The 55944-nt window shown below is 67.1% G+C and carries 54 protein-coding genes (2 of these 54 only partly in view); 30 read left to right on the top strand and 24 right to left on the bottom strand.

Going from position 1 to position 55944, the window contains the following annotated elements; genetic code table 11:
* Together ASC79_RS01635 and lpxB are read left to right on the top strand one after the other, a co-directional pair.
* On the top strand, positions 1-641 hold the 3' portion of the coding sequence (locus ASC79_RS01635; protein ID WP_056018716.1) for an LpxI family protein. 202 nt of this gene lie to the left of the window's left edge; 641 of the gene's 843 nt are visible here — the last part of the coding sequence; the start codon falls outside the window, past its left edge; its stop codon occupies positions 639-641.
* Positions 638-1795, top strand: coding sequence for a lipid-A-disaccharide synthase (lpxB, locus tag ASC79_RS01640; protein ID WP_082531888.1), 1158 nt, complete (start codon positions 638-640; stop codon positions 1793-1795). Before ASC79_RS01635 ends, lpxB begins: the two co-directional genes overlap by 4 nt.
* On the opposite strand, the gene ASC79_RS01645 is transcribed toward lpxB, so the two are convergent.
* The 3 genes from ASC79_RS01645 to gltX form a co-directional block, all read right to left on the bottom strand.
* Positions 1745-2104 carry a hypothetical protein gene (locus tag ASC79_RS01645; protein ID WP_056018717.1) on the bottom strand — a complete coding sequence of 120 codons (360 nt, stop codon included), beginning with the start codon at positions 2102-2104 and terminating at the stop codon, positions 1745-1747. The genes lpxB and ASC79_RS01645 overlap by 51 nt on opposite strands.
* 143 nt (positions 2105-2247) lie before the next feature.
* Positions 2248-3528 carry a citrate synthase gene (gene gltA / locus ASC79_RS01650; protein ID WP_056018720.1) on the bottom strand — a complete coding sequence of 427 codons (1281 nt, stop codon included), beginning with the start codon at positions 3526-3528 and terminating at the stop codon, positions 2248-2250.
* A 56-nt stretch (positions 3529-3584) separates the two neighbouring features.
* Positions 3585-4994, bottom strand: a complete 1410-nt coding sequence (gene gltX / locus ASC79_RS01655) for a glutamate--tRNA ligase (protein WP_056018724.1) — start codon at positions 4992-4994, stop codon at positions 3585-3587.
* Between the two features lie 121 nt (positions 4995-5115).
* Between gltX and ASC79_RS01660 the strand changes: the two genes are divergently transcribed.
* Entirely contained in the window at positions 5116-7158 is a 2043-nt protein-coding gene (locus ASC79_RS01660) for a ComEC/Rec2 family competence protein (RefSeq protein WP_327082814.1), read from the top strand.
* Between the two features lie 5 nt (positions 7159-7163).
* On the opposite strand, the gene lexA is transcribed toward ASC79_RS01660, so the two are convergent.
* The 4 genes from lexA to ASC79_RS01680 form a co-directional block, all read right to left on the bottom strand.
* Positions 7164-7859 carry a transcriptional repressor LexA gene (gene lexA, locus ASC79_RS01665; RefSeq protein ID WP_056018730.1) on the bottom strand — a complete coding sequence of 232 codons (696 nt, stop codon included), beginning with the start codon at positions 7857-7859 and terminating at the stop codon, positions 7164-7166.
* A 132-nt stretch (positions 7860-7991) separates the two neighbouring features.
* Positions 7992-8780 (bottom strand): indole-3-glycerol phosphate synthase TrpC, encoded by a 789-nt coding sequence (gene trpC / locus ASC79_RS01670; protein ID WP_056018733.1) that lies wholly within the window; start codon positions 8778-8780, stop codon positions 7992-7994.
* On the bottom strand, positions 8777-9790 hold the full coding sequence (gene trpD, locus ASC79_RS01675) for an anthranilate phosphoribosyltransferase (RefSeq protein WP_056018736.1): 1014 nt from the start codon (positions 9788-9790) through the stop codon (positions 8777-8779). Before trpD ends, trpC begins: the two co-directional genes overlap by 4 nt.
* A 3-nt stretch (positions 9791-9793) precedes the next feature.
* On the bottom strand, positions 9794-10384 hold the full coding sequence (locus ASC79_RS01680) for an aminodeoxychorismate/anthranilate synthase component II (RefSeq protein ID WP_056018738.1): 591 nt from the start codon (positions 10382-10384) through the stop codon (positions 9794-9796).
* Positions 10385-10461: 77 nt separating this feature from the next.
* Here ASC79_RS01680 and ASC79_RS01685 point away from each other — a divergent pair, with 77 nt between their 5' ends.
* Complete coding sequence (locus tag ASC79_RS01685; RefSeq protein ID WP_056018741.1) at positions 10462-10662, top strand: hypothetical protein; 201 nt, start codon at positions 10462-10464, stop codon at positions 10660-10662.
* A 101-nt stretch (positions 10663-10763) separates the two neighbouring features.
* Here the strand turns inward: ASC79_RS01685 and trpE are convergent, their stop codons facing one another.
* On the bottom strand, positions 10764-12296 hold the full coding sequence (gene trpE / locus ASC79_RS01690; RefSeq protein WP_056018744.1) for an anthranilate synthase component I: 1533 nt from the start codon (positions 12294-12296) through the stop codon (positions 10764-10766).
* Positions 12293-14227 (bottom strand): peptidyl-prolyl cis-trans isomerase, encoded by a 1935-nt coding sequence (locus ASC79_RS01695; RefSeq protein ID WP_056018747.1) that lies wholly within the window; start codon positions 14225-14227, stop codon positions 12293-12295. Before ASC79_RS01695 ends, trpE begins: the two co-directional genes overlap by 4 nt.
* 135 nt (positions 14228-14362) lie before the next feature.
* Here ASC79_RS01695 and tpiA point away from each other — a divergent pair, with 135 nt between their 5' ends.
* Positions 14363-15106: a triose-phosphate isomerase gene (gene tpiA / locus ASC79_RS01700; RefSeq protein ID WP_056018750.1), complete on the top strand. Its 744-nt coding sequence runs from the start codon at positions 14363-14365 to the stop codon at positions 15104-15106.
* A gap of 11 nt (positions 15107-15117) precedes the next feature.
* On the opposite strand, the gene ASC79_RS01705 is transcribed toward tpiA, so the two are convergent.
* Both ASC79_RS01705 and ASC79_RS01710 read right to left on the bottom strand, forming a co-directional pair.
* Positions 15118-15531, bottom strand: coding sequence for a VOC family protein (locus ASC79_RS01705; RefSeq protein WP_056018754.1), 414 nt, complete (start codon positions 15529-15531; stop codon positions 15118-15120).
* Positions 15532-15563: 32 nt separating this feature from the next.
* Positions 15564-16079, bottom strand: a complete 516-nt coding sequence (locus tag ASC79_RS01710) for a GNAT family N-acetyltransferase (RefSeq protein WP_056018757.1) — start codon at positions 16077-16079, stop codon at positions 15564-15566.
* Positions 16080-16189: 110 nt separating this feature from the next.
* Between ASC79_RS01710 and secG the strand changes: the two genes are divergently transcribed.
* From secG to lpdA, 10 genes are all read left to right on the top strand, one after another.
* The gene (gene secG / locus ASC79_RS01715; protein ID WP_056018760.1) at positions 16190-16624 is read left to right on the top strand and encodes a preprotein translocase subunit SecG; all 435 of its coding nucleotides are present in this window, start codon (positions 16190-16192) and stop codon (positions 16622-16624) included.
* Between the two features lie 155 nt (positions 16625-16779).
* On the top strand, positions 16780-18420 hold the full coding sequence (locus ASC79_RS01720) for a CTP synthase (protein ID WP_056018763.1): 1641 nt from the start codon (positions 16780-16782) through the stop codon (positions 18418-18420).
* Between the two features lie 50 nt (positions 18421-18470).
* On the top strand, positions 18471-18827 hold the full coding sequence (locus ASC79_RS01725) for an MmcQ/YjbR family DNA-binding protein (RefSeq protein WP_056018766.1): 357 nt from the start codon (positions 18471-18473) through the stop codon (positions 18825-18827).
* A 93-nt stretch (positions 18828-18920) separates the two neighbouring features.
* Positions 18921-19103: a 50S ribosomal protein L32 gene (rpmF, locus tag ASC79_RS01730; RefSeq protein ID WP_056018768.1), complete on the top strand. Its 183-nt coding sequence runs from the start codon at positions 18921-18923 to the stop codon at positions 19101-19103.
* A gap of 143 nt (positions 19104-19246) precedes the next feature.
* Entirely contained in the window at positions 19247-20527 is a 1281-nt protein-coding gene (eno, locus tag ASC79_RS01735) for a phosphopyruvate hydratase (RefSeq protein WP_056018772.1), read from the top strand.
* Positions 20528-20637: 110 nt separating this feature from the next.
* Positions 20638-20934 carry a septum formation initiator family protein gene (locus tag ASC79_RS01740; RefSeq protein ID WP_056018775.1) on the top strand — a complete coding sequence of 99 codons (297 nt, stop codon included), beginning with the start codon at positions 20638-20640 and terminating at the stop codon, positions 20932-20934.
* A gap of 76 nt (positions 20935-21010) precedes the next feature.
* Positions 21011-22057, top strand: a complete 1047-nt coding sequence (gene pdhA / locus ASC79_RS01745) for a pyruvate dehydrogenase (acetyl-transferring) E1 component subunit alpha (protein WP_056018778.1) — start codon at positions 21011-21013, stop codon at positions 22055-22057.
* The gene (locus ASC79_RS01750) at positions 22054-23430 is read left to right on the top strand and encodes a pyruvate dehydrogenase complex E1 component subunit beta (RefSeq protein WP_056018781.1); all 1377 of its coding nucleotides are present in this window, start codon (positions 22054-22056) and stop codon (positions 23428-23430) included. Before pdhA ends, ASC79_RS01750 begins: the two co-directional genes overlap by 4 nt.
* Positions 23431-23486: 56 nt before the next feature.
* Positions 23487-24785 carry a pyruvate dehydrogenase complex dihydrolipoamide acetyltransferase gene (locus ASC79_RS01755; protein ID WP_056018784.1) on the top strand — a complete coding sequence of 433 codons (1299 nt, stop codon included), beginning with the start codon at positions 23487-23489 and terminating at the stop codon, positions 24783-24785.
* Between the two features lie 10 nt (positions 24786-24795).
* On the top strand, positions 24796-26196 hold the full coding sequence (lpdA, locus tag ASC79_RS01760) for a dihydrolipoyl dehydrogenase (RefSeq protein WP_056018786.1): 1401 nt from the start codon (positions 24796-24798) through the stop codon (positions 26194-26196).
* A 36-nt stretch (positions 26197-26232) separates the two neighbouring features.
* On the opposite strand, the gene ASC79_RS01765 is transcribed toward lpdA, so the two are convergent.
* From ASC79_RS01765 to ASC79_RS01775, 3 genes are all read right to left on the bottom strand, one after another.
* Positions 26233-26631 carry a DoxX family protein gene (locus ASC79_RS01765; protein WP_056018789.1) on the bottom strand — a complete coding sequence of 133 codons (399 nt, stop codon included), beginning with the start codon at positions 26629-26631 and terminating at the stop codon, positions 26233-26235.
* 48 nt (positions 26632-26679) lie between these two features.
* Positions 26680-28233: an AMP-binding protein gene (locus ASC79_RS01770; RefSeq protein WP_056018792.1), complete on the bottom strand. Its 1554-nt coding sequence runs from the start codon at positions 28231-28233 to the stop codon at positions 26680-26682.
* 126 nt (positions 28234-28359) lie between these two features.
* Positions 28360-29370: an alpha/beta fold hydrolase gene (locus ASC79_RS01775; protein ID WP_056018795.1), complete on the bottom strand. Its 1011-nt coding sequence runs from the start codon at positions 29368-29370 to the stop codon at positions 28360-28362.
* Positions 29371-29447: 77 nt separating this feature from the next.
* Between ASC79_RS01775 and lipA the strand changes: the two genes are divergently transcribed.
* Positions 29448-30410 carry a lipoyl synthase gene (lipA, locus tag ASC79_RS01780; RefSeq protein WP_056018798.1) on the top strand — a complete coding sequence of 321 codons (963 nt, stop codon included), beginning with the start codon at positions 29448-29450 and terminating at the stop codon, positions 30408-30410.
* A gap of 3 nt (positions 30411-30413) precedes the next feature.
* Complete coding sequence (locus tag ASC79_RS01785; RefSeq protein WP_056018800.1) at positions 30414-30863, top strand: type II toxin-antitoxin system RatA family toxin; 450 nt, start codon at positions 30414-30416, stop codon at positions 30861-30863.
* Here ASC79_RS01785 and ASC79_RS01790 read toward each other — a convergent pair.
* Positions 30860-31351 carry a CinA family protein gene (locus ASC79_RS01790; protein WP_056018803.1) on the bottom strand — a complete coding sequence of 164 codons (492 nt, stop codon included), beginning with the start codon at positions 31349-31351 and terminating at the stop codon, positions 30860-30862. The genes ASC79_RS01785 and ASC79_RS01790 overlap by 4 nt on opposite strands.
* A gap of 132 nt (positions 31352-31483) precedes the next feature.
* Between ASC79_RS01790 and ASC79_RS01795 the strand changes: the two genes are divergently transcribed.
* Positions 31484-33682 carry a spermidine synthase gene (locus tag ASC79_RS01795; protein ID WP_235528710.1) on the top strand — a complete coding sequence of 733 codons (2199 nt, stop codon included), beginning with the start codon at positions 31484-31486 and terminating at the stop codon, positions 33680-33682.
* Here the strand turns inward: ASC79_RS01795 and ASC79_RS01800 are convergent.
* A complete protein-coding gene (locus ASC79_RS01800) occupies positions 33679-34824 on the bottom strand; it encodes a bifunctional 2-C-methyl-D-erythritol 4-phosphate cytidylyltransferase/2-C-methyl-D-erythritol 2,4-cyclodiphosphate synthase (protein ID WP_056018809.1) in 1146 nt (381 codons plus the stop codon). The two genes, ASC79_RS01795 and ASC79_RS01800, sit on opposite strands and share 4 nt — an antisense overlap.
* Positions 34825-34914: 90 nt before the next feature.
* On the opposite strand from ASC79_RS01800, the gene dusB reads away from it, so the two are divergent.
* Genes dusB through ASC79_RS01815 form a run of 3 tightly spaced genes read left to right on the top strand, consistent with a single transcriptional unit; the run spans position 34915 to position 38467 of the window.
* Positions 34915-35922 (top strand): tRNA dihydrouridine synthase DusB, encoded by a 1008-nt coding sequence (gene dusB / locus ASC79_RS01805; protein WP_056018812.1) that lies wholly within the window; start codon positions 34915-34917, stop codon positions 35920-35922.
* Positions 35919-37040 (top strand): nitrogen regulation protein NR(II), encoded by a 1122-nt coding sequence (locus ASC79_RS01810; protein WP_056018815.1) that lies wholly within the window; start codon positions 35919-35921, stop codon positions 37038-37040. The genes dusB and ASC79_RS01810 overlap by 4 nt, the downstream gene beginning before the upstream one ends.
* Positions 37037-38467 (top strand): sigma 54-interacting transcriptional regulator, encoded by a 1431-nt coding sequence (locus ASC79_RS01815; RefSeq protein ID WP_056018818.1) that lies wholly within the window; start codon positions 37037-37039, stop codon positions 38465-38467. Before ASC79_RS01810 ends, ASC79_RS01815 begins: the two co-directional genes overlap by 4 nt.
* Positions 38468-38475: 8 nt before the next feature.
* On the opposite strand, the gene ASC79_RS01820 is transcribed toward ASC79_RS01815, so the two are convergent.
* The gene (locus ASC79_RS01820; protein WP_056018821.1) at positions 38476-39702 is read right to left on the bottom strand and encodes a serine hydrolase; all 1227 of its coding nucleotides are present in this window, start codon (positions 39700-39702) and stop codon (positions 38476-38478) included.
* Between the two features lie 130 nt (positions 39703-39832).
* The gene (locus ASC79_RS01825) at positions 39833-40918 is read right to left on the bottom strand and encodes a 3-deoxy-7-phosphoheptulonate synthase (protein WP_056018827.1); all 1086 of its coding nucleotides are present in this window, start codon (positions 40916-40918) and stop codon (positions 39833-39835) included.
* 288 nt (positions 40919-41206) lie between these two features.
* On the opposite strand from ASC79_RS01825, the gene ASC79_RS01830 reads away from it, so the two are divergent.
* The 5 genes from ASC79_RS01830 to hflX all read left to right on the top strand — a co-directional run bounded on the left by ASC79_RS01830 (position 41207) and on the right by hflX (position 47364).
* Positions 41207-43444: a PAS domain-containing sensor histidine kinase gene (locus ASC79_RS01830; protein WP_056018829.1), complete on the top strand. Its 2238-nt coding sequence runs from the start codon at positions 41207-41209 to the stop codon at positions 43442-43444.
* Positions 43444-44835: a sigma-54 dependent transcriptional regulator gene (locus tag ASC79_RS01835; protein WP_056018831.1), complete on the top strand. Its 1392-nt coding sequence runs from the start codon at positions 43444-43446 to the stop codon at positions 44833-44835. Before ASC79_RS01830 ends, ASC79_RS01835 begins: the two co-directional genes overlap by 1 nt.
* Position 44836: 1 nt before the next feature.
* A complete protein-coding gene (locus ASC79_RS01840; RefSeq protein WP_056018834.1) occupies positions 44837-45700 on the top strand; it encodes a D-amino-acid transaminase in 864 nt (287 codons plus the stop codon).
* 99 nt (positions 45701-45799) lie between these two features.
* The gene (gene hfq / locus ASC79_RS01845) at positions 45800-46051 is read left to right on the top strand and encodes an RNA chaperone Hfq (RefSeq protein WP_056018837.1); all 252 of its coding nucleotides are present in this window, start codon (positions 45800-45802) and stop codon (positions 46049-46051) included.
* Positions 46048-47364: a GTPase HflX gene (gene hflX / locus ASC79_RS01850; RefSeq protein ID WP_056018840.1), complete on the top strand. Its 1317-nt coding sequence runs from the start codon at positions 46048-46050 to the stop codon at positions 47362-47364. Before hfq ends, hflX begins: the two co-directional genes overlap by 4 nt.
* Here hflX and mazG read toward each other — a convergent pair.
* The 3 genes from mazG to ASC79_RS01865 all read right to left on the bottom strand — a co-directional run bounded on the left by mazG (position 47361) and on the right by ASC79_RS01865 (position 50172).
* Positions 47361-48176, bottom strand: a complete 816-nt coding sequence (mazG, locus tag ASC79_RS01855; RefSeq protein ID WP_056018842.1) for a nucleoside triphosphate pyrophosphohydrolase — start codon at positions 48174-48176, stop codon at positions 47361-47363. The two genes, hflX and mazG, sit on opposite strands and share 4 nt — an antisense overlap.
* Positions 48151-49578 carry an MFS transporter gene (locus ASC79_RS01860; RefSeq protein ID WP_082531889.1) on the bottom strand — a complete coding sequence of 476 codons (1428 nt, stop codon included), beginning with the start codon at positions 49576-49578 and terminating at the stop codon, positions 48151-48153. Before ASC79_RS01860 ends, mazG begins: the two co-directional genes overlap by 26 nt.
* 93 nt (positions 49579-49671) lie before the next feature.
* Positions 49672-50172 (bottom strand): hypothetical protein, encoded by a 501-nt coding sequence (locus tag ASC79_RS01865; RefSeq protein WP_056018848.1) that lies wholly within the window; start codon positions 50170-50172, stop codon positions 49672-49674.
* Between the two features lie 185 nt (positions 50173-50357).
* On the opposite strand from ASC79_RS01865, the gene ASC79_RS20640 reads away from it, so the two are divergent.
* On the top strand, positions 50358-50534 hold the full coding sequence (locus tag ASC79_RS20640; protein ID WP_082531890.1) for a YegP family protein: 177 nt from the start codon (positions 50358-50360) through the stop codon (positions 50532-50534).
* Here the strand turns inward: ASC79_RS20640 and ASC79_RS01870 are convergent.
* Positions 50531-51544, bottom strand: coding sequence for an LLM class flavin-dependent oxidoreductase (locus ASC79_RS01870; protein WP_056018850.1), 1014 nt, complete (start codon positions 51542-51544; stop codon positions 50531-50533). The two genes, ASC79_RS20640 and ASC79_RS01870, sit on opposite strands and share 4 nt — an antisense overlap.
* A gap of 91 nt (positions 51545-51635) precedes the next feature.
* The gene (locus tag ASC79_RS01875) at positions 51636-52463 is read right to left on the bottom strand and encodes a flagellin (protein WP_056018853.1); all 828 of its coding nucleotides are present in this window, start codon (positions 52461-52463) and stop codon (positions 51636-51638) included.
* Between the two features lie 288 nt (positions 52464-52751).
* Here ASC79_RS01875 and ASC79_RS01880 point away from each other — a divergent pair, with 288 nt between their 5' ends.
* The 3 genes from ASC79_RS01880 (at position 52752) to ASC79_RS01890 (ending at position 55738) form a co-directional block, all read left to right on the top strand.
* Positions 52752-54467 (top strand): copper resistance system multicopper oxidase, encoded by a 1716-nt coding sequence (locus ASC79_RS01880; protein ID WP_056018857.1) that lies wholly within the window; start codon positions 52752-52754, stop codon positions 54465-54467.
* Between the two features lie 113 nt (positions 54468-54580).
* Complete coding sequence (locus ASC79_RS01885) at positions 54581-55387, top strand: copper resistance protein B (RefSeq protein ID WP_082531891.1); 807 nt, start codon at positions 54581-54583, stop codon at positions 55385-55387.
* Between the two features lie 39 nt (positions 55388-55426).
* Positions 55427-55738, top strand: a complete 312-nt coding sequence (locus tag ASC79_RS01890) for a copper-binding protein (RefSeq protein WP_056018868.1) — start codon at positions 55427-55429, stop codon at positions 55736-55738.
* A gap of 34 nt (positions 55739-55772) precedes the next feature.
* Here the strand turns inward: ASC79_RS01890 and ASC79_RS01895 are convergent, their stop codons facing one another.
* Positions 55773-55944, bottom strand: partial view of a 2-oxoacid:ferredoxin oxidoreductase subunit beta gene (locus tag ASC79_RS01895; RefSeq protein WP_056018871.1) — the final stretch only. 884 nt of this gene lie beyond the right edge of the window; only the last 172 of its 1056 coding nucleotides appear in the window; its start codon lies off the right edge, out of view; it ends in the stop codon at positions 55773-55775.

Below are 55944 nucleotides of genomic sequence, written 5' to 3' on the forward strand. Positions count from 1 at the left end.
CTGTGACCCTGGTCGGCACCGTGGACCGGCCCGACTTCAAGGCGCTGACCCCCGATCTGCGCGGCCTGATGGCCTTGCCGGGCGTGATCGCGGCGGCGCGCCAGGGCGATGACGCCCTCCTGCGTCAGCTCCTGGGCGAGTTCGAGAAGGAAGGCTTCACCGTCGAGGGCGCGCACGAGGTGATGGGCGATCTGACCCTCGCCGCGGGCCCGCTCGGCGCCGTTGTCCCGACTGACGAGCAACTCGCCGATGTCCACCACGCCTTGCGCGTGGCCCGTGCGATCGGCCAGTTGGACGTGGGGCAGGGCGCTGTCGTCTGCGACGGCCTGGTTCTGGCCGTGGAGGCGCAAGAAGGCACCGACGCGATGCTGCGCCGGGTCGCGGAGTTGCCCCGCAACATCCGCGGAACTGCCGATGCGCCGCGCGGGGTCCTGGCCAAGGCGCCCAAGCCGATCCAGGAGACCCGCATCGACCTGCCGACCATCGGCCTCAACACCATTCAGCGCGCGGCCCAGGCCGGGCTCGCGGGCGTCGCCGGAGAAGTCGGCCGGTTGCTCGTGCTAGACCGCGAGGCGGTCATCGCCATGGCCGACGAACTAGGTCTCTTCGTGGTGGGCGTGGAGCCGCCCGAAGCGCCGTGACCAAGCCGCTCTGCGTCATGCTGGTCGCGGCCGAGGCGTCCGGCGACGACCGCGGTGCGGGCCTTGCCAAGGCTCTGCGCGCCCGGCTCGGCGACGGCGTCCGCTTCGTCGGCGTCGGCGGCGCGCGGATGGCGGCCGAGGGCGTTGATAGCCCCTTCGATATCGCCGAACTGTCGATCTTGGGCCTGCTGGAGGGGCTTCTAGCCTATCGGAAGGTCGTGGCCCGGGTCGAGGACACGGTCGCCCTGGCGCGTCGGGAAAAGCCCGACGTGGTGGTGCTGATCGACTCCTGGGGCTTCACGCTCCGCGTGGCGCAGCAACTGCGCAAGCTCGATCCCAATTTGCCCCTGATCAAGTACGTCGCGCCGCAGGTCTGGGCGACGCGGCCGGGCCGCGCGAAGACCTTGGCCGCAACGGTCGATCACCTGCTGTCGATTCACGTGTTTGACGCTCCGTATTTTGAGGCTGAAGGCCTGCCGGTCACCTTCGTCGGTAACTCCGCCCTGACCCTCGACTTTTCGAAGGCTGACGGCGGGCGCCTGCGGGCGCAGCTGGGCATCGCGCCGGAGGCGCCGGTTCTGCTGGTGCTGCCCGGCAGCCGGCCCGGCGAGATCAGCCGCGTGCTGCCGCCGTTCGCCGACGCCGTGGCGATTCTGAAAGCTGCGCGCCCCGATCTTCAGGTGATCATCCCCGCCGCGCCGACAGTCGCGCAGACGGTCAAGGATCAAGCCTCCAGTTGGGCCTATGTGGTCGAGGGGGAGGGTGCAAAGCTCGACGCCATGAAGGCGGCGACGGTGGCGATGGCCTGCTCTGGCACGGTGACGACGGAACTGGCGCTGGCGGGCGTGCCGATGGTGGTCGGTTATCGGCTTGGATCCATGACCCACGCGATCCTGAAGCGTTTGATCCGCACGCCCTACATCACGTTGTTCAATATCGCTGCGAAGGACTTCGTCGCGCCTGAACTGGTCCAAGACGACTGTAATGGGCCGGCTCTGGCCCGCGAGGTGGCCTTGCGCCTCGATGACCCGGCGCTGCGGGAGCATCAGGCGCAGGCTCAGACCGCAGCCCTGCAGAAGATGGGCCGCGGCGGGGCCGATCCTTCAGACGTGGCGGCCGACGCCGTCCTGAAAGTGCTGCGGGCGCGAGCGTAGCGGCGGCGCGTCGAGGACGTACTGCTGGATCTCGGGAGCCGCCACGCAGACGTGCAGCTCTGACCAGGTGGGGTTGACCGCCGCGACCCCAAGCTTGTGCAGCGCTGGCATGAAGCGATCTTCCAGATAGTCCTTCAAGTCGTCTTCGGTATCCCAGATGTCGACCGTGTGCGCGCCGGCCTCGTCGAAGGAGGCCATGTGCAGCAAGCAGCCGACGGGCGGATTGTGATCCCAATCGATCTCCGCGCGAACCTGCTCGTACATGTCGCGGGTGATGTGCGGTTCGTCCAGCTTCGCCATGAACGCCATGGGCGTGCTCCTCATTCGGGTTGGCGGAGGAACCCTACGAGCATCTCTGCGCATCGCAACCCAGGCGTATACCTAGGCGCCGGGCAGCAAAAAGCCCCGCCCGGCGGACCGGACGGGGCTTATGTCTTGCGCCTTGAAGCGGCTTAGCGCTTGTCGACCGAGACGTAGTCGCGCGGGCCAGCGCCCGTGTAGATCTGGCGCGGACGGCCGATCTTCTGCGACGGATCTTCGATCATTTCCTTCCACTGGCTGATCCAGCCCACGGTGCGGGCCAGGGCGAACAGCACGGTGAACATCTCCGGCGGGAAGCCGAGGGCGCGCAGGGTGATGCCCGAGTAGAAGTCGACGTTCGGGTAGAGCTTGCGTTCGATGAAGTACGGATCGCTCAGGGCGACCTTTTCCAGCTCCATCGCGACCTTCAGCAGCGGGTCATCCCCGTGACCGACTTCGGCGAGCACTTCGTGGCAGGTCTTCTGCATCACGGTCGCGCGCGGGTCGTAGTTCTTGTAGACGCGGTGACCGAAGCCCATCAGGCGATAGCGACGATCCTTAACGCCTTGAACGTACTCAGGAATGCGATCGACGGTGCCGATCTCCTTGAGCATGTTCAGCGCTTCTTCGTTCGCGCCGCCGTGGCTCGGACCCCAGAGGCAGGCGATGCCGGCCGCGATGCAGGCGAACGGGTTCGCGCCCGACGAACCGGCCAGGCGGACGGTCGAGGTCGAGGCGTTCTGTTCGTGGTCCGCATGCAGGATGAAGATGCGGTCCATGGCGCGGGTCAGCACCGGGTTCGGCTTCCAGTCCTCGGCCGGGACCGAGAAGCACATGCGCAGGAAGTTTTCCGAGTACGACAGGTCGTTGCGCGGATGCACGAACGGCTGGCCACGGAAGTACTTGAAGGCGCGCGCGGCGATCGTCGGCATCTTGGCGATGAGCCGGTGCGACGAGATCATCCGCTGTTCCGGATCATCGACGTTGGTGCTGTCGTGATAGAAGGCCGACAGGGCGCCGACGGCGCCGACCATGATCGCCATCGGGTGGGCGTCGCGGCGGAAGCCCATGAAGAACCTATCGAACTGCTCGTGCAGCATCGTGTGATAGGTGATGTTGTGTTCGAAGGTCTCGAACTCCTTGGCGTTCGGCAGGTCGCCGTTCAGCAGGAGGTAGCAGACTTCGAGGAAGCTGGACTTCTCGGCCAGCTGGTCGATCGGGTAGCCGCGATGCAGCAGCACGCCCTTGTCACCGTCGATGAAGGTGATCTTGCTTTCGCAGCTCGCCGTCGAGGTGAAGCCCGGGTCGTAAGTGAAGACGTCGGCCTCGGCGTAGAGTTTCCGAATGTCCACGACGGCGGGGCCGTCGGTGCCTTTGAGGATCGGCAGCTCGACCGACTTGCCGTCGAAACTCACCTTAGCCGTATCGCCCATGCCATTCCTTCCGTCTTGCAGGAGTTAAACGCCCGTTTCAGGTGCCTTATAGCGCCTTATGCGGACTGTGAAAGCGCGTCGTCGAGACGCCCCAAACTTTCCTGTTTCCCAAGGCTCACAAGGGCTCCAGCCAGATCCGGAGCCGGTGAGCCTCCCGAGAGGACGCCACGTAAGGCTGGGCCGAACTTGCCCATGCCAACGCCTTCGGCCTCAGCGAAGCCTCGCAGCGCCGCTTCCAGGGTCGAAACATCCCAGTTCGCCTGGCCGTCCAGGTGCGCCTTCAGGCGCGCGAGTCGGCCGCGGGTTTCTTCGGTCAGCAGGCCCTTGGCCTTTTCCGGCAGCTCCAGCGGCCGGCGCTTCAAGGCGAAGACCGTCGCGTCGGCGAGCTCGAGCATCGTCTTGGCGCCGTCGCGGACCAGCGGAATAGTCCGCTCGATGATCGCCTCATCGCCGTCTTGCAGCGGGAAGTCGCGGCTCTTGTGGACGCCGATGACCAGTTCAGACAACCGCCCAGGGTCGGCTTGGCGCAGGTAATGGTTGTTGAGGTGGTTGAGCTTGTCCCAGTCGAGGCGGGCGGGCGCGCCGACCACGTCCTTGACGTCGAACCAGCTGATCGCCTGTTCGTCCGAGAAGATCTCGTCGTCGCCATGGCCCCAGCCCAGCTTGGCCAGGTAGTTGCGCATGGCTTCGGGCAGATAGCCCATATCGTTGAATTCGCTGACCGCCTGGGCGCCGTGACGCTTGGAGAGCTTGGTCCCGTCCGGTCCGTGAATCAGCGGCAGGTGCGCCCAGATCGGAACGTCCCAGCCCATCGCCTGATAGATCAGGGTCTGGCGCGCGGCGTTGTTCAGGTGGTCGTCGCCGCGGATCACGTCGGTGATCCCCATGTCATGGTCATCGACCACGACTGCGAGATTGTAGGTCGGCGTGCCGTCGGAACGCAGCAGGATCAGGTCGTCCAGGGTCTTGTTCTGGAACGTCACCTGGCCCTTCACCTGGTCGACGATGATGGTCTCGCCCTCGATCGGACTCTTCAGGCGCACGACGTAGGGTTGGCCTTCGTCATAGTTTCCGGCCCCGCGATCGCGCCACGGCGAGCGGATCACCCGGCCCTCGGCGCGCGCGGCCTCGCGCTCGATCTCGAGTTCCTCGGCCGTCATGTAACAGCGATAGGCACCGCCGCGGGCCAGCATCTCGTCGACCACGGCGCGGTGCCGGTCGGCGCGGGCGAACTGGAACACCGGCTCGGCGTCCGGCTTCAGGCCCAGCCACTCCAGGCCGTCGAAAATGACCTGTACCGCCGCGTCGGTCGAACGCTCGCGATCGGTGTCTTCGATGCGCAGCAGGAACTGCCCGCCTGTGTGCTTTGCATAAAGCCAGTTGAAAAGCGCCGTCCGGGCCGTGCCAATGTGCATGGAGCCGGTGGGCGAGGGGGCGATCCGGGTGACGACGGGACGGTCGGACATCGAGGTAGGGGCTGTGACTTTAGCTGCCGCGCCTGACGTGGGCGCGGCGCCTCTTAACACGCCCTTTCCGCTGCGTCCTAGCCTTCGCCGCATCGCAGCATGGTTTGCCGATCAAGCCTCCGTGCAGACGATCAGCCTCTGGACGCCGGTGGCGTTCGGCTCGGGAGCGGCGATGTACCTGGCCCTGCCGGCCGAACCGCTGGCTCTCGTGGCATGGGCCGTTCTGGGGCTTGCGGGCCTGATGCTGCTCGCGGCGGCGCGGATGAATCTTGGCCGCCCTGCCGTCGTCTGCCTTGTCCTGACAGCGTTCGCGCTGGGCGGTTTCGCCGCCGCCAAGCTCCGGACCCAGTCCGTCCGTGCGCCGATCGCGCCGGCGGGCGGCGGGGTGCGCGCCATCGAGGGATTCGTGGTCGATGTCGCCAGCCCCGGCCAAGGCGGCCCACGGCTTCTGGTCGCGCCGATCCGGATCAGCGGTCTGGAGCCGCAGGCGACGCCTATCCGCATCAGAATCACCCTGCGCGACGACGATGCGCTTCCGGCGCCTGGAACGGCGATCTCGGTGAAGGGGATGATCAATGCGCCGCCGCCGCCCGCCAGTCCTGGATCATACGACTTCGCGCGCGACGCCTTTTTCGACGGCGTGGGCGGTGTCGGCTTTGCTCTGACCCCGATCGCAAGCACCCAGGCCGATCCGCCGCCTTGGCGATTGGCGCTGGAGATGAAGGTCAACGCTGTGCGCTGGGCATTGGCCAAACGCATCGTCGCGGAAATGGGCGTGGAGAGCGGCGGCCTCGCCGCGGCCATGACGACCGGGCACGAAGCCTTCGTGCCCAAGGAACAGGTGGAGGATCTGCGCGCCTCCGGGCTGGCGCACATCATTTCGATCTCCGGCCTGCACATGGCGATCGTCGGGGGCTTCACCTTCGCAGCCGTCCGCCTTGGCGTCGCCGCCTGGCCTTGGGCGGCGCTGCGCGTCTCGTCGAAGAAGGTGGCGGCGGCGGCCGGCCTCTTGGCGGTCATCCTCTATCTGGTGATTTCCGGCGCGCCGGCGCCGGCGGAGCGCGCCGCGATCACCGCAGGGGCTGCGTTCCTGGCCATCCTGGTCGACCGCCGGGCCATCAGCCTGCACACCTTGGCCATCGCAGCGCTGGTCATCCTGGCGATGCAGCCGGAAGCCGTGGCTGCGCCCGGATTCCAGATGTCGTTCGCCGCGACTGCGGCCCTGGTGGCGCTTGCCGAGGCCTGGCCCCGGCCGGCCAAGGAAATCAACACGCCCTGGCCGATCCGGACCGTCCAGGCGGTGGGCGTCTGGACGGTCGCCAGCATAGGCGCAAGCTTCGTCGCGGGCCTGGCGACGGGGCCGTTCGCCATGCAGCACTTCAATCGGGTCTCGACGTTCGGGCTGGTGGCCAACCTGCTGACGGCGCCGATCTCGTCGTTCCTGATGATGCCGGCCCTTGCGATCGGCGCAGTGCTGGCGCCGCTGGGGCTGGGCGCGGTTCCCCTGGCCGCCGCGGACGTCGCCATCGACACCATGAACATGGTCGCCTCGTGGGTTGCGGGCATGCCCGGCAGTCAGCGCATCTTCGCCAGCGCGCCGGCCTGGACCCTCCCGGCGGCCTTCATCGGCATCCTCTGGCTCTGCCTTTGGAAGGGGCCTTTGCGCTGGCTGGGCCTGCCGTTGGCGCTGGCGGTCTGGCTCACCCCACGGCCGCCGGCCCCGGATGCGTGGATATCGGCGGACGGGGCGACCGTCGCGGTCCGCCGCGGCGACGAGGCCGTGCTGCTGCGACCCGACGCCAAGTTGTTCGCGGCCGAGCTATGGGCCCGCCGCCGTGGTCTGGTGGTCGCCATGCCCGAGGCCCGGGGCGGCGGGTATGACTGCGATCGCTGGTCTTGTGCGCCGCTGAAGGACAGCGCCGATCCGCGCATCGCGGCGATCTTCACCCGGCGCGTTTCGACCATCCAGAAGAAGCAGCCGTTGTTCTGCGCTTGGGCCGAGGTCGTCGTGATCCGTGGGCAGGCTGCGCCGTGCCCAACCGCTCTGACGCTGACGGAGCAAGATTTCGCGCGTGGCGGCTCGGCCGAGCTCTACCGCGAAGCGTCAGGCTGGCGGATCGTCTGGGCGCAGGACCTGCGTGGTCAGCGGCCCTGGAGCCGCTGAACCGGTCAGTGGTAGCGGCGGATCAGGCCGACGAGACGGCCTTGCACCTGCACCTGGTCGGGTCCGAAGATGCGGGTCTCATAGGCGGGGTTCGACGCTTCGAGCGCGATCGACGCGCCCTTCTTGCGCAGCCGCTTGAGCGTGGCTTCCTCGCCCATCACCAGGGCCACGACGATGTCGCCCGAGTTGGCCGTGTCGGTCTTCCGGATCACGACGTAATCGCCGTCGAGGATGCCGGCGTTGATCATCGAGTCGCCGGCGATCTCGAGCACGAAGTGTTCTCCTGCGCCGAGAATGGTCTCTGGCACCGGAATCCGGTCGCGCTCCTGCTGGATCGCCTCGATCGGCGTGCCGGCGGCGATGCGGCCAAGGATAGGCAGGTCGCGCGTGTCGTTGGCGATCGGCATGGCCGGCATGTCGCCGCCGCCTTCGACAAGGTGCGGCTTGAACGGCGCCCGGCCCTTCGGCGGCGCGGCGGTCGTCGCCTGTTGCGGCAGTTTCACAACTTCCAGCGCCCGGGCCCGATGGGGCAGGCGGCGGAGAAAGCCGCGCTCCTCCAGCGCCGTGATCAGCCGGTGGATGCCCGACTTGGACGCGAGATCCAGCGCTTCCTTCATCTCGTCGAACGACGGCGAGACCCCGGTTTCCTTGATCCGCTCATGGATGAACATGAGAAGTTCGTGCTGTTTACGGGTGAGCATGGCTGTCGAGCCCTTGAGAACAAAGCGCTAACGTCACGAATGTTCTCTAGGTGTTCTAGGTTAATGTCAAGTTACCGTTGAGCCTTTGAAAAGCTAGGCTTTTTGGGTCGCTTGAGGCCGTTCGGCGGCGACTCAGGCGAGCAGGGCGCGGGTCGCGGCCGTGACGTCGGCCTGGCGCATCAGGCTCTCGCCGACCAGCATCGCCCGCGCGCCGCACCGCTCCAGGCGGGTGACGTCCAGAGGGGTGAAGATGCCGCTCTCGGTGACCAGCAGCGCGTTGTCGGGCGTTGCATCGGCCAGGCGTTCGGTGATGGAAAGGTCCGTCTCGAAGGTCCGCAGATTGCGGTTGTTCACGCCGACCAGGGTCGCGCCCAGCTTGCCGGCGCGCGCCATCTCGTCTTCGTCGTGCACCTCGACCAGCGCATCCATGCCAAGGCGTGCGGCCTCGGACATCAGGTCGGCGGCCAGAGCGTCATCGACCATGGCCATGATCACCAGGATGGCGTCGGCGCCGAGAGCGCGGGCCTCAGGCACCTGCCAGGGATCGACCAGGAATTCCTTGCGCAAGGCGGGCAGGGCCACGGCGTCGCGGGCGGCGGTCAGGAACCCGTCGGCGCCCTGGAAGCTCGGGCCGTCGGTGAGAACCGACAGGCAGGCGGCGCCCCCGGCCTCGTACGCCTGCGCCAGGGCCGGCGGATCGAAGTCCTCGCGGATCAGGCCCTTGGAGGGCGAAGCCTTCTTGATCTCGGCGATCAAGGCCAGCTTGCCGGGAGCGTGGGCGCGCTCCAGCGCGGCGCGGAAGCCGCGCGGCGCCGATGCGGCCTGAGCCGCGCTCTCGAGGTCGCTCAGCGTCCGCTGGGCTTTGCGTGCGGCGACTTCCTCGCGCTTGTAGGCGGCGATCTTGTCGAGGATGTCGCTCATGCCGTGGTCACCTCGACAAGTTTGGCGAGGGCGGCCTTTGCGCGGCCGTCGTCGATGATCTGGCCGGCCAGCTCGACGCCTTCGCGCAGGGTCTCGACCTTCTCGCCGACCAGGAACGCGGCGGCGGCGTTGAGCTGCACGATGTGTCGGTAGGCCCCCGGCGCGCCATCCAGCAGTTCGCGCAAAGCGACCGCGTTCTGCGCCGGCGAGCCGCCGGTCAGGTCGGCGAGCGCGGCCCGCGGCAGGCCGACGGCTTCAGGCGTGATTGTGAACAGGCGAACTTGGCCGTCGCGGTACTCGGCGACGCTGGTCTCACCCGTGGTAGTCATCTCGTCCAGGCCGCCGCCGTGGACGACCCAGGCGCGCTCGGCGCCCAGCGCGCCCAGCACGCGAGCGAGGGGCTCGACCCAGCGGTCGGCGAAGACCCCCATCACCTGGCGTTGGGCGTGCGCCGGATTGGTCAGCGGCCCCAGCAGGTTGAAGATGGTGCGGAAGCCCAGGTCGGTCCGGATCGGGGCGACGTGGCGCATGGCGCTGTGATGCGCCGGGGCGAAGAAGAACGCGACATTGGCCTCCTCCAGCGCCCGCAGCTGCTGCTCGGGCGAGGCGGCCAGATTCACGCCCAGTTCGGTCAGGACGTCGGCGGCGCCGGAGCGTGACGAGACGGCGCGGTTGCCGTGCTTGGCGATCTTCAGCCCCCCGCCGGCGGCGACGAAGGCCACGGCGGTCGAGACGTTGAGCGTGTGCAGGCCATCGCCGCCGGTGCCGCAGACGTCCATCACCTGGAAGGGATGGTCGAGCGTTACGGCGGCCTTGCGCATGGCGCGGGCGCAGGCGGTGATCTCGCCGGTGGTCTCGCCGCGCATGCGCATGGCGGTGACGGCGGCGGCCACCTGGGCCGGGGTCGGCTCGCCACGCAGGCAGGCGGCGAAGAACTCGCCGGCGTCGTCTTCGGTCAGGGTCCCGCCGTCCGCGAGGCGGCCCAGAAGCGGCTTGAAGGCGTCGGACATGTCTTAGGCGTCGACCTGGGGCTCAACGCCCGCGAGCTTGAGGAAGTTGGCCAGCATGGCGTGGCCGCCTTCGGTGGCGATGGACTCGGGGTGGAACTGGACGCCGTGCACAGGCTTGGTCTTGTGCTGGAAGCCCATGACTTCGCCGTCCTCGGTCCAGGCCGTCACCTCGAGCACCGCCGGCATGGTCGCCTGGTCCACCGAAAGGCTGTGGTAGCGGGTCGCCGTCACCGGATTGGGGAGGCCGGCGAAGATGCCCTTGCCCTCGTGTTGGATCGGGCTGGTCTTGCCGTGCATGATCGCCTTGGCGCGGATCACGTCGCCGCCATAGGCCTGGCCGATGGCCTGGTGGCCCAGGCAAACCCCGAGGATCGGCAGGTCGTCCGGCGCGGCCGCCAGAAGGTCCAGGCAGATCCCGGCCTCGTTGGGGGTGCAGGGGCCTGGCGAGAGCAGGATGCCTTGCGGCTTAAGGCCCAGGGCCTCTTCGACGGTCAGCGCGTCGTTGCGATAGACGAGCGTCTCCGCGCCCAGTTCGTTCAGATAATGAACCAGGTTGTAGGTGAAGCTGTCGTAGTTATCGATCACCAAGATCATAAGGGTTCTCTAGGCTCGGCCCGCCCCAACGCCAAGCCCCGATTGCCCAGGCGCGCTGTTGGCGGGATGCTGTGTCCATGACGCCTGCCGATTCCGCCCTCGACCCTGACCAGATGGCCTATGCCCGCAGCCTGCTGCGGCCTCCGGTCTATCGCGAACGGGCCTGGCCGGCCCTCGGCGCGGCGGCGTTCGCGGCCGTGGCGGCGCTGGCGCTCGCCGTGGCCATGATCACCGCCCCGCCCGTGACGACCACTCATGTGGTCGAGCGCGCGCCCTAGACCCTTTTCGGCCCAAGTATGGGCCGAACAAAAGGGTCTATCTTCAAATATTTAGAGCGTGACGGTCGCTTCAACCGGCGACCACTTGAAGCTGTCACGCTCTAGACGAATCGCCAGGATTCCTCGGCGGCGCGGCGCAGGGCTCGGGCCTTGTGCAGGGTCTCGTCGTACTCGGCGTCCGGATCGCTGTCGGCGACCACCCCGCCGCCGGCCTGGACGTACATCTGGCCGTCCTTGAAGCAGGCCGTGCGCAGCACGATGCAGGTGTCCACCGAGCCGTCGGCGCCGAAGTAGCCGACCGCGCCGGCATAGGCGATGCCGCGCTTCTCCAGCTCCAGCTCGTCGATGATCTCCATCGCCCGCACCTTCGGCGCGCCCGACAGGGTGCCGGCGGGCAGGGCGGCCATCAGCACGTCGATGGGATCGAGCCCTTCGGGGGCGTCGCCCTCGACGTTCGAGACCAGGTGCATGACGTGGCTGTAGCGCTCGACGAAGTACGAGTCGGTCACCCGCACCCGCGGCCCGCGCGAGACGGGCTGGGGCTCGTTGGAGCCCTGGTTCTTCAGCATCGCCACCCGGCCGACATCGTTGCGGCCAAGGTCGAGCAGCATCAGATGCTCGGCGCGCTCCTTGGGATCGGCGATCAGTTCGGCCTCAAGCGCGCGGTCTTCCTCGGGCGTGGCGCCGCGCGGCCGCGTGCCGGCGATCGGCCGGATGGTGATCTTGCCGTCGCGCAGCCGGACCAGAATCTCCGGGCTGGAGCCGGCCAGCTGGAAGTCGCCGAAGTTCAGATAGAACAGGAACGGCGAGGGGTTCATTCGCCGCAGCGACCGATAGAGCGCGAACGGATCTTGCGCGAAGGGCGCGCGGAACCGGTGGCTGGGCACCACCTGGAAGATGTCGCCGGCCAGGATGTAGTCCTTCGCCCGGGCCACGATGCGGTGATAGTCCTCGCGGCTCACTGGCGTGGTGAAGCGGTCGGGCTCGGGCGCTGCAGCGCCGGTCAGCGGCGGGGCGGCGCCCTTGAGGTCCGCGGCGACCTCGGCGAGGCGGGCCTTGGCGTCCTCATAGGCGGCCTTGGCGGTGATCTCCGACGGACGGACCGTGGTCACCAGCACGATTTCCTGGGCGATGGCGTCGAAGATCGCGACCATCGAGGGGCGGATCATCAGGCCGTCCGGCAAGTCCAGCGGATCGGGATTGACGTTCGGCAGCCGCTCGACCAGGCGGATCATGTCGTAGCCGATCGCGCCGAAGACGCCCGCCGACATCGGCGGCAGGCCTTCGGGCAAGTCCAACCGCGAGCGGGCGACCAGATCGCGCAGCGAGTCCAGCGCGCCGCCGGCCTGCGCCTGGAAGCGCCCGGCCGCGATGTCAGGCCCGACCGCGATCTCGGCCTTGTCGCCGCGGCATCTCCAGACGAGGTCGGGCTTCATGGCGATCACCGAGTAGCGGCCGCGATGCGCGCCGCCTTCGACGGACTCGAACAGGAAGGCGTAGGGCCGTCCGTGGGCGATCTTCAGATAGGCCGATACCGGCGTTTCCAGATCGTCGATCAGCCTGGTCCAAACGACCTGCGGCGCGCCTTGAGAGTATTTCGCCTCAAAGTCCGCAAACGCAGGATCGATCGTCACTTCGCCTTCTCCGTCTTGGCCGCCGGCTCGGCGGCCTTTCCTTTTTCGATCGGCGGCAGGCCGAGGGCCGCGCGCGCCTTGTCCGGATAGACCTTGGCCTTCACCTCGGTGCGGGCCGCCTTGCGAGCGGCGCCGCCCAGGTCGCGGAACAGCGCCATGGTCACCTGCGGACGCACCTCTTCGGTGATGCGGGCCAGCGTCGGGCCGCTCGGCGCGCGAACGGCTTCCAGCTTGCCGACGATCAGGCCGAACTGAGTGCCTTCCGCCGTGAACACGTCGCCCTGCTTGCCGCTGAACGCCTTGCCCAGGGCGTCGCGCGACAGCGCGGTGCTTTGCGCCGCGTTCTGGCGGTCGAGGTTGGTGACATGCACCACCTTGGCGCCGGCCGAGGCGGCGACCGCGTCCAGGCTCTCGCCCTTCTTGACGCGAGCGGCCAGTTCGTCGGCGCGTGCCTGCATGGCCTTCACCAGTTCGCGCATCATCCAGAAGCGCGTCAGCTGCGGCTTGACCTCGGCCAGCGGGGGCAGGGCCTTGGGGATGATCCGCTCGACGCGAACCGCGAAGTAATTACCTTCGCCGGCATCCTGGACTTCGCTCTCGCCGCCGGCCGGGAGGCTGTATGCGAGTTCGAGCATCTTCGGGGTCACGCCCGGAACCGGCTGGCCTTGCTGGCCTTGGCCCTGCTCGGTGACGGGGCCGATGGTGAAGGTCGGCACACCGGCCTTCTTGGCCGCCTCGACCAGGTTGGCGCCGTCGGCGCGGGCGTCCTCATAGGCCTGGCTCAGCGCATAGACCTTCTCGGCGGCGGCGTCCTTGCGGAGCTCCGCCTCGATCTGCGGACGAACCTGATCCAGCGTCACGGCCTGGCCAGGGGTGACCTTCGCCACCTTGACCACGGCCATGCCCAGGTCGCCCTGGATCGCGGAGATCTGGCCGTCCTTCAGCGCGAACGCCGCGGCGCCCACGCGCTTGTCGGCGACCGCGCTCTGCGGCTTGTCGGCATAGGTGATGGCTTCGACGCCGGTGGACTTGGCGACAGCGGCGGGATCCTCGCCCTTGCTCAGGCGCGCGACGATCGCCTGGGCGGCTGCGGCGTCCTTGGCGGGGATCTGGATCAGGGTGCGGGTTTCGGGACGCGAGAGCGTGTCCTTGCGGAAGTCGAAGCGCTTCTGGACCTCGGCCTGGTCGATGGCCACGTCGCCGCCGACCTGGGAGGGCGTGAAGGCGACGACGGTCAGGACCCGGAACTCCGGCAGCGTCATGCGCTCGGCGTTCTCCTTCATGAACGCCTGCAACTGCGCGTCGGTCGGCTGGGCCGGCTGCGGCACGGTGCGCGGATCGATCACGAAGTAGCCGACGTCACGCGCCTCGAGTTCGTAAAGGGCGGTCAGGGCGCCATAGGCGCGCGGCACGCGCAGCCCGTTCACCATCGCTGCCGCCGTATGCGACTCGGCGATCTGGTCGCGCAGCAGCGTTTCGAAGCGCGCCGGATCCAGGCCGTTCTCGCTCAGCCGCTGCTGATAGAGCGCCTTGTCGAACGCCCCGGACACCGGGTTGAAGAACGCCGGAATCTTGCGCAGCTCCGACTCCATCAGGGTGTCCGAGGGGTGGATGCCGATCTTGCGCAGCATCTCACCGAAGGATTCGCGCGTGGCGATCTCGTCCATCAGCCGGACGTCGAGGCCCGCCTGCGCGGCTTCCTCGATGGTGATCGGCCGCTTGGTCTGCTCTTCGGCGCCCTTGCGGAAATTGTCGAACTCACGCCGGAAGTCGGGACCGGACACATGGCGCGATCCGGCCTTCACGACGTCGTTGGTGTAATTGCCCTGGAAGGCGTCGTTCACGCCAAAGATGGCGAAGCTCAGGACGAGCAAGCCGATGAGGACGGCGGCGACCCAGGATTTAGCGAATTTTCGGGTGGCGGACAGCATATGACCCTACCGGAGCCCCTTCGGCGCGAATGTGGAACGGCGGGTATAGTGGAGGCGGCTTCCCCCCCGCAAGCACGTGACAGAAGAAGCAGCATAGCTTAACGGCGCTGCGACCCACGAAATTCGAGGCAAGACATGACTTCTCCCACCCCTTTGATCGCCGGCAATTGGAAGATGAACGGGGGCGCGGCGTCGCTGGCGGAAGCCCAGGCCGTGGCCGCGGGCGTCCAATCGGCCAAGGTTCGCGTGGCGATCTGCCCTCCCTCGACCCTGGTCGATCGCGCCGCTTCTGCCCTGAAGGGCAGCAAGGTTCTGGTCGGCGGGCAAGACTGCCGCGCTGAGCCGTCGGGCGCTTTCACGGGCGATGTGGCCGCCGAAATGCTGGTCGATGCGGGCGCCGCCCTGGTGATCCTCGGTCACTCCGAGCGGCGCGCCGGCTACGGTGAGACGGACGAAGTCGTCGCGGGCAAGGTCGGCGCTGCGCTGCGCGCGGGCCTGGAGCCGATCGTTTGCGTCGGCGAGACCCTGGGCGAGCGCGAGGCCGGCAAGGCCCTGGCCGTTGTGACCGGGCAGGTGAGGGGCTCGCTGCCCGCCGATCTGGCCGGCAAGGCGTTCTGCGTGGCCTACGAACCCGTCTGGGCGATCGGCACGGGCCTGACCCCGACGACGCCGCAGATCGAGGAGGTTCACGTGGCCATCCGCGCGACCCTGGTCGAGATGTTCGGCGATCACGGCAAGAGCGTCGCCATTCTGTACGGCGGCTCGGTGAAACCCTCGAACGCGGGCGAAATCCTCAACGCAGCCGAAGTGGGCGGCGCCCTGGTCGGCGGCGCCTCGCTCAAGGCGCAGGACTTCCTGGGCATCATCAACGCGATCTGAGCCCATCACGGTCAGCCGTGGGGCCCCTTGAGCTCCACGGTGTTGCCTTCGGGGTCCTTGATGTAGATCGAAGGACCTTCGCCATCGGCCCCGAAACGCGGCGCCTGTTCGCCGATTTCAACGCCGTGGGCGGTCAGATGCGCGCGGATCGCGGCTTCATCGAATGGGCGGACGGCGAGGGCGAAGTGGTCGAGGTTGCGGGCCTCCGCGCCCGGTGCGGCGCCGCCCATTCTGCCCAGCTTGCCGTCGACGGTGATGAGGTCGATCAGCGAGGCGCCGACCCGCATGTGGGTCATGCCCAGGTCCGGGCGATCCCATTCGACTGGGCATCCCAGCACGTCGCGATAGAAAGCGACCATCCGGTCCTTGTCGACGACGCGCAGGACGATGTGGTCGAGGCCGATGGTCTGGATGGGATGGGTCATGCGGCTTTAGTTATGTCGCCGCCGGACGCTGTCTAGAGCAGCAAGCCGAACAGACGACAATCGCGATGCTCGCCGTCGCGCAGGATGTGGCCGCGCAGCAGGCCTTCTTCTTCAAAGCCCAGCTTCTCGAGCAACGCGTCCGACCGTAGGTTGCCCAGATGGGTCCTGGCCGACAGCCTGCGCAGCCCCATGGTCGCGGCGAAGCTGACCACCGACCGCATCGCCTCCAGGGCATAACCCCGGCCCCAGGCCCCGCGGCCCAGCAGGAACCCGATCTCCGCGCGCTTGTGCCAGCGGTCGATATCCGAGAGATCGCAGGCGCCGAGGAACTCCGCGCCGCTCAGAGTGTGGATCGTCCAATGCAGGGCCTTGCCGTCCTCGACGGCTGCGACTTGCCCCTCGACGATCACGCGGACCAGGTCGGGATCGTCGACTTCCGGGATGTCCCAATGGGCCATGACCTCAGGATCGCTCAGGACCGGAAACAGCAACTCGGCGTCGGACGCCGCCAGCGGCCGCAGACTGAGACGTTCGGTTTCCAGAATCATGGTCTTGCCCGCGCGATGCGACGCCCTAGCTATGGCCTTGTGCGCCGCCTAGTGGTAGAGCGCGCGCTTCATTTCGGTGCGGGAGACCGGCCGGAGGCATTGGATACGTCATGCTGCTCGGCATTCTGCTTACTATTCACGTCATCGTCTGCATCGCGCTCATCGCGGTGGTCCTGCTGCAACGCTCGGAGGGCGGCGCCCTTGGTATGGGCGGCAGCACCGGCGGCCTCATGACCGCGCGGGGCGCTGGCGACCTGCTGACCCGCACGACCTGGATTCTCGGGGGCGTCTTCTTCGTCCTCAGCCTGACGCTGACGGTCCTGGCCGGCCAGGAGCGTGGCGCCTCGTCGGTCGTCGACCGCATCAAGGTCCAAGGCATCGATCCGAACCAGCTGAACCAACCGACTGCGCCGCAACCGGCCGCCCCGAGTGACGCGCCGGCCCCGCTGACCGCGCCGACTCCGCAGGTCCGCAGCCCCTTTGAAGCCCCCGCCCAACTCCCGGCCGCCCCGCAGACCGCCCCCGCGGCGCCGTCCAACCCCTAAGCCCTAGAGTGATCGTGAGCCCCACAGAAAAGCCGCTTCGGCGGCTCGTTCGGCGTTTGTGCACGCCGGCAATCGCAGAATTTTGCTCTCAATCCACAGGCTTTGGCGAATCGCCGCAGGGCGCCCGACGCGAATCGGAGGTAATCTGAACGCCCATGGCCCGGTACATTTTCATCACCGGCGGCGTGGTCTCCTCCTTGGGAAAAGGTCTCGCTTCCGCCGCCCTTGGCGCGCTTCTGCAGGCTCGCGGCTATAAGGTCCGCCTGCGCAAGCTCGACCCCTATCTGAACGTCGATCCGGGGACGATGAGTCCCTATCAGCACGGCGAAGTCTTCGTGACCGACGACGGCGCTGAGACCGACCTGGATCTGGGGCACTACGAGCGCTTCACCGGTGTGAACGCCACCAAGGCGGACAACATCACCACCGGTCAGATCTACAAGACGATCATCGAGAAAGAGCGCCGCGGCGACTATCTCGGCGCGACGGTGCAGGTGATCCCGCACGTCACGGACGAGATTCGGAACTTCGTCCTGTCCGATCCGGGCGAGGGCGTTGACTTCGTGCTGGTCGAGATCGGCGGCACGGTCGGCGACATCGAGGGCCTGCCGTTCTTCGAGGCGATCCGCCAGCTGGGCCAGGAGCTGCCCCGCGGCCACGCCTGCTACATCCACCTGACCTTGCTGCCGTACATCAAGACGGCCGGCGAGATGAAGACCAAGCCGACCCAGCACTCCGTCAAGGAACTGCGCTCGATCGGCATCCAGCCCGACATCCTGCTCTGCCGTTGCGAGCAGCCGATCCCGGCCAGCGAGCGCCGCAAGATCGGCCAGTTCTGCAATGTGCGTGAGAGCGCGGTGATCCAGGCGATGGACTCGCCGAACATCTACCACGTGCCTCTGGACTATCACGCCCAGGGCCTGGACCGCGAAGTGCTGTCGGTGTTCGGCCTGCTGGACACCGCGCCGGCGCCTGACCTGACGCGCTGGCAGTCGATCTCCAACACCCTGACCAACCCGGACGGCGAGGTGAACATCGCCATCGTCGGCAAGTACACCGGCCTGACCGACGCCTATAAGTCGCTGGTCGAGGCCCTGGTGCACGGCGGCGTCGCCAATAATGTCCGCGTCAAGTTCGACTGGATCGAGGGCGAAGCCTTCGAGCGGGAAGAGGGGCTCATTTCCGAGCGCCTGACCGGCGTGCACGGCGTGCTGGTCCCCGGCGCCTTTGGCGAGCGCGGTTCGGAGGGCATGATCCGTGCGGTCCGCTTCGCGCGTGAGCACGAGGTGCCGTACTTCGGCATCTGCTTTGGCATGCAGATGGCGATGATCGAGGCGGCGCGGAACCTGGCCGGCATCAAGCAGGCCTCGTCGACCGAGTTCGGCCCGACGTCGGAGCCGATCGTCGGCCTGATGACCGAGTGGGTTCGCGGCAACGAACGCGAGACCCGCAAGGAAGGCGACGATCTGGGCGGCACCATGCGCCTGGGCGCCTATGAGGCGGTGCTGACTCCGGGATCGAAGGTCTCGGAGATCTACGGCGGCGCGACCATCAGCGAGCGCCACCGGCATCGCTACGAGGTGAACATCACCTATCGCGAGGCTATCGAGGGAACCGGCCTCTCGTTCTCGGGCCTCTCGCCCGACGGCGTGTTGCCGGAGATCTGCGAGCGTAGCGACCATCCGTGGTTCGTCGGCGTCCAGTTCCACCCCGAACTGAAGAGCCGGCCCTTCGAGCCGCACCCGCTGTTCACCGGCTTCATCGGCGCCGCCAAGGAGCGGAGCCGGCTGGTCTAGGCCCAGAGAACTCCCTCCCCATCCTTGGGAGGGAGCGCTAGCCTTGGGTCATGCTTACGCAGGATGACGTCCGGCGGCTCGCGCTCGCCCAGCCAGAGGCCTACGAGGCCGATCATCACGGCATGCCGTCGTTTCGGGTCGGCAAGAAGATCTTCTGCACGATCCACCAGGACCGGCCGCGGACGATGCTGAAGCTCGACCCTGAGGATCAGCGCAACCTCAGCGAGGGACGGCCTAGCGTGATCGAGCCTGTGCCAGGTTTCTGGGGCAAGAACGGCTCGACCTTTGTGTGGTTTGAGCGAATCGACGAGCCGGATCTGGCCGGGCTGATGCGAATGGCCTGGGTTCAGGTGGCTCCGAAGTCCTTGCTGGCAAGGGTTTCTGGCGAGATTCACAACGGCGGTTGAAACCTCGGACGTTTTCCGGCATACACCCGCGCTCACGTCGGCGGCCGCCCGTTCGGCCGCCTTCTCATTTTTCTACGCCTGCGAGATTTTCCGATGGCCGTTCCGAAGCGAAAAGTATCCCCCTCGCGGCGCAACATGCGACGTTCGCACCACGCGCTGGGCGCCAATTCCTATGTCGAAGACAAGGAAACCGGCGAACTGAAGCGTCCGCACCACGTGGACCTGAAGACCGGCATGTACAAAGGCCGCCAGGTCATCACGCCGAAGGCCGACTAAGCCTTCGTCGTTTCGACGCCCCGCGCGTCGGCGAGTTTCCGAAAGCCCCCGTCCGGATGCCCGGGCGGGGGCTTTTGCGTTGGCGCCTGCGGGCGAAGTGGCTAAACCGACCCGCGCCATTCCGACAAAGACCTGGAGCTCCCATGACCGAGATCGTCGACATCACAGCCCGCGAAATCCTGGATAGCCGCGGCAATCCGACGGTCGAAGTCGACGTCATCCTGGAAGACGGCTCGCTGGGCCGCGCCGCGGTGCCGTCGGGCGCTTCCACCGGCGCCCACGAGGCCTCGGAGAAGCGGGACGGGGACAAGAGCCGTTACGGCGGCAAGGGCGTCCTGCAGGCCGTCGAGGCCGTCAACAGCGAGATCTATGACGCCCTGTCGGGCTTCGACGCCGAAGATCAGCGTCGCCTCGACCAGCGGCTGATCGAGCTGGACGGCACGCCGAACAAGGCTCGCCTGGGCGCCAACGCCATCCTGGGCGTCAGCCTGGCCGCCGCCAAGGCCGCGGCGATCAGCGCCGACCTGCCGCTCTACAAGTACGTCGGCGGCGTCTCCGCCCGCGTGCTGCCCGTGCCGATGATGAACATCATCAACGGCGGCGCGCACGCAGACAATCCGATCGACATCCAGGAATTCATGATCCTGCCCACGGGCGCCCCGACCTTCGCCGAGGCGCTGCGCATGGGCGCCGAGATCTTCCACGGCCTGAAGAAGGCCCTGAAGGACGCCGGCCATAACACCAACGTCGGCGACGAGGGCGGCTTCGCCCCCAACATCGGCTCGGCCGAAGAGGCGCTGGCCTTCATCGTGAAGGCGGGCGAGGCGGCCGGCTACAAGGCGGGCGCCGACTTCCAACTCGGCCTGGACGTCGCCTCGACCGAGTTCTTCAAGGGCGGCAAGTACGTGCTGGAAGGGGAGGGCAAGACCCTCGATCCGGCGGGCATGGTCAAGTACCTGGAAGGTCTGGTGAAGAACTTCCCGATCGTGAGCATCGAAGACGGCGCCGCCGAGGACGATCTGGAAGGTTGGAAGCTGCTGACTGAGACCCTTGGTGGAAAGGTCCAGCTGGTCGGCGACGACCTGTTCGTGACCAATCCGGCCCGCCTGTCGATGGGCATCGACAAAGGTCTCGCCAACTCGATCCTGGTGAAGGTCAACCAGATCGGCACTCTCTCCGAGACCATGGACGCTGTCGATATGGCCCATCGAGCCGGCTACACCTCGGTGATGAGCCATCGCTCGGGCGAAACCGAGGACTCGACCATCGCCGACCTCGCGGTCGCCATGAACTGCGGGCAGATCAAGACCGGGTCGCTGGCCCGTTCGGACCGCACCGCCAAGTACAACCAGCTCCTGCGCATCGAGGAAGAGCTGGGCGACCAAGCGATCTACCTCGGCGCCAAGGCGCTGAAGCGCCTCTAGGCGCGCATTCGGCGGCGGGCTGGATTTCCGGCCCGCCAATCCGGCGTTTGTAACCGGAAATTAAGCACGTTTGCGTGAGATGTCGCTGATCAGGAGTCCAAGATTCGACCGTGTTCGCGCGTTTCCGCCCATATCTGCCGACAGCGGCGCTTCTGCTCCTGATCTGTTACTTCGGGTATCACGCCTTCACGGGTGAGCGCGGCCTTCTCTCCTCCACCCAACGGGACGTCGCCCTCGCTGCCAAGTCCCAGGAGCTGTCCGATCTGCGCGCTCAGCGGCAGGATTTGGAAGCCCGCGCCAAGCTGCTGCGCGATTCGAGCCTATCTGCCGACCTACTGGAAGAACGGGCCCGTTCCCTGCTAGGTTTCGGGCATCCGAACGACTATGTGGTCCGCGTGAAGCCCTAGGGCGGATTCGTTCGTTCATTAACGACCCGAAAGCGTGGAATTTAACCGCGCAAAATCATTCCTACGGGAGAGACAGATGGCGCGTGGGCAAACTAGCTCCGCAGCTAAGCGGAAGAGCAGTGACTCCAATGCCGGCGGCGGCGCTGCAGGTGCGGTGACGAAGGACGAGCTGCTTAAGTACTACCGCGACATGCTTTTGATCCGGCGCTTCGAGGAGCGGGCCGGGCAGTTGTACGGCATGGGGCTGATCGGCGGCTTCTGCCACCTCTACATCGGCCAGGAGGCGATCGCGGTCGGCGTCCAGGCGATCAAGGAGTCCGGCGATCAGGTCATCACCGGCTATCGAGATCACGGCCACATGCTGGCCTGCGGCATGGACCCGCGCGAAGTCATGGCCGAGTTGACCGGCCGCGCTGGCGGTTCGTCCAAAGGCAAGGGCGGGTCGATGCACATGTTCTCGACCGAAGCAGACTTCTACGGCGGCCATGGAATCGTCGGGGCGCAGGTTGCGCTCGGCACCGGCCTGGCGCTCGCCAACCACTACCGCGACAACAAGAAGGTCTCCTTCACCTACTTCGGGGATGGCGCGGCCAATCAGGGTCAGGTCTACGAGAGCTTCAACATGGCTCGGCTGTGGAACCTTCCGGTCGTGTACGTGATCGAGAACAACCAGTACGCCATGGGCACCTCGATCGAGCGGTCGTCGTCCGAAACCCACCTTTACAAGCGCGGCTCTTCGTTCCGGATCCCGGGTGAAGAGGTCGACGGTATGGACGTTCTGGCCGTGAAGGCCGCCGCCCAGAAGGCGGCCGACCACGCGCGTTCCGGCGAGGGGCCGTACATCCTCGAGATGAAGACCTATCGCTATCGCGGCCACTCGATGAGCGACCCGGCCAAGTATCGCACGCGTGATGAAGTCGACGAGGTCCGCAAGACCCGTGACCCGATCGACCATGCGCAGGAACTTCTGGCCAAGAAGGGGTGGGCCGACGAGGCCGCGCTCAAGGCCATCGACGCGGAAGTGAAGGCCATCGTCGCCGACGCCGCCGAGTTCGCCCGCACCTCGCCCGAGCCCGAAGCCTCGGAGCTCTACACGGACGTCTATCTGGAGGCCGCCGAGTGACCGACGTCCTTATGCCTGCGCTTTCCCCGACCATGGAGGAAGGCACCCTCGCCAAGTGGCACGTAAAGAAGGGCGACACCGTCCGGTCCGGCGACGTGATCGCCGAGATCGAGACCGACAAGGCGACCATGGAGGTGGAGGCCGTCGACGAGGGCGTGATCGAAGAGATTCTGGTCCCCGAAGGCGCCGAGGCGGTGAAGGTCAACACGCCCATCGCCCGGCTCGCCGGCGAGGGCGCTCCGGCGACCGCGCCGGCCGCGCCTGCCCAGTCCTCGGGCGAACCGGAGAAGGCGGCTCCCGAGGCTGTGGAAGCGCAGCCGGAAGGTGAGGCCACTGCGCCCGTGACCCCGAAGGTCGAGCTGCGGGATCCGGAAATCCCGGCCGACGCCAAGCTGGTCAAGACGACCATCCGCGACGCCCTGCGCGACGCCATGGCCGAGGAGATGCGCAAGGACGACAAGGTCTTCCTGATGGGCGAGGAAGTCGCCCAGTACCAGGGCGCCTACAAGGTCTCGCGCGACCTGCTGCAGGAGTTCGGCGACAAGCGCGTCATCGACACGCCGATCACCGAGTACGGCTTCGCCGGTCTTGGCGTCGGCGCGGCGATGGCTGGGCTCAAGCCCATCGTCGAGTTCATGACCTGGAACTTCGCCATGCAGGCGATCGACCACGTCATCAACTCCGCCGCCAAGACGCTCTACATGTCCGGCGGCCAGATCAAATGCTCGATCGTGTTCCGCGGCCCGAACGGCGCCGCCGCACGCGTTGGCGCGCAGCACAGCCAGGACTACTCGGCCTGGTACGCCCAGGTCCCGGGGCTGAAGGTCGTCGCCCCTTACGACGCGGCCGACGCCAAGGGCCTGCTCAAGGCCGCGATCCGCGACCCCAACCCGGTCGTCTTCCTCGAGCACGAGATGATGTACGGGCAGGAGTTCGACGTCCCTGCGGACACCGACTGGGTGGTGCCGATCGGCAAGGCCAAGGTACGGCGCACGGGCAAGGACGTCACCATCACCTCGCACTCGCGGATGGTGGGCTTGGCGCTCAAGGCGGCCGAGGAACTGGCGGCCGAAGGCATTGAGGCTGAGGTCATCGACCTGCGGACCCTGCGTCCGCTCGACCACGAGACGATCGTCGAGAGCGTGAAGAAGACCAACTGCATCGTCACGGTCGAGGAAGGTTGGGGTCCGATGGGGGTCGGCGCCGAGGTTGTCGCGCGGGTGCTGGAGCACGCCTTCGACTACCTGGATGCGCCGCCGACCCGCGTGCACCAGAAAGATGTCCCGCTGCCGTACGCGGCCAATCTGGAAGCCCTGTCCCTGCCCTCGGTCGAGGACATCGTGAAGGCGGTCAAGGCGGTCACCTACAAATGACCGTCGGAACCATCGCCGCTCCGGCTCCCGTCCTGCTCAGCGTCTGAGACCCGCCAATGTCCATTGATGTTCTGATGCCCGCGCTCTCTCCCACCATGGAGGAGGGCACGCTCGCCAAATGGCACGTGAAGAAGGGCGACAAGGTCTCCTCCGGCGACGTGATCGCCGAGATCGAGACCGACAAGGCGACCATGGAAGTGGAAGCTGTCGATGAAGGTGTCGTCGAAGACATCCTCGTTCCCGAGGGCTCCGAGGGCGTGAAGGTCAACACCCCCATCGCCCGCCTGGCTGGTGAGGACGGCGCCTCCGCTGCTCCGGCGGCCAAGGCGGAGCCGGTGAAGGCTGAGGCGGCGCCGAAAGCCGAAGCAGCGAAGGCCGCACCGCCCAAGGCCGAAGCCGCGCCGTCCGCCAAGCCGACGGCGCAGACGCCGGCCGCGCCCGCTCGCCACTCCGGAGAACGGATCTTCGCCTCGCCGTTGGCCCGCCGGATCGCCGGGCAGAAGGGGCTGGATCTCGCCCAGATGCAGGGATCGGGTCCCCACGGCCGGATCATCAAGCGCGACGTCGAAGGCGCTACGCCCCAGGCCGCCAAGCCGGCCGCCGCCGGGGCGACGTCGGCCGCGCCCCGCCAGGCGCAGACCCTGGCTCAGATGGGCATTCCAGACGGCAGCTACGATCTCATCCCGCTGGACGGGATGCGCAAGACCGTCGCCCGACGCATGACCGACAGCTTCCGGGACGTGCCGCACTTCCCGCTGACCATCGACCTGGAGATCGACGGGCTGCTGGCCAGCCGCGCCAAGATCAACGCCATGCTGGAGAAGCAGGGCGTGAAGGTCAGCGTCAACGACCTGGTCATCAAGGCCGCCGCCGTTGCGCTCAAGCAGGTGCCGGAGGCGAACGCGTCGTATTCGCCCGAGGGCATCGCGATGCACCACAACGCCGACATCGCCATGGCCGTGGCGATCGAGGGCGGCCTGATCACCCCGATCATCCGCAAGGCCGAGACCAAGGGCCTGGCGCAGATCGCCGTCGAGGCCAAGGACCTGGCCGAGCGAGCCCGCACCCGCAAGCTCAAGCCCGACGAGTTCCAGGGCGGCACCTTCTCGGTGTCCAATCTCGGCATGTTCGGGATCAAGTCGTTCGGGTCGATCATCAACGAGCCGCAGGGCTGTATCCTGTCGGTCGGCGCGGGCGAGCCCCGGCCGGTGGTCAAGAACGGCCAGCTGGCGATCGCCACGGTGATGACCGTCACGCTCTCCTGCGATCATCGCGTGGTCGACGGCGCCACCGGCGCCCGTTGGCTGCAGGCCTTCAAGGCCCTGATCGAAGATCCCATCACGATGATCGTCTAAGGCAAGTCACATGGATTTCGACGTCATCGTCATCGGCTCCGGCCCGGGCGGCTATGTCACCGCCATCCGCGCCAGCCAGCTCGGCCTCAAGACCGCCATCGTCGAACGCGAGGCGCTGGGCGGGGTGTGCCTGAACTGGGGCTGCATCCCGACCAAGGCGCTTCTGAAGTCCGGCGAGGCCTATGAAAATCTCAGCCATCTGGCCGACTACGGCCTGAAGATCGAGAAGGCGAGCTTTGACTTCAGCAAGATCGTCGAGCGTTCGCGCAAGGTCGCCGGCCAGCTGAATTCCGGCGTCACCTACTTGATGAAAAAGCACAAGATCGAGGTCATCGAGGGCGTCGCCAAGCTCGACAAGGGCCAGGGCGCGCCGAAGGTCGTCGTGGCGCTCAAGGCCGGCGGGTCGCGGACTGTCCAGGCCAAGCACGTGATCCTCGCCACAGGCGCGCGGGCCCGCACGGTTCCGGCGGTCGGCATGGAGCCGGACGGCGAGCGGATCTGGACCTATCGCGAGGCCATGGTCCCCAAGGCGGCGCCGAAATCTCTGATCGTCATCGGTTCGGGCGCGATCGGGATCGAGTTCGCCAGCTTCTATCGGGCTCTGGGCTCGGATGTGACCGTGATCGAGGCGCTGCCGCGTATCCTCCCGGTCGAGGACGAGGAAGTTTCCAAGGCGGCCCACAAGGCTTTCGAGAAGCGCGGGCTGAATTTCCGGGTCGGGGCGAGCGTCAAGAAGCTCACCAAGTCGAAGAGCGGCGTCTCGATCGAGCTTGAGTCTGGCGGCAAGACTGAAACGTTGGAGGCTGACATCGCCATCGTCGCGATCGGCATCGTCGGCAATGTCGAGGACCTTGGCCTTGAGGCGCTCGGCGTGAAGATCGAGAAGACCCACATAGTGACCGACGCTCACGGAGAAACGGGCGTGCCCGGCCTCTACGCCATCGGCGACGTGGCCGGCCCGCCGTGGCTGGCGCACAAGGCGAGCCACGAGGGCGTGCACTGCGTCGAGCACATCGCCGGTCTCAAGCCCAACAATCTGAGCTCGCCAATTCCGGGCTGCACCTATTCGAGCCCGCAAATCGCGTCTGTCGGCCTGACCGAGGCGCAAGCCAAGGAGCAGGGCATAGAGGCCAAGGTCGGCCGCTTCCCGTTCAAGGTGAACGGCAAGGCCATTGCGTCGGGCGATACGGACGGCTTCGTGAAGACCGTATTCGACGGCAAGACCGGCGCCTTGATCGGCGCCCACATGATCGGCGCCGAAGTCACCGAGATGATCCAGGGCTTCACGCTGGCGATCACGCTCGAGGCCACTGAGGAAGAAGTGTTCGCGACGGTGTTCCCGCACCCGACGCTGAGCGAGGCCATGCATGAGGCTGCGCTCGACGCCTACGGGCGTGTGCTCCACATCTGAGTGGGAAAGGACGCTCCCACGGGAGCGTCCCCAACCCTACCGCCGTCGTCTGCGCGGCATGGCGTCGAGGCTCCACGCGCCTCCGCCGGCGAAGATCAGATAGAGGAACACGAAGCAGAAGAGGATCGCCGGCTCTCCGCCGTTCAGCGCCGGCCAGAAGCCCTGCGAGGCGTGCGCGGTGAAGTAGGCGACCGCCATCTGGCCCGAGCAGATGAAGGCGGTGACGCGGGTGAACAGCCCCAACGCCAGCAGACCGCCCCCGATCACTTCAATCCAGGCCGCGGCGAGCAGCAGCATCGGCAGCGGATCAGGGGCCCCGGGCTGCGGCGCCGGGAAGTGGAACAGCTTCATCAGCCCATGCTCCATGAAGAGCAAGGCGGCGATGATGCGCAGCAAACTCAGCGCCCGCGGCGCCCAGGCGTCGAGGTTTGGCATACCAGTCCCTCCCAATCCGCGCCGCAGCGACGCGATGTCGTTCGGGGATCAGGCGGCGCGGCGCCCGTCGGCCTCCGCCATGCGCGTGATCGCCACATAGTCGGTCTTGCCGGTGCCAAGCACCGGAACCTCTGTGACCCTGATGATCTTGCGGGGCACGGCGAGTTCGGGTGCGCCGATGGCCTGGGCGTGGGCGACCAACGGGCCGGCATCGGCGTCGCGCCGGTCGGTCACCAGCACAAGGCGTTCGCCCTTCTTCGGATCGGGCATGGCGATCACCGCATGGCGGCTGTCGGGCCAGACGGCGGTGGCGATGTCTTCGGCGGCGGTCAGTGAGACCATCTCGCCGCCGACCTTGGCGAAACGCTTCACACGGCCAAGGATCTTGATCCAGTTGTCGTCGGTGATGTCGACTACGTCGCCGGTGTCATGCCAGCCGCCAGGCGGAGGCTCGAGCCCCGACTCCGTTAGATAGCCGGCCATGATGTTGGGGCCGCGCACGAACAGGCGCCCGCCGCCCGGAATGCCCTCGACCTTTTCCAGGCGGGTCTCCATGCCCGGCAGCAGTCCGCCGACGGTGCCGCGGCGATTGTCGGTGGGCTTGTTGACCGCGATGACCGGCGAGGCCTCGGTGGCGCCATAGCCTTCGAGCACTGGAACGTCGCCGAAGCGGTCGCGGATCAGGTTGTGGGTTTCGTCGCGCACCTTTTCCGCGCCGCAGACGATGAACTTCAGGCCCGACAGCTCGTCGGGTTCGGACGCCCGGGCGTACTGGTTGAGGAAGGTGTCCGTCGCGAAGAGAATCGACGCCCCGGTGTCCTTGATCAGCGGTGGGATCTGCTTGACGTGCAGCGGGGAGGGGTACTCGAACGCCTTCATCCCCTTCATGAGCGGCAGCAGCACGCCGCCGGTCAGGCCGAAGCAGTGGAAGGTCGGCAGCGGGTTGAACATCACCCAGGACGGATCGAGCGGGATGTGCGCGGCGATCTGCTCGACGTTGGCGATGAGGTTGGCCTGGCTGAGCACCACACCGCGCGGCGCGCCGAAGCTGCCTGAGGTGAACAGGATCACGCCGGGATCGGAGGGCTTGGTGGGCGCCCTGAAGCGCTTGGGGAAGGCCCCCGCGGCGGCGGCGAAGACCTTGTCGGCCAGACCGACGGTTTCGCGCACGTCTTCGAGATAGGTGATCGCAGCCAGCGGCTCGAGCGCATCGACGAGATCGTGCAGCTTGCCCTGCTCGATGAACCGGTGCGAGGTCAGCACCCGCTTCACCCCGGCCAGCTCGCAGGCGGCCTTGAGGTTACGGATGCCCGCCGTGAAGTTCAGCATCGCGGGTGTGCGCCCAAACGCGTGCAGCGCGAAGAACGTGACCACGGCGCCGGCGCTGGCCGGCAGCATGACACCGACGCGCTCGCCCTCCGACGTCATGGCCGCGATCTTGCGGCCCAGCGCAAAGGACGCGCGGATCAGGTCGGTGTAGCTGAGCGGCTTGCGTTCCTGGTCCTCCAGGATCGGCTTCTTGGCGCCGTATGTGGCGCGCGCGTCGACCAGCGCATCGAAAAGAGAGCGCTCACACGAACGCGGATCAAAAGAACGCGACAAAGGCGAAAACCTCCCCGAACGTCTCGCCGATTATTGTTGGGCGCGAGCCTATAGCTGACGCCTCGGTATGAAAAGATGCGTAACAAGCCGTGAGCTTCGGCGCCGGCGTCAATTCCGGCCGCCGGCCTAAGGTCTTGCCGCGTCAGCCGAAATCGTCGCGGTGGCGTCGATGCGCCCTTGGATGAAGCTGTCGACCGCGCTCAGCCACGGCTTGCGCCAAGCGTCCGCTTCAAGGTGCACGGCGCCATGAGCGCCCGGCGCCGTGGTGATCGCGCAGTGCGGAAGCTGGGCGCAGAGCAGGGCCGCCCGCTTCGAGGGGTTCAGCATCATGACGGGCGTCCGCACCTGCGACGCGCCGGGCTCCAGCAGGCGGCTGGCGGCTTCGAAGGCCTTGTTCCAGCCCAGGCTGGGGCCAGACAGGCGCAGATCCGGATTGGCGGTCATCCAGGCGTGCCCGACCTGACCGCGCCAGGCGTCGTGCGTCCGCCCCGCGGCGAGGTCGTCGGGACTCTCGCGACTCCAACCTTTCCAGCCCGCCGGTGGAGCCGAGGCGCGTTTCACCGGCCCAAGCATCCGCGTGCTCGGAGGATCGGCGAGCTGCGGCGTGCTGGCGAAAACGCCATCCACCTTCAGGCCCGAGCGCACGGCGCTGAGCGCCACGACGGCGCCGTCCGACTGCGTGAGCAGAATCAGCGGCGCTTCCGGGGAAGGGCGGACCACCACCCGAACCAGTTCGCGGAGCGTCGCGACCTCTGGGTCGAAGGAGGGGGTGAAGCCGAGGTCGCGCGGCGGCACATAGCGACCAGAGCCGCCCTGGCCGGCGCGATCCAGGATCCAGACCGTGCAGCCGCGGGCGATGAGGTCCGAGGCCGTTTCGAACCAGACCTCGGCGGTTTCCCCGTAACCGGGAACAATCACGACGGTCGCGGTGGGCACACGGCGGGTGCTGGCCACCCCGTAGCGCTGCAACGGCTTGTCGCCGACCCCGATATAGCCCCAGGCCCATCCCTCCGGCGGGTAGAACCGCGGCGCGAGCGAGGCTGGCGTCCGGCTCTCGGCGAACGGCTCGAGCCCGCCGTCACGGCCGCACGCCGCGAGCAGGAGAACCAGAGCAGCGGTCAGGAACGCGCGAACCATGGCCGAGTTTGACCATGCGTCGCAGAGCCGCTCAATCACGCCTTGATCCTGAGGGGCAGAAAGCCGATCTAGGCCTTATGGCGACCGTCATCGACACCCTCGGGGGGCCGCGGCCCCGACATCCCGAAAAGCAGTCGCGTCCCGACACGCCCATCCTGCGCAAACCCGAGTGGTTGCGCGTTCGGGCGCCGGGTTCGCCGGGCTACAACGCGACGCGATCGATCGTGAAGGAGCATGGGCTCACCACGGTCTGCGAAGAGGCCGCCTGCCCGAACATCGGCGAATGCTGGTCGCAGAGCCACGCCACCATGATGATCATGGGCGAGATTTGCACCCGGGCCTGCGCCTTCTGCAATGTCACCACCGGCAAGCCGTTGGCGCTCGACCCCACCGAACCGGCCCGCGTCGCCGACGCCGTGCTGAAGATGGGCCTGAAGCATGTGGTGATCACCTCGGTCGACCGCGACGATCTGCAGGACGGCGGCGGGGCGCACTTCGCGGCCGTGGTCCACGCGATCCGGGCGACCGCGCCAGGCACGACCATCGAGATCCTGACCCCGGACTTCCTGCGCAAGGCGCCCAGCGCCGCGGAGATCGTGATCGACTCCAAGCCCGACGTCTTCAACCACAACCTTGAGACGGTGCCGCGGCTATACCTCTCGATCCGGCCGGGCGCGCGGTACTACCATTCGCTACGTCTGCTGGAGCGGGTGAAGGAGCGCGACCCCAACCAGTTCACCAAGTCTGGCCTCATGGTCGGGCTCGGCGAGGCCAAGGAGGAGGTTATGCAGGTCATGGACGACATGCGGTCCGCCGGCGTCGACTTCCTGACAATCGGCCAGTACCTCCAGCCGACCCGCAAGCACGCGGCTATCGACCGCTTCGTGACGCCTGACGAGTTCAAGGCCTACGAGGAGATCGCCCGGGCCAAGGGCTTCCTGATGGTCTCGGCCAGCCCGCTGACCCGTTCGTCGCACCATGCGGGCGAGGACTTCGCTCGCCTGAAGGCGGCGCGGCTCGCCAAGGACGCGGCGGCCTGACGCTTGCCGCGCTACCACATCGAAAAAGTGCTGCCCTATAGCCCCGACCAGCTGTTCAAGCTGGTCGGCGACGTCGACGCGTATCCGGAGTTCGTGCCCTGGGTCCAATCGCTGCGCACCTGGAACGCGCGGGCTGAGGATGACGGCGTGACCCTGGTCGACGCCCAGGTGGCGGTTGGCTTTTCTTTCCTGAAGGAGAAGTTCTCCACTCGGGTGCGCCGCGACGCGGTCGGCCGGCAGATCGATGTCCAGCTGCTGTCGGGGCCGTTCAAGCACCTGGCCAACCGCTGGCGCTTCGCCGAAGCGCCTGGCGGCACGAAGATCGAGTTCGACATCGACTTCGAATTCAAGTCCCGGCTGTTGTCAGGAATGCTTGCCGCGAACTTCCACCATGCGGTGGACAAGCTGATGTCCTGCTTCGAGGGACGGGCGAAGACGCTCTATCCGGCCTAGGTCATCCGGTCGCGCAGGGCCTGAAGCGCGGCCTGAACGGCCTGTTCCTGGATGTCGGCGCGGGTGACGCCGTCGAATAGCTCGGCGCGGTGCATCAGCGCCTGGTTCGAGCGCGCGGTGGCGATGTGCACGGTGCCGACCGGCTTCATGGGCGTGCCGCCGCCGGGACCGGCGACGCCGGTGATCGCCACGGCGACGTGGGCGTTCGAGGCTTCCAACGCCCCCTCGGCCATCATGCGCGCGACCGGCTCCGAGACGGCGCCCAGGTCGGCGATGAGGTCGCCGGGGACACCCAGCAGTTCCTGCTTGGCGCGGTTCGTATAGACAACGAAGCCGCGTTCGAAGACGTCAGAGGCGCCGGGAATGGCGCAGATGGCGCCTGCCACCAGTCCGCCGGTGCAGCTCTCCGCAGTGACGATCCGCAGGGAGCGTTCCCGAGCCTCGTCGATCAGCAGCCGCGCCAGGGTTTCGATCTCCAGGGAAAACATGGCGGCGACTCCAGCGGGCTCTAGGCAAGGACGAATGCAGACCACAACATCGCCAGCGCCTGCCACACAAGCCGATTCGAGCTCATGACTGCACTAGATCGCGCTGAACGGCCCGCAGCTTCCATATCGCCGATGCTTTTCGCGGTGACGACCTTCGCCAGCGCGGGGCTCGTCTTCATGGTGCAGCCGATGGTGGCCAAGCTGGTGCTGCCCCTGCTGGGGGGCAGTTCATCGGTCTGGAACACGTCGATCGCGTTCTTCCAGACCGCCTTGCTGGTGGGCTACGGGTACGCCCACTTCCTTCAGAGAGTGAAGTCGGTCCGGACTCAGGCCCTGGTGCACGTGGCGGCGCTGCTGATCGCCGCCCTGGCGCTTCCGCTCAGGGTGACTGGTGCATTGGGCGAGCCGTCGTCAGAGTACCCGTCCCTGTGGCTGCTGGGCGTGTTGGCCGTCTCAATCGGGGCGCCTTTCGCTGTCCTTTCGGCGACGGCGCCGCTGGTGCAGGCCTGGCACGCGAGGACGATCCACGCCGAGACGGGGGCCGAGCCCTACGCGCTCTATGCGGCGTCCAATCTGGGCAGCCTGCTGGCCCTGCTAGCCTATCCCGCGCTGGTCGAGCCTCTGGCGACGGTCAAGGGGCAAACGAGCGGCTGGAGCGCCGGCTATGTGGCCTTTGTCATGCTGATGGCCACCTTGGCGCTCTTTGTGTCCCGCGCACGGGTTGCGGCGGTCCAGGGGGCTATCGCCAGCGCCACTCCAGCGCCTTCATGGCGCCAGCGCGCGATCTGGGTCGGCTTGGCGGCGATCCCTTCGAGCCTGATGCTCGGCGTCACCACGCACATCACCACCGACGTAGCTTCGGCGCCGTTCCTTTGGGTGATCCCGCTGGCGCTCTACCTCGCCACCTTCATCATCGCGTTCTCAGACAAGCCGATCATCTCGGCGGAAACGACCCTGCTGCTGCAGGCCGCGGCGGTGGTGGCCTGCGCGGCGATGTTGCCCTTCAAGGCGGCGAACTTCCCGCTGCAGCTCTTTGTCCACCTGGCCGCGTTCTTCCTGACCGCCCTGATGTGCCACCAGGCGCTGGTCGCGCGGCGGCCCGACCCTGCGCAGCTGACAGAGTTCTATCTCTGGATGTCGTTCGGCGGCGTGGTCGGCGGGGCGTTCAACGCCTTCCTCGCGCCAGTGATCTTGAGCAACGTCTGGGAGTACCCGCTGGTCCTGGCGCTGGCGTGCCTCGCCCGCCCGGGGCTTGGGCCGGTCGAGCGTTGGCGATGGCTGACCCTGATTATCGGCGTGATCGCAGCCGTCATCGCCCCACTGATCGCGGTCAAGATGGGCATGAGCAAGGAGTACAAGGCGATTGTGTTCGCCTTGATGGCAGTCACCACCGTCTGCGCCTTCCTGATCCGCCGAAGGATGATCGTGTTCTTCGGGCTGGTCGTGGTGCTGTCGTTGTCGGCGGCGGCCATCGGCGATCGCGTAGACGTCCGCCAAAGCTGGCGCAGCTTCTTCGGCGTCCTGCGCCAATCGGAGATGCCGTCGCCGGGCATGGAGGGGCAGCTTCGGATGCTTTCGCATGGAACGACCCTGCACGGCGCCCAGGCGCAGAACCCCAAGTACATGTGCCGCCCGTTGGTCTACTACGCCCCCGAGACGCCGATCGGCCAGGTGTTCACCCACGAGACCAAGCGGCCGAGCGGGCTGAGGGTCGGCGCTGTCGGCCTGGGCACCGGTGCCGTCGCGGCCTACACGCGTCGCGGCGACCACCTGACCTTCTTCGAGATCGATCCGCTGGTCATTCGCCTCGCCACCGATCCCAAGCACTTCAGCTACACGACCATCTGCGCACGCGGGAAAATCGACTACGTGGTCGGCGACGCCCGTCTGACCTTGGCCAAGCAGCCCGATCAGGCCTTCGACATCCTGTTGATCGACGCATTCTCGTCGGACGCCGTGCCGGCGCACTTGCTGACCGTCGAGGCGATGAAGGGCTATCTGACCAAGCTGAAGCCGGATGGGGTGCTGATCCTGCACCTGTCAAACCGCAACCTCGAACTGCGCGGTCCGGCGATGGCCGTGGCCGAGGCGGCGGGCGGCTTTGCGCTCATCCAGCGGCACCAAACGGCAAAGGATAGCCCGCCGCTCTGGGAATCTGCCGAAGACGCGCTGATCGTCACCCGCAGCCTGCAGGCGCTGGCCCCCTACGAAGCCGACAAGCGATGGTCGCAGACCGATCCGACCGCCGTGCGCCCCTGGACCGACGACTACACCAATCTGCCCGGCGCGATGTACGCCGAGATGAAGGCCAAGTGGGCCTGGCTGCCCTAGGCAGGGGTCTCCACAGCCACGATCGCCTGGGCCAGCAAGCCCTCCTGCCGGCCCGTGAAACCCATCCCCTCAGTGGTGGTGGCTTTCACGCTGACCCGGTCGAGCGGCACATTAAGCAACTCCGCCAAACGCTGACGCATGGCGTCGCGATGAGGGCGGATCTTCGGGCGCTCGCAGACCAGAGTGACGTCGGCGTTGATGATCCGACCGCCTTTGTTCGTCAGGATTTCGACGGCGTGCAGCAGGAACCTGTCGGAGGCCGCGCCCTTCCACTGCGGATCCGACGGCGGGAAGTGCTCGCCGATATCGCCTTCGCCGATCGCCCCGAGGATCGCGTCGGTAAGAGCGTGCAGGCCGGCGTCCGCGTCCGAGTGGCCGATCAGGGTCTGGTCGTGGTCGATCCGCACGCCGCATAGCCAGACGGCGTCGCCGGGGCCCCAGCGGTGAGCGTCCACGCCCTGGCCGACGCGGGTGATGCGCGCGCCGCCCGCCAGTTGTTCGGCCATGGCGAAGTCCTCCGGGTAGGTGAGTTTCATCAGGCGCGGATCGCCGGGCGTCAGGGCGACCTTTCCGCCCGCATGTTCCACGACGGCGGCGTCATCGGTCGGTTCGGCGTCGGCGGGCCAATTGGCGTAGGCGGCGCGCAACGCGGCGAGCCGGAAGGCCTGGGGAGTTTGGGCTCGCCACAGCCCGTCACGGGGCACTGTTTCAGCGACAATGGCCTGGCCCCGCTTGAGGGTGTCGGCGACGGGCAGGGCGGGCACCGCGCCGTCGGCGTCGGTTAGGGCCGTCAACAGCGCCTCGATGTGCTGCATCGTGAGGAAGGGGCGGGCGGCGTCGTGGATCAGGACGGCGGAGGCGTCGTCTGCGGTCAGCGCCCCGAGGCCCGCCTGAACCGAGTCCGCGCGAGTGCCGCCGCCGCGGACGGCTACCGCATTGCGGCAACCGAGGAGCAACTCGGAGGCCTCGCCGATCCATGCGTCGGCCACGACGACGACAATCTGTCGCGCCCCCGCCGCGGCCAGGGCCTCGATCGACCACGACAGGATCGGGCGTCCGCCCAAGCTGCGCCAAGGCTTTGGCGCTCCTGGTCCCGCGCGCGTGCTGGAACCTGCGGCGACGATGACGGCTGAGAAATCCATCCGGCTTGTTTAGGGCGTGCACCACCGCTGTCTAGGCTTTACGGCGGTGCACAATTTGCCTAAAACGGAGGCGGTAGGGGTGATTACAAAATGAGCAGCACGCTCAAGATCGGGAACGTGGAAGTCGGGGGGCGCGCCTGGATCGCACCCATGACCGGCGTCTCCGACCTGCCGTTCCGCAAGGCCGCCAGCAAGCTGGGCGCGACCTATGTCGCGACCGAAATGGTCGCCTGCGCCGAGTTCTCGAAGGGGCGTCCCGACGTCGTGCGCCGCGCGGCGGTGGGCGAGGGTCTGCCGCTGATGGTCGTGCAGCTGGTCGGCCGAGAACCCGCTCATATCGCCGAGGGCGCGCGGCTGGCGGCGAGGGCGGGCGCCCAGATCATCGACCTGAATTTCGGATGCCCGGCCAAGGAAGTGACCGGCGTGCTCTCGGGATCGGCGCTGATGCGCGAGCCCGAACTGGCCGAAAGCCTGATCGCCGCAGCCGTCGACGCCGTCGATGTCCCGGTGACGGTGAAGATGCGCCTGGGCTGGGACGCTTCATCGAAGAACGCGCCAGACATCGCGGCGCGGGCCCAGGCGCGGGGCGCGCGGGCCGTGACCATCCATGGGCGCACACGTAGTCAGTTCTACAAGGACAGCGCCGACTGGAGCGCCGTGCGCCCGGTCACCGAGGCGGTGTCGATCCCGGTCATCGTCAATGGCGACATCGTCGATGGCGAGAGCGCCAGGCTAGCCCTGGAGGCTTCCGGCGCGGACGGCGTGATGGTCGGTCGCGGTGTCTACGGACGCCCCTGGGTGGCGACGCAGATCGAGGCCGAACTGGCGGGGCTCGCCTACCACGAGCCCCATGCCGAAGAGCGGCTTGCGATTGCGCTGGAGCACTTTCGCGACAGCCTGAACTTCTATGGCGACCGTCTGGGCCTGCGGATCTTCCGCAAGCACCTGGCCTCCTACATCGAGAATGCGCCCTGGCCGGAAACGGCCGAGGCGAGGCGTGCGGCGCGGTCGGCGCTGTGCCGACTGGACGATCCCGCGGAGGTCGAAGCTGGCCTGACCGCATTGTGGCGTGACCCCCAACCGAGACTGGCCGCATGACAAACCAAACCCGCGCGGCGCCGAACGGGCTGAACCTCGAGCTTCTGAAGGCAAGCGCCTTCGACGTTTCTCCAGAGCCCGCGCTTGTGGTCAGCGCCGATGGCGCGCTGGTCGCCGTCAACGAGGCCGCCGAGGCGCTGTTCGGCCAAGGCCTGGGCCTTCTGACCCGGGGGCGGTTTGGCGCCGCTCTCCCGCCCGGCTCCGCCCTGGTCTCGCTGCTGGACCGCGCGCTGGAGGAAGGGGTTCGGGTTCGGGAACGCGGCGTCGAGATCAGCCTTTTCGGGCATCCGTCGTTCGAGGCCGACGGCGCGGCCGCGCCTCTGGGCGACGGCTCGGTGCTGCTGACGCTGCATGTGAAGGGCGGGGCCCTCGGCGGCGAGCGGACCGGAGCCGAGCAGGCCGGGCTGCGGACCATCGTCGGCCTGGGGCACATGCTGGCCCACGAGATCAAGAACCCGCTGGCGGGCATCCGCGGCGCGGCGCAACTGTTGAAGACCGGCGCCAAGGCCGAGGACGCGCCGCTGGCGCAGCTGATCGTCGATGAAACCGACCGGGTGCGGCGGCTGGTCGACCGGATGGAAGCGTTCTCCGATGACGCTCTGCCCGACTGCAAGCCGATCAATATTCACCAGGTGCTGGACCGTGTGAAAGCGCTCGCGGCCAACGGCGTCGCCGACGGCCTGACCTTGACGGACGACTATGATCCCTCGCTGCCGCCGGCCTACGGAGACGAGGATCAACTGATCCAGATTTTCCTGAACCTGGTGAAGAACGCCGCCGAGGCCGCCCATGGGCGCGGCGACGGCCGGGGCGCGATCACTGTCCATACCGGCTATCGACATGGGGTGAAGGTGCGGGCCGCAAAGGGCCACGTCCTGCGCGGCGCGCCGCTGGAGATCCGCGTTCAGGACAACGGCCCGGGCGTGCCAGCACACCTGCGCGAGAGCCTGTTCCAGCCGTTTGTAAGCAGCAAGACCCACGGGGCGGGCCTGGGCCTGGCCCTGGTCGCCAAGCTGGTCGCCGGGCACGGCGGCCTGATCGATTTTGAGTCCGAGCCGGGGCGCACGACTTTCCGTGTGCTCCTGCCGATCGCGTCTGAAGAGGTTACGCCGGCATGAATGCGATAGCGAACGCCAGCAAGAAGATCCTGATCGCCGACGACGACGCCTCGATCCGGCTCGTCCTGAGCCAGGCCTTCACGCGGCTGGGGTATCAGGTTCGGGCCACGGGCAACGCCACCACGCTGCTGAAGTGGGTCTCTGACGGCGAGGGCGATCTGGTCGTCACCGACGTGGTGATGCCCGACGAAAACGTCTTCGACGTGCTGCCGCGCATCCGCAAGGAGCGGCCCCGGCTGCCGGTGATCGTGATGAGCGCGCAGAACACGCTGCTGACGGCGGTCAACGCCGCCGACGCCGGCGCGTTCGACTACGTCTCCAAGCCCTTCGACCTGGACGACATGACTTCGGCCGCGCGCCGGGCCTTGTCACGCCCCGCCGACGCCGAAGCGTCCAAGGCCCAGGCCCGCGCCGTCCGCGACGAGCGGCTGCCCCTTATCGGGCGCTCGGGTCCGATGCAGGATGTCTACCGCACCATCGCACGACTGGTCGGCGCCGACCTGACGGTGCTGATCCTGGGCGAGAGCGGCACTGGCAAGGAGCTGGTCGCACGCGCGCTGCATGACATGGGCCGGCGCAAAGACGGCAAGTTCGTCGTCATCAACCTGGCGGCGGTGCCGCGCGAGCGGGTCGAGGCCGAGCTGTTCGGTCGCGACGACGGGGACTACGGCAAGCTGGTCGAGGCGGACGGCGGCACGCTGTTCCTCGATGAGATCGGCGACATGCCGCTCGACGCGCAGACCCGGCTGCTGCGGGTCATCGATGGCTCGGAGCAGTCGGTGAACCCGAAGACTGGCCGTCCACCCAATGTGCGGATCATCGCGGCCACGAATCGGGACCTTCGCTCGCTGATCCAGCAGGGCCTGTTCCGCGAGGACCTGTTCTTCCGCCTGAACGTCGCGCCGCTGCGCCTGCCGCCGCTGCGCGACCGGACCGAGGACATTCCCGACCTTGCCCGCGCGTTCCTGCTGCGCGCCAACCGCGAGGGCTTGCCGTCGAAGACCATCGACGCCAGCGCTCTGGAGCGCCTGAAGCTGCACGGCTGGCCGGGCAATGTGCGCGAGCTGGAGAACCTGATCCGCCGGATCTGCGCGCTCTACGCCGAAGAGCTGATCACGGCTCGGATCGTCGAGCGCGAACTGGCCGACCAGCAACCGGTGATCCCGGGCCACGAAGGCCCGGTGACCCTGGCGACCCTGGTCGAACGTCACCTGGGCGGCTACTTCGCCGAGCAGCCGGACGGGGTGCCGCCGGCCGGCCTCTATGATCGGGTGTTGGAGGAGGTGGAGCGGCCGCTGATCCAGCTGACCCTGGCGGCTACGCGAGGCAACCAGGTCCGCGCCGCCGAGATCCTGGGCCTCAACCGCAACACCTTGCGCAAGAAGATCCAGGACCTGGGGGTCGAGATGGCCCGCGGTCGCCGCTGAGGCGACCGTCAGGCGTCGGGTTCGACCAGCGCCGAATAGACCAAGGTGCGCAGCTCTCGCCGGATGGGATAGGCCGACGAGGGCAGCACCTGGGTCATGAACACGACCGAGAGGTCCTCGGCCGGATCCACCCAGAAGGCGGTGCTGGCCGCGCCGCCCCAATAGAACTCGCCGTCGCTGCAGGGCACGAGCGTGCGAGGCGCATCCTGCACCACCGCAAAGCCCAGGCCGAAGCCGACGCCGGCGTTGGTCGCCTCGGAGAACAGTGAGCGCGAGAGCTGCGTCAGGTCCTTGCCGTCCGGCAGGTGATTGACCGTCATCAGGTCAAGGGTCTTGGGCGCGATGAGGTGATGTTCGCCGCAGGCGCCGCGGTCCAACAGCATCTGGCAGAACTTCATGTAGTCAGCCGCGGTCGAGACAAGGCCGCCGCCGCCGGACACCAAGGACGGCGGGCGCAGATAGTCGCTCTTGGTCGCGTCGTCCTGCAGATCGAGGCCGCCCTTGGGCGTGGCGTTGTAGCAGGAGGCGAACCGGCCGCCCTGGCCGTCGCGCACCTGGAAGCCGGTGTCGGTCATGCCGAGCGGCGAGAAGATCCGTTCCTGCAAGAACTGCTCGAAGGGGATCCCGGAGATCTTGCCGACCAGATAGCCGAGCACATCAGTCGACACCGAGTAGTTCCACGCCTCGCCGGGGGAGAACTCCAGCGGCAGTGTTCCCAGCGTCGCGATCATGTCGTCGAGCGGCAGCGTGCTGCCGATCTCGCCGACGCCGGCCTTGCGATAGGCGGCGTCGACATTGGTGCGGTTCTGGAAGCCGTAGGTCAGGCCCGACGTATGACGCAGCAGATCGACCATCTGCATCGGGCGCGCCACGGGCCTAGTCAGGAAGCCGCCGGTGACGCCAGCGCTGAAGACGCCGAGGTTGGCCCACTCGGGAATGAAGCGATGGACCGGATCGTCAAGCGCGACCTTGCCTTCCTCGACCAGCATCATGAAGGCGATCGAGGTGATCGGCTTGGTCATCGAATAGATGCGGAAGATGGTGTCGGCCTCGCTGGCCAGCCCGCGCGCAAGGTCACGTTTGCCGCCGACGAACTCGTGCACGATCTCGCCGTGCCGGGAGATCACGACCTGGGCGCACGGCATGCGGCCGGTCTGCAGGTATTTCTCGGTGATGAAGCGGTCGAGCCTGGCGAGGCGATCGGGCGAGAAGCCAAGGGAGCGGGGATCGGCCATATGGGGTCCTGGGCGTTGGCGTCGGGGCGGACGCCAACAGAGCCGAACCGTCAACCTGCGCCAAGCCCCGAATAGCCTGGCCCAAACGAATTGGGTTGGAGACCGCCCCGGCGGCCCCCAACCCGTTGGCTCACGCCTTCGCGGTCTCGCTGGCCGGGCTGGCGGCGCGGACGCGGCGCCGAGCTTCGACCGCCATGGCCAGTTCCTCGAGCAACTCGACAGAGGTGTCCCAATCGATGCAGCCGTCGGTGATGCTCTGGCCGTAGACCAGGGGCTGGCCGTCGACGAGGTCCTGACGGCCGGCCACCAGGTGGCTCTCGATCATCACGCCGGCGATGCGCTGGTCGCCGGCGGAAACCTGGGCGGCGACGTCACGGGTGACCGCCGGCTGGTTCTCGGGCTTCTTGCTGCTGTTGGCGTGGCTGACGTCGATGATCAGGCTCTGGCGCAGGCCGCTGGCGGCGAGTTCGGCGCACGCCGCCGCGACACCGGCCGCGTCGTAGTTCGGAGTTTTGCCGCCACGCAGGACGACGTGGCTGTCGTCATTGCCGCGGGTCGCGGCGATGGCCGCGCGTCCGTCCTTGCCGATGGCCAGGAAATGATGCGGCTGGCTGGCCGCCTTCACGGCGTCGACGGCGATGCGCAGGTTGCCGTCGGTGCCGTTCTTGAACCCGATCGGGCACGAGAGGCCGGAGGCCATCTCCCGGTGAATCTGGCTCTCGGTGGTGCGCGCGCCGATCGCGCCCCAAGCCACCAGGTCAGCCAGGTACTGGGGCGTGGTGACGTCGAGGAATTCGACCGCCGCGGGAAGGCCCAGGGCGTTCACCTCCAGCAGCAGCTTGCGCGCGAGCGGCAGGCCCTCGTCGATGCGGAACGTGCCGTCCAGGTGCGGGTCGTTGATCAGGCCCTTCCAGCCGACGGTGGTGCGCGGCTTCTCGAAATAGACCCGCATGACGATCTCGAGTTGTCCCTCGAAACGCGCACGTTGTGCGGCCAGTCGTCGCGCATAGTCCATGGCGGCGGCGGGATCGTGAATCGAGCAGGGGCCGATCACCACCACCAGCCGGTCGTCGGACCCGTGAAGAATCTGGTGAATTTTATGTCGGGAACCCGACACAAGCGCGCCGATGTCGTCGCTGGCGGGGAGGTCTCCCATCACCTGCGCCGGCGAGGCGAGGGGCTTGATGTCGATGATGCGTAGGTCGTCGGTGGTCACTGATGCGCTCCGGGGTGTTTCAGTTTCCGGCGGCGCAAAAGAAAAGCCGCCAGATGCTGGCGGCTGGGTGGGTCTTGCGTCTTATGACAGCGTACTGTCGCGCGATCCCCTTCCTCCGCCAGCGGCATCGGAATAGCCAAAATACCAAAACGAATATTGGCTGGTGGCGAGGATCATCGCGGCAACCGATAGCGCACCCGATCGGCGCTGTCATCCCCAACCAACTGTGAAGCTTGAGCGCAACATCACTGTTGAATTTGGGGCACAGCCCATTAGGTTCCCCAGACAATGGCGTTCTTGAGTCACGATGGCGGAACTCACGCGACGCCCGCCGCGCGGTTCTGGCGGGCGCTGCAATCACGCTATGTGCTTGGCGGGGGCTACGCCCTGGCGGCGGTTCTGACCGCTGTCGCCATTCTGCTCGCAGCCTCGCCGCCCGAAACCGGGCCGCTGGCGCCGGCATCGAAGAACATTCTGGCGATCCTGGCGCTGAACCTGGTGCTGATCCTGGCGCTGGCCGTTCAGGTCGGCTTCCGGGTGACGACGATGCTGCGGGCGCGGTCCACGGACCCCGCAGCGCGGCTGCACGTCCGCTTTGTCACCTTGTTCGCGCTGGCCGCGGTGGCTCCGGCCATGGTCGTGGCGCTGTTCTATACGGTGCTGGTCAACCGCGGCGTGGAGAACTGGTTCTCCGAGCGGGTCCAGACGGTGGTCGAGAATTCGGCGACCGTGATGCGTTCTTACGTCGAGGACCAGAACCAGTTCATCGACGAGCACGTGACCTTGATGGCCGCGGACCTCAATCGCGCCGCGCCGGCGCTGCAGCTCAGCCCGGTCACCTTCACGCACTTCCTGGCCTATCAGGCGTCGTATCACGCCTTTCCCGCAGCCTATCTCATCGACCGCGAGGGGCGGATCCTGGCGCGGGCCGAGTCGGTGGACGCTGCGCCCTTCCAGGTGCCGCCGCCCTCGAGTTTCGCCGCCGCGGACCAGGGCTCCATTTCAGTGTCCCCGAACCTGACGAGGGCGCTGTCGCGGCTTGCGGCCTATCCGGACGCCTACCTCTATGTCACCCGCCCGGTGCAGGCGGGCATCGTGACGCAGCTGCACGAGGCTGATCGGGCGGTCACCGCGTATCGCGAGGCGGCGGAAAGTCGCGCGCGAATTCAACGGGTTTTCGCGCTTTCCTACATCGAGACGGCGATGCTGGTCCTGGTCGGCGCCGTGTGGCTGGGCATGGGCGCGGCGAGCGCCATCTCGGCGCCGGTCGGACGCCTGGTGCAGGCCGCGGGGCGTGTCGCCGGCGGCGATTTGGACGCCCGCGTCGACACGTCCAGGGATCCCGAAGAGCTGGCGGTCTTGTCCCGTGCTTTCAATAGCATGACTCACGATCTTCAGGCGCAGCAGGCCGCGCTGAAGCGGGCCGGGGACGAGGCCGAAGAGCGCCGGCAGTTCATCGAGACGGTGCTGGCGGAGGTGTCGGCCGGGGTCATCGGCCTAGACTCCGACGGCCGGATCTCGGCGGTGAACCGCCAGGCCCGTATCCTCCTCGACCTGGCCGAGGGCCAGACCAGCGGCCGTCGCTTGCAGGACGTCGCGCCAGAATTCGTGGCGATCGCCGAGCGGGCCGACGCGGTGGGTGAGGCCGAAGAAGAGGTGGATGTCGCGCGAGCGCGCGAGACGCACCGCCTGCGCGTGCGGGCCAGCCGCTCGGAAGGCGGACTGGTGCTGACCTTTGACGATATCACCCGGCTGGTGTCGGCGCAGCGCAACGCCGCCTGGCGCGATGTCGCCCGGCGCATCGCCCATGAGATCAAGAACCCGCTGACGCCGATCCAGCTGTCGGCCGAGCGCCTGCGCCGGAAGTTCCGCAAGGACGTGTCGGAGGAGGATCTGGAGACCTTCGACCGCTGCACCGACACGATCGTGCGCCAGGTCGACGGCATTGGCCGGATGGTCGATGAATTTTCGTCTTTCGCGCGCATGCCGGCGCCGAAGTTCGCCGAGCAGGACGGCGCTGAATTGGTCCGCGCGGCGGTGTTCGCCCAGCGCGTGGCCAGTCCGGACATCGATGTCGAGTTGCTTGATCCGACGCCGGAGGTGAAGCTGGTGGCGGACGGGCGGATGCTGGCCCAGGCTCTGACCAACATCCTCAAGAACGCGGCCGAGGCGGTTTCGGCCCGGGTCGCGGCCGATCCTGAACCCAAGGGCAGGATCACCGCGCGGTTGGTCTCCGACGAGCAGGGCGTGCAGGTGATCGTCGAGGACAACGGTGTCGGGCTGCCGGACAAGGACCGCGACCGGCTGACGGAGCCCTATGTGACGACCCGCGAGAAGGGCACAGGGCTGGGCTTGGCGATCGTCAAGCGCATCCTGGAAGACCACGGCGGCGAACTGATTCTGACCGATGCGACCGGCGGGCGCGGCGCCCGTGCGGTCCTGAAACTTCCCACGGCGGCGCAGGCCCGGTCCGGCGTCTCCGCCGGACCTGAGCCATCGACGGCTCATGACGCAGGAGTGATGTGATGGCGGCTGATGTTCTGGTGGTCGATGACGAGGCGGACATCCGCGAGCTCGTGGCCGGCATTCTCTCGGACGAAGGCTATGCAGTGCGCACGGCCAACGACTCCGAGAGCGCGCTGGCGGCCATCAAGTCGCGCAAGCCGGCCCTGCTGATCCTGGACATCTGGATGCAGGGCGGGGGCATGGACGGGCTGGAGCTGCTGGATCTGGTCAAGACGCTCGACGCCGACATTCCGGTGATCATGATCTCGGGGCACGGCAACATCGAGACGGCGGTCAGCGCGATCAAGCGCGGCGCATACGAGTTCCTGGAAAAGCCGTTCAAGTCGGATCGGTTGCTGCTTTGCGTCGAGCGTGCGCTGGAGACCAGCAACCTTAAGCGCGAGAACCGCCGCCTGCGGGCCCAGACGATCCAGCCTGACGGCCTGATCGGCAAGTCGGTCGTCACCCAGCAACTGCGGGGTCTGATCGCCAAGCTGGCCTCGGCCAACAGCCGGGTGCTGATCGCCGGCCCGCCAGGCTCGGGCAAGGAGACGGTGGCGCGGCTGATCCACTCGGCCAGCCCTCGCGCACGCAATGAGTTCGTGGTGATCAGCGCGGCGGGCATGACCCCCGAGCGGGTCGACACCGAGCTGTTCGGCGAGGAGCACGAGGGCGGACGTCCGGCCAAGATCGGCGTCTTCGAGCGGGCCCATGGCGGAACGCTATACCTCGATGAAGTGGCGGACATGCCGCGCGAGACCCAGAGCCGTATTCTGCGGGTCCTGGTGGAGCAGCGATTCCGCCGTGTCGGCGGAGAGCAGGACGTGCAGGTGGATGTTCGGGTGGTCTCCTCGACCTGCCGCGATCTGCGCGAGGAGATCAATGCGGGCCGTTTTCGCGAGGATCTCTTCCATCGGCTCAACGTCGTGCCGGTGAGCGTGCCCGGTCTGTCGGAGCGTCGCGAGGATATCCCGGAACTGATCGACTACTTCGTCAACCGCATCTGCGAGGCCACGGGCATGCCGCGTCGGCGCCTGGCGGACGACGCGCTGGCCGCGCTGCAGGTTCGCGGCTGGCCGGGCAATCTCAGCCAGCTGCGCAACAACGTCGAACGGATGCTGATCCTGGCGTCTGGAGATCCCGCTGAGCCGATCAGCGCCGAGATGCTGCCGAACGACGCCGTGGTGAACGATCAGCCCTCGAACCTTGGGGCTGAGAAGATCATCGCCCTGCCGCTGCGGGAGGCGCGCGAGGTGTTCGAGCGGGAATACCTGAACGCCCAGATGCTGCGCTTCTCGGGCAACATCTCGCGGACCGCGGCTTTCATCGGCATGGAGCGCTCGGCCCTGCACCGCAAGCTGAAGTCCCTGGGCCTGTCGGGCGCCAGGCCTATGGAAGAAGAGGACGCATAGGGTGGGGCGTATCGCCTATGTGAACGGCCAGTTCGTGCGGCACGGCGAGGCCGTGGTGCACATCGAGGACCGCGGCTATCAGCTGGCTGACGCCGTCTATGAGGTCTGGGCCCTGTTCGACGGCAAACTCGCGGACGCGGAAGGCCACTTCGCGCGCCTCGAACGGAGCCTGGGCGAACTGAGCATCCCGATGCCCATGAGCCGGGCGGCGCTCACCATCGTTCTGCGTGAGGCGGTCCGCCGCAATCGGGTCCGAGAGGGGCTGCTGTATCTTCAGGTCGGCCGTGGCGTCGCGCCGCGTGGGCACGCATTCCCCGACCAGCCGGTCGCGCCGAGCGTCGTGATCACCGTCTCGCCCGTGGACCGTGCGACTACGGAGGCCAAGGCGGCCAAGGGCGTGAAGGTCGTCACCACCCCGGAGAACCGCTGGGGACGCTGCGACATCAAGACGGTCGGGCTGCTGCCCAACGCGCTGGCCAAGCAGGCCGCCAAGGAGCGCGGTGCGGCTGAGGCGTGGTTCGTCGACGAGCTGGGCTTCGTGACTGAGGGGGCTTCCTCCAACGCCTGGATCATCGACGCCGACGGCGTTCTGCGCACCCGCGACACCAATGCGAACATCCTGCGCGGGGTGACCCGCAGGACCCTCCTGGACGTGCTCCACGACGAAGGCATGCAGGTGGATGAGCGGCCGTTCACGCCCGAAGAGGCGGCGTCGGCAAAGGAGGCGTTCATCACCGGGGCAGGCAGTCTCGTGCTGCCGGTTGTGGCCGTCGATGACAAGCCAATTGGAAATGGTGTGGTCGGACCGGTGGCGATGAAGCTCCGTCGCCTCTATATCGAGCGCGCGAGGGCGACGGCGGTCTGAAGCGAGCGGCGCGATTGCGCCGGTCACTGTCGCCGGTCTAGCCTCATGCATGTGTGTGGGGGGCGTGTTGCCTCCCGATCAGAAAAAGGGCGAAAAGCCATGTCCGGCAACGAAAAGAAACAGAATCTCCAGGACACGTTCCTAAACAGCGTCCGTAAATCGAAGACCCCGCTGACCATTTTCCTGGTCAACGGCGTGAAGCTTCAGGGTGTCGTGAGCTGGTTCGATAATTTCTGCGTGCTCCTGCGTCGCGACGGTCAGTCGCAACTGGTCTACAAGCACGCCATTTCCACCATCATGCCGGCGCAGCCCGTTCAACTGTATGAGCCGGCGGAAGACGAGGCCGATTGACTTCCAAGTCCATCGAACGTGAAGCGCCCCCTCAGGGGGCGCTAGTCATTCATCCCCAGCGTGACGGCCGCGACTCCGCGCGCAGCTCTCAGGCGCGCCTGGACGAGGCCGTAGGCCTCGCTCTGGCGCTCGACCTGGAAATCCGGGACGCGATCATCGCGCCCCTGCGCAAGCGCACGCCTGCGACGCTGTTCGGCAGCGGCAAGGTCGATGAGATCGGGGAGCTCTGCTTCCAGCTCAAGGTCGACGTCGCCGTGGTCGATGACGCCCTGACGCCGGTCCAGCAGCGCAATCTCGAAAAGGCCTGGCAGGTGAAGGTCATGGACCGCACCGGCATGATCCTCGAGATATTCGCGCGGCGCGCCAGGACCCGGGAAGGGATCCTGCAGGTCGAACTGGCCCGGCTCTCGTATGAGCGCTCGCGCCTGGTCCGCACCTGGACCCACCTGGAACGTCAGCGCGGCGGCTTCGGTGTCATGGGCGGTCCCGGCGAAACCCAGATCGAGACCGACCGCCGGCTGCTGGCGGAGAAGATCGGCAAGCTGAAGCGCGAACTGGTCGAGGTGCGTCGCACGCGCAACCTTCAGCGCGGCGCGCGCCAGCGCCATCCATTCCCTGCCGTGGCCTTGGTCGGCTACACCAATGCCGGCAAGTCGACGCTGTTCAACCGCCTTACCAAGGCGGACGTGATGGCGGCGGACATGCTGTTTGCGACTCTCGACCCGACCTTGCGGATGCTCGACCTGCCCGATGGTCGGCCCGCGATTCTGTCGGACACGGTGGGCTTCATCTCCGACCTGCCGCACGAACTGGTCGAGTCGTTCCGCGCCACCCTGGAAGAGGTGAAGGAAGCCGACGTCATCCTGCACGTCCGCGACATCGCCAGCGAAGAAACCGAGGCGGAGGCCGAGGACGTGCGGACGGTGCTGAACCGTCTCGGCATTGATGTCGCAGAGCGCAACGTCATCGAGGTCTGGAACAAGGCCGACCTTCTAGAGCCGGAGGTCCGTGAGGATGTGGCCGGCGACGCCCGTCGTCACCACCCGCCTGCGGTTATGGTCTCGGCGGCGAGCGGTGAGGGATGCGAGGCGCTGTTGGCGGCGATCGCACGGTTGGTGGACGATGCGCCGCCGGTGTCCGTGCGGCTCACCGCCGCCGACGGCGCGGCGGTGGCCTGGCTCTACCGGCACGGCCGGGTCATGGACCGCTTTGATGAGGAAGACGGCGGCGTCCGCATCGCCGTGCGGCTCAACGCCCAGGCCCTGGGACAGTTCGAGCAGCAGTTCCCGAAGGCCGATCTGACGGCGCTCTAGGCCTTCTCGGCCGCCTTCGCCGCGTCCCAGAGCGCGTCCATTTCTTCGAGGTCCGACTGGTCGGCGGTCTTTCCGCGCTTGGCGAGCTCAGCCTCGATGAACTGGAAGCGCCGGGCGAACTTGGCGTTGGTGGACCGCAGGGCGTCCTCCGGCTCAAGCTCGAGCTTGCGGGCGAGATTGGCGCAGACGAACAGGATGTCGCCGAGCTCGTCTCGCATCCGGCCGATGTCGCGGCCGTTGGCGATCTCGACCTCGAGTTCGGCCGTTTCCTCGCGCAGCTTGTCGAGGACGAACGAGACGTCGGGCCAGTCAAAGCCGACACGCGCGGCGCGGGCGGTCAGCTTCACAGCGCGGGTGAGGGCGGGCAGGCCGGTTGGGACGTCGTCCAACAGGCTCTGGTTCTTGCCCTTGGTGGCGCGCTCCTGGGCCTTGATGACTTCCCAGGCGCGGGTCTGCTCGGCGCTGGTCCGCTGTTCGTCTTCACCGAAGACGTGCGGATGGCGGCGGATCATCTTCTCGGAGATGGCGTTGGCCACATCGTCGAAGGCGAAGGCACCTTGCTCCTGCGCCATGCGGCTGTGGAAGACGACCTGCAGCAGCAGGTCGCCGAGTTCTTCGCGCAGATCGCTGAGGTCGCCGCGCTCGATGGCGTCGGCGACTTCGTAGGCTTCTTCGACCGTGTAGGGCGCGATGGTCGCGAAGGTCTGTTCGAGGTCCCAGGCGCACCCCCCATCGGGATCGCGCAGCCTCGCCATGATGGAGAGGAGGCGATCGATGGGACGCTCGTTACTCGGCTGGTCGGGTCGCGACATGGATCTCTTCGGTGATCTTCGGCTCGGAGCCCATTTCCGGGGCGGCCTCGGCGAGGCCGGGTTCCTTCATATCCCGAGCCGCCAGGGCGGCACGAATCTCCGCGTGGCGTTCGGAGGTGAGCGGAAAGCGCCAGATGATCACGCTGGCGGCGATCGACATGGCCGCAGGTACCGCCGCGAACAGGATCGCCAGGCCCTGCAGGCCAGTGTCAACGCCCTGGCCCTTCGGATCGAAGCCCATGAACTGCAGCAGCGGGAAGCTGATCCCCACCGCGGCGGCCGAGCCGACCTTCACGGTGCCCGAGAGGATGGCGTAGAGCAGGCCCGTACGGTCCACGCCGCTGGCCAGCCGCTCCTCGTCGCCGATGTCGGCCATCATGGCGCGCAGCAGGAAGGCGCCGGCTGCATAGGGGACGCCGATCATGAACATCAGCGTCGCCGCCGGCAGCATCGCGCCTTGCGGAATGGCCAGCGAGCAGAGGGTGAGGCCCGCATAAACGATCCCGGACACGGCGAGCGCCTTGTGCTTGGAGATCTTGTAGGAGAGCCAGGTCCAGAGCGGGGCGCCGACCAGGCCGCCGATGAAGTAGATCAGCAGCAGCAGGCTGGCCTCGGTGTGGGTGAAACCCTTCACGCGGCCGAAGAAGAAGAAGAACAGCGCGCCGGTGATGGCGGGCCCGGTGCCGATCAGCAGGTCCGCGACCAGGATGCGGACCACGGTCGGGCGCTTGAAGAGCGCCAGGTACTCGCGGAAGCCCGACTTTCGGACCTCGGAGGTGACCTTCGGCTCAGGCACCCGCCATAGCGCAAGCGCCACGGTGATCGGCATGAGAATGACGATGAACCAGCCCATCGCCTGGACGCCGGCGCCGTGGCCGGTCACGCCGAGCAGCGGCAGCAGGGCGGGCAGGGTGAGGACGAAGATCATCCCGACCACGTTGCCGGCCTGCCACCAGGCATAGATGCGCGATCGCTGGTCATATTGCGGGGATAGGACGGCGGCCCAGGCCAGTTGCGAGAGGCCGGCGATCGAGACGCCGGCATAGACCACCAGCAGCCAGATCCAGAGGTAGAGCGATGAGACCCCTGGCTTGGCCATGAACAGCATGTAGGAGGCCAGCATCAGGATCGGCGCGCTGATGGCGAACCACAGCTTGAAGCGTCCGAACCGCGAACGGGTCCGGTCCATGACCCCGCCGATATAGGGGTCGAAGGCCATGTCCAGCAGCCGCACGAGCATGAAGGCGGTGCCGACCGCGGTGAGGCTGAGGCCGAGCTCGTTGGCGTAGTATTCGGGCAGATAGACAACGAGCGGCAGGCCAAGGCCAGCCAGAGGGAGACACGGAGCAGCGAGCGCAGCCAGTGTCCAATTGGAACGCCGTTCCGCCTTCTGAGCGGTCATTTCACTCATCCCTTAGCGCTTTCGGATCTACTGGCGTCCGACGAGCGGCGCGATGTGAACCCTCAGCCCCAGGGGTGGCAAGGCCTATCGGCGTTATCGGCGGGCGTACACATTGCCGCGGCCCAATTGGTAGGCGAAGCGGCCAATGGCGTACTCGGCGTCCGACCAGGTCGTGGTCAGGCGCGACTGTCGGATGTCGGTTTCGTACCAGTCGTAACGTACGGGGGTGACCTCGCCGTCGACCGAAATGGCGCGGCCCTCGATCTTGGCGCCGCCGGTGCCGAAGCTCTCCATCGAGAGGCCGGGCTTGTCGCCGAGTTGCTTGAAGGTCGGGCGGTTCGGGCGCGCGTCCACGAGGGTCAGCTCCAGGCGGCCGCCGGCCAGGACGCCGGTGCGGTGCATTTCGCGTTCAACGTCCTTGCGCAGCTCGGTCGCCAGGCGCTCCACGTCGCGGACGCCGTATTCCTCGGCGGCCTTCTTCTGCAGCTCGGGGCTGAGCTTGACCTCGACGCTGGCGACGGTGGGCATGGGCTCGGCGAGAGCCGAACCGACGAGCGCGAAGGTGGCGAAGGCGGTGAAAAGCAGGGCGCGCATAACTGGCTCCAAGGGAAGGGGCGATACAGTCTTAGATGGGGCGCACGACCGCCTGTCGCAAAGCCATCATTCAAGCGTGGCCTTAGTGTGGCGCGCGGCCCGGGATCAGGCTTGACCTCAAGGGGCCGGCGCCCAAGTCTCCTTGCTGGGGCTGGGCATGTTCAATCGTCAAATGGAGACGACCTGTGGCGCATAAGTTCGAAATCTACAAAGACAAGGCCGGCGAGTTCCGGGTCCGCTTCAAGTACAACAGCGAAACGATGTTCTCGACCGAAGGCTACTCTTCGAAGGCCAGCGCCCAGAACGCCATCGACTCCATGAAGAAGAACGGTCCGGACGCTCCGGTCGAAGACAACAGCTAAGCAGACGCGTCGGCCAGGCGGGCGAGTTCATCGCGCGCCTGGGCGGCGATCTCGAACGACCGCACGCGCGCGGAATGGTCATAGACCTGCGCCGTGACCATCAACTCGTCGGCCCCGGTGCGGCGGACGAAGTCGGCAAGACCCTGACGCACACGCTCGGGCGAGCCAACGATCGAACAGCTCAAGCTCTGGCGCAGCATGGCGCCGCCCATCTCGTCCAGCCGACCGTCTGGATCGTCGACCGGGGCCGGCAGCGGGCCTGGGCGGCCCTGGCCCAGGTTGATGAACGCCTGCTTCAGGGAGGTGAAGAGCCGTTGCGCCTCGGCGTCGGTGTCCGCGGCGGTGATGTTCACGCCCAGCATCACGCGGGGCTTGTCCAGGTGCTCCGACGGCCGGAACTGGCTGCGATAGACATTCAGCGCCAGTTCGAGCTGAGCAGGAGCGAAGTGGGAGGCGAAGGCGTACGGAAGCCCCAGGGCCGCAGCGAGTTGCGCGCCGTAGGTGCTGGAACCCAGCATCCAGAATTCCACATCCAGGCCCGCGCCGGGGACCGCCCGGATGAGCTGTCCGGGCTTCACCGGCTCGAAGTAGTTCATCAGTTCGATCACATCGCGCGGGAAGTCGTCGATGTCGCCGGCCAGCGTGCGACGCAGGGCGCGAGCCGTCGCCTGGTCGGACCCGGGGGCGCGCCCCAGCCCCAGGTCGATACGGCCAGGATAGAGCGAGGCCAGGGTTCCGAACTGTTCGGCGATCACCAGCGGGGCGTGGTTCGGCAGCATGATGCCCCCGGCGCCGACGCGGATGGTCGAGGTGCCTTCGGCCACGTAGCCGATCACGACGGAGGTGGCGGCGCTGGCGACGCCGGCCATGTTGTGATGCTCGGCCAGCCAGTAGCGCTTGTATCCGAACCGCTCTGCATGCTGCGCCAGGTCGCGGGAGTTGCGCAGCGACTGGGCGGCGTCGCCGCCTACGACGATCGGAGAGAGATCGAGAACCGAGAGATCAACCATCTGCGCGATATAGGCGCTTTAGCCGCCGCTGCGAGTGATCATGCTTTGCTGTGCGCAAAGTTCGTAAGGCCAAGGCGCCCGATCGAAACCGTTATCGGAACAGCGAAAGCAGCAGGGACGGGGTCTGGTTCGCGATTCGCAATGCTTGGATGGCCAGCTGCATCTTGACCTCCAGCGCCTTCAGTCGGGCGCTTTCCTTGGCCAAGTCGGCGTCGACCAGGTTGCCGATGCCGGAGTCGTAGCTGTCCTGCAGCTTGGAGCTCATCTCGAGCTGGCGATCGAGCGACTTGGCTCCGACACCGAGTTTCGACAGCGCGCCGGACACCTTCTGCGACGACGTTTCGAGCGCCTTGATGTCGGCGGACGTGACGCCGCCCATGAGGTCGGCGAGGGTTGAGGAGACCGCCGCGCCGGTGGTGGACAGGTCGATGTGGTCGACGTTGATCGTGACCGAGGCCTTGGTGTTCGCGAGGGCCCGAATGTCGCCTGTCGAACCGGCTGAAATCAGGTTCACGCCGTCGAAGCTGGCGTTGGAGGCCACGAGGTCGATCTGGCGGCGCAGGGCGACGTACTCGTCGCTGAGGGCCTGGCGGCTGGCGGTGCTGAGGCCGGCTTCCGTGGCGGCTAGCGCCTTTTCCTTCATCTGGGAGAGGATGTCGGAGATGGTCTCGCCGGCGGTCATCGCCGTGTCGACGACGGATTGCCCGCGCTGAAGCGAGCTCATGACCGCGTCGAGAGACTTCGATTCTGCGCGCATGTTCTGGGCGATGGCCCAGATCGCTGGATTGTCCTTGGGACCGGCGATCTTCAGCCCGGTGGAGATCCGACGCTGGACCTGGGCGTATTCCGAACTGATCGCGTTGAGGCTCTGCAGCGCAATCATGGCGCTGGTGTTCGTATTGACGCTGTTCAGCGGCATGACGAAGCCTCGTTTCCAGGGAGCAGACCTGAAGCAGTCCGCAGGGCGTTTTGCCCCACGACAGTCTTTGGGTGTACGGCCTTGCTGCTTCGTTACCGGTCTTGGCTAACGGTCGCCGCGCCCCCGCCGCGCCGGGGCGAAGGATTCGTCCGCCGGACGAAATTGACCTGTTGACCCTCCTATGATGGGAAGCTGTTTCCTCCCGGCGATGACTGACACGACTTGTATCCGACCCGTCGGCGCGCTCACGCGTGGCGCGAGTCACGCTTGCGAATTTAAGGGCCGCCCATGAAGGATCTCGATCGACGTCAACTGCTGAGGGGCGCGTCTGCGCTGGGCGGCGGCGCGGCGCTGAGCACCTTCCTGCCTGCGTGGGCTCAGAGTGGGACCCCGGGGATCGCCAGCAGCCTGCCGACGGTCTCGGGCGAGACGATCGCGCTGAAGGTCGGCCACACGCCGTTCAAGGTCGACGGACGCGCCGGGCACGCGATCACCGTCAATGGCACCGTGCCGGCCCCTCTGGTGCGGCTGAAGGAAGGGCAGACGGTTCGTCTGTCGGTGACCAACACCTTGGAGGAGGACACCTCGATCCACTGGCACGGTCTGCTCCTGCCGTTCGAGATGGACGGTGTGCCCGGCGTCAGCTTTCCGGGCATCAAGCCCGGCGAGACGTTCGACTACGAGTTCAAGGTCCGCCAGGCGGGGACCTACTGGTATCACAGCCACTCAGGGCTGCAGGAGCAGATGGGCCACTACGGCCCCATCGTCATCGACCCGGCGGGCGAGGACCCAGTCCGGTACGATCGCGAGCACGTCATCGTGCTGTCCGACTACAGCTTCCTGCATCCGCACGAGATTTTCAGGAAGTTGAAGGCGCACGCCGGCTACTTCAACATGCAGAAGCAGACGGTCGCGGGGCTGCTGAAGGGCCAGGACCAGTCGTTCAAGGACCGCAAGGAGTGGTCCAGGATGCTGATGGACCCGACCGACGTCCTGGACGTGACAGGGTCCACCTACACCTTCCTGATCAACGGCCACGGGCCAAAGGACAACTGGACGGGCCTGTTCACGCCGGGCGAGCGCGTGCGCCTGCGGTTCGTGAACGCCGGCGCGATGACCATCTTCAACGTCCGTATCCCCGGGCTGAAGCTCAGTGTCGTGCAGGCGGACGGGCAGAACATCGTGCCCGTGGACGTCCAAGAGTTCCAGATCGCGCCGGCCGAGACCTACGACATCGTCGTCCAACCGACCGACGATCGCGCCTATACGCTCGTGGCCGAGGCGGCCGACCGCTCCGGCATGGGGCGGGCCACCTTGGCCCCGCGGCTGGGAATGACCTCAGAGGTCCCGCCGCTGCGCAAGCGCCCGCTGCTCAACATGCGCGACATGGGCATGGACCATTCGGCCATGCCCGGCATGGAAGGGATGGAGATGGACCATTCGGGCATGTCGATGCTCGATCCGCGCAATGCGCCGCAGGTGAAGCTGGGGCCGGGCGTGCAGATGATCTCGCCCATGCCGGCCGATCGCACCGGAGATCCGGGGCAGGGCTTGGGGGACGTCGGTCACAAGGTGCTGACGCTGAAGGACCTCGTATCGCTGGATCCCAATCCAGATCCCAGGCCGCCCTCGCGAGAGCTGGAGATCCACCTGACGGGCAACATGGAGCGCTTCATGTGGGCCTTCGACGGGGTGAGCTACAGCCACCTGAAGGACCCGATCCCGTTCCGCTACAACGAGCGGGTTCGCGTTGTGCTGGTCAACGACTCCATGATGGCCCACCCGATTCACCTGCACGGCCACTTCTTTGAGGTCGTCACCGGCAATCCGGGGCGCCATCCGCGAAAGCACACTGTCAACGTGCTGCCTGGCGGGAAGGTGGCGTTCGACTTGACCGCCGACGAGCGCGGCGACTGGGCCTTCCACTGCCACCTGCTCTACCACATGCATGCCGGCATGTTTAACGTCGTCACCGTGCGTCCCCTGGAAGGAGACGCCGCGTGAGCCGGTATCTTGTTGCGGCCATCGCGCCGTTTGCCCTCGCGACGCCCACCGCTGCGCAACATGATCATGACCACCCGGCGCCCGCGGTGGCGGACCCGCATGCCGGGCACAGCATGCCAGCGCCCGCCGCCGATCCGCCCGCGGGCCACGCAATGGGCGGGCATGCGAATGTTCCGCCGGGCGGAACCGAGCCGCCTCCGACGGCGCCGACCGACTTCGCTGCCGAGCGCTTCTATGATCGCCAGGCCATGGCCGCGGCCCGCGCGCAACTCGCCAAGGAGCATGGCGGCGGCAAGGCCTGGAAGCTGATGCTGAGCACCGCCGAAGTGCGTCCGACGTCGGGCGACGACGTCTACGCGTGGGAAGGCGAGTTCTGGTACGGCGGCGACGTCAATCGCCTCGTCCTGAAGTCGGCGGGCGAAGGGGAGTTTGGCGGCGATCTGCATTCCGCTGAAGCCCAGGTGCTCTACTCGCGCGCCATCGGGCCGTACTTCGACCTGCAGGCTGGCGTTCGTCACGACTTCGAGCCGGGTCCCTCGCGGACCTACGCCACGGTGGGCTTCGAGGGCGTCGCGCCGTACTGGTTCGAGCTCGAGGGGGCGGCGTTCCTGTCGAACAAGGGCGACCTGTCGGCGCGGCTCGAGGGCGCCTACGACCTGCGCCTGACTCAGAAGCTGATCCTCGAGCCCCGCGCCGAGATCGAACTGGCCGCCCAGGAGGTCCGCGAGCTCGGCATCGGCTCTGGTCTGACCAGCGCCGAACTCGGCCTGCGGCTGCGTTACGAGTTCCGGCGGGAGTTCGGCCCCTACATCGGCGTCGCCCACGAGCGGAAGTTCGGCGACACCGCCGATCTTGCCCGCGCGGCGGGCGAAGGCACCGAAGACACCCGTTTCGTTGTGGGCGTTCGCGCCTGGTTCTAGCTATCGCGCCTCGGCGCGGAGTTTGTTGGAGAGTCGACTATGAAGACCATGCTCATCGCCCTGGCGGCGCTCGGCGTCAGCGCATCCGGCGCCTCGGCGCACGGCCAGGACCACGGCGACCACGCCGTTCCGGCCGCAGGCGTTGTCGAAGGCACGGGCGTCCTCAAGAAGATCGACGCCAAGAGCGGGTCGGTGACCATCGCTCATGATCCGATCAAGGCGCTGAACTGGCCGGCGATGACCATGCCGTTCAAGGTCGCTGACAAAGCGATGCTGGCCAAGTTCAAGGCCGGCTCCAAGGTGCGTTTCGACCTGAAAGGGCAGACGATCACCGCCATCCGGCCGCAGTAGATCCCGACACGTCCTGCTTTGCGGCCGTCGGCTCTCAGCGCAGGGCGGCGTTAAGTCTCGCCAGCGCCTGCGCGCCAGGAACCAGCTCGCGTTCGGACAGGGTGTTGAGCGGGGCGTCGACGGTCCCGAGGTTCTCGTGCAGATCGCGAGCTTCGGGGTCTAGGAACAGCAGGCCGGTGACGATCTCGCCCAGCGCCTGGCGCGAC

Origin of the sequence: Phenylobacterium sp. Root1290 (genome assembly GCF_001425305.1) — a bacterium.
GTDB lineage: Bacteria > Pseudomonadota > Alphaproteobacteria > Caulobacterales > Caulobacteraceae > Phenylobacterium.

Bases quoted from the DNA above. Each gene is read 5' to 3' on its own strand.
- ASC79_RS01645 (WP_056018717.1), bottom strand. From the start codon at position 2,104: ATGGCGTTCATGGCGAAGCTGGACGAACCGCACATCACCCGCGACATG.
- gltA (WP_056018720.1), bottom strand. From the start codon at position 3,528: ATGGGCGATACGGCTAAGGTGAGTTTCGACGGCAAGTCGGTCGAGCTG.
- gltX (WP_056018724.1), bottom strand. From the start codon at position 4,994: ATGTCCGACCGTCCCGTCGTCACCCGGATCGCCCCCTCGCCCACCGGC.
- lexA (WP_056018730.1), bottom strand. From the start codon at position 7,859: ATGCTCACCCGTAAACAGCACGAACTTCTCATGTTCATCCATGAGCGG.
- trpC (WP_056018733.1), bottom strand. From the start codon at position 8,780: ATGAGCGACATCCTCGACAAGATCGCCGCCTACAAGCGCGAGGAAGTC.
- trpD (WP_056018736.1), bottom strand. From the start codon at position 9,790: ATGTCCGACGCCTTCAAGCCGCTTCTGGGCCGCCTCGCGGACGGCGGG.
- ASC79_RS01680 (WP_056018738.1), bottom strand. From the start codon at position 10,384: ATGATCTTGGTGATCGATAACTACGACAGCTTCACCTACAACCTGGTT.
- ASC79_RS01685 (WP_056018741.1), top strand. From the start codon at position 10,462: ATGACGCCTGCCGATTCCGCCCTCGACCCTGACCAGATGGCCTATGCC.
- ASC79_RS01695 (WP_056018747.1), bottom strand. From the start codon at position 14,227: ATGCTGTCCGCCACCCGAAAATTCGCTAAATCCTGGGTCGCCGCCGTC.
- tpiA (WP_056018750.1), top strand. From the start codon at position 14,363: ATGACTTCTCCCACCCCTTTGATCGCCGGCAATTGGAAGATGAACGGG.
- ASC79_RS01705 (WP_056018754.1), bottom strand. From the start codon at position 15,531: ATGACCCATCCCATCCAGACCATCGGCCTCGACCACATCGTCCTGCGC.
- ASC79_RS01710 (WP_056018757.1), bottom strand. From the start codon at position 16,079: ATGATTCTGGAAACCGAACGTCTCAGTCTGCGGCCGCTGGCGGCGTCC.
- secG (WP_056018760.1), top strand. From the start codon at position 16,190: ATGCTGCTCGGCATTCTGCTTACTATTCACGTCATCGTCTGCATCGCG.
- ASC79_RS01720 (WP_056018763.1), top strand. From the start codon at position 16,780: ATGGCCCGGTACATTTTCATCACCGGCGGCGTGGTCTCCTCCTTGGGA.
- ASC79_RS01725 (WP_056018766.1), top strand. From the start codon at position 18,471: ATGCTTACGCAGGATGACGTCCGGCGGCTCGCGCTCGCCCAGCCAGAG.
- rpmF (WP_056018768.1), top strand. From the start codon at position 18,921: ATGGCCGTTCCGAAGCGAAAAGTATCCCCCTCGCGGCGCAACATGCGA.
- eno (WP_056018772.1), top strand. From the start codon at position 19,247: ATGACCGAGATCGTCGACATCACAGCCCGCGAAATCCTGGATAGCCGC.
- pdhA (WP_056018778.1), top strand. From the start codon at position 21,011: ATGGCGCGTGGGCAAACTAGCTCCGCAGCTAAGCGGAAGAGCAGTGAC.
- ASC79_RS01755 (WP_056018784.1), top strand. From the start codon at position 23,487: ATGTCCATTGATGTTCTGATGCCCGCGCTCTCTCCCACCATGGAGGAG.
- lpdA (WP_056018786.1), top strand. From the start codon at position 24,796: ATGGATTTCGACGTCATCGTCATCGGCTCCGGCCCGGGCGGCTATGTC.
- ASC79_RS01765 (WP_056018789.1), bottom strand. From the start codon at position 26,631: ATGCCAAACCTCGACGCCTGGGCGCCGCGGGCGCTGAGTTTGCTGCGC.
- ASC79_RS01775 (WP_056018795.1), bottom strand. From the start codon at position 29,370: ATGGTTCGCGCGTTCCTGACCGCTGCTCTGGTTCTCCTGCTCGCGGCG.
- lipA (WP_056018798.1), top strand. From the start codon at position 29,448: ATGGCGACCGTCATCGACACCCTCGGGGGGCCGCGGCCCCGACATCCC.
- ASC79_RS01790 (WP_056018803.1), bottom strand. From the start codon at position 31,351: ATGTTTTCCCTGGAGATCGAAACCCTGGCGCGGCTGCTGATCGACGAG.
- ASC79_RS01795 (WP_235528710.1), top strand. From the start codon at position 31,484: ATGCTTTTCGCGGTGACGACCTTCGCCAGCGCGGGGCTCGTCTTCATG.
- ASC79_RS01800 (WP_056018809.1), bottom strand. From the start codon at position 34,824: ATGGATTTCTCAGCCGTCATCGTCGCCGCAGGTTCCAGCACGCGCGCG.
- dusB (WP_056018812.1), top strand. From the start codon at position 34,915: ATGAGCAGCACGCTCAAGATCGGGAACGTGGAAGTCGGGGGGCGCGCC.
- ASC79_RS01810 (WP_056018815.1), top strand. From the start codon at position 35,919: ATGACAAACCAAACCCGCGCGGCGCCGAACGGGCTGAACCTCGAGCTT.
- ASC79_RS01815 (WP_056018818.1), top strand. From the start codon at position 37,037: ATGAATGCGATAGCGAACGCCAGCAAGAAGATCCTGATCGCCGACGAC.
- ASC79_RS01820 (WP_056018821.1), bottom strand. From the start codon at position 39,702: ATGGCCGATCCCCGCTCCCTTGGCTTCTCGCCCGATCGCCTCGCCAGG.
- ASC79_RS01830 (WP_056018829.1), top strand. From the start codon at position 41,207: ATGGCGTTCTTGAGTCACGATGGCGGAACTCACGCGACGCCCGCCGCG.
- ASC79_RS01835 (WP_056018831.1), top strand. From the start codon at position 43,444: ATGGCGGCTGATGTTCTGGTGGTCGATGACGAGGCGGACATCCGCGAG.
- hfq (WP_056018837.1), top strand. From the start codon at position 45,800: ATGTCCGGCAACGAAAAGAAACAGAATCTCCAGGACACGTTCCTAAAC.
- mazG (WP_056018842.1), bottom strand. From the start codon at position 48,176: ATGTCGCGACCCGACCAGCCGAGTAACGAGCGTCCCATCGATCGCCTC.
- ASC79_RS01860 (WP_082531889.1), bottom strand. From the start codon at position 49,578: ATGACCGCTCAGAAGGCGGAACGGCGTTCCAATTGGACACTGGCTGCG.
- ASC79_RS01865 (WP_056018848.1), bottom strand. From the start codon at position 50,172: ATGCGCGCCCTGCTTTTCACCGCCTTCGCCACCTTCGCGCTCGTCGGT.
- ASC79_RS01870 (WP_056018850.1), bottom strand. From the start codon at position 51,544: ATGGTTGATCTCTCGGTTCTCGATCTCTCTCCGATCGTCGTAGGCGGC.
- ASC79_RS01875 (WP_056018853.1), bottom strand. From the start codon at position 52,463: ATGCCGCTGAACAGCGTCAATACGAACACCAGCGCCATGATTGCGCTG.
- ASC79_RS01880 (WP_056018857.1), top strand. From the start codon at position 52,752: ATGAAGGATCTCGATCGACGTCAACTGCTGAGGGGCGCGTCTGCGCTG.
- ASC79_RS01885 (WP_082531891.1), top strand. From the start codon at position 54,581: ATGCCAGCGCCCGCCGCCGATCCGCCCGCGGGCCACGCAATGGGCGGG.
- ASC79_RS01890 (WP_056018868.1), top strand. From the start codon at position 55,427: ATGAAGACCATGCTCATCGCCCTGGCGGCGCTCGGCGTCAGCGCATCC.